This is a genomic window from Pseudoalteromonas sp. NZS71 (genome assembly GCF_015864715.1).
In the GTDB taxonomy this organism is placed as follows: domain Bacteria; phylum Pseudomonadota; class Gammaproteobacteria; order Enterobacterales; family Alteromonadaceae; genus Pseudoalteromonas; species Pseudoalteromonas arctica.
In genome coordinates this window covers 1-57671 of sequence record NZ_JADYWS010000021.1, presented here as the reverse complement: position 1 = coordinate 57671, position 57671 = coordinate 1, and the positions used below count along the sequence as shown (strand labels likewise).

Sequence of the window (57671 nt, the reverse complement as noted above, 5' to 3'; positions counted from 1 at the left end):
ACACCAAATACAGGGCGCATTACTTTAGTCATTAACGTACCAGCAAGCTCTAGTAGACCAAAGTTAATTAATAGCGGCAGTAATAAGCCCGCTAAAATAAATACCGAAAACAACACTGGCAATAAGTCATTTAATACCAGCGCACCAGTATTGGCCGAGGTAATCATCTCGCTGCCTAGGCTTAAGTACGTCATTAAACCAAACGCCATACCAAATAAGCGCACCACCAGCCATGTCCAGCTCACGTCAAATAAATGCTTTAACAAAGGTGAGTTACATATAGCGGCGGGTTTAAACACTTTAGTAATTACAGAGATAACCCCTGTAATACAAATAATGAGAGTAATAATTGCTTGAGCAGAACCAAGCATCATTGCTTGAACCGCTTTTGCCATAACGGCAATAGGAATGGTCATCCCTTGCGAGGTACTAATGGGTGTCATAAATAAAAACACACCAATTAACGAAGGAACCAAAAAAGTAAACCAAGTGCGCCACGTGTAGTGTGAACGATGAGGTAGCTGAGACATATTTATTAACCTATAAAAACCACAAAAAGAGCATAGCGCTCTTTTTGTGGTAAAACTTATTATTATTTAAATTTTAATGCCGCGCTGAATGAGTGCTGCTTCTAATGCTTGTTGTAAACCATTCATAGTACCTGGCTCAAGCGTTTCGCCTTTGTCATCCATCCACGTTAAGCTAGTACCGCCTTCTTTAGTTTTACTTACTAAAATTTGGTATTGGCCTTCATCAATAGGTAGTTGAGCTACGTCATCACCCCAAATTGAATCCCAAACACTTGTTTCAGGTTTAGTATAATCAGCAGTAATTAAGCCAGTATCTGGGTTAATTTCAACAATAGTGAACGACAAACGCTCTAAAAATCCAGAGAAACGGTCAAACACAGCTTCGTAAGATTGCTCAGTTACAAGTGCTGCATTACCTTTGTTATCAAAGCCCATTTCAAGAGAAATAATACCTTGGCGTTTACGCATATCAACTTCAAGTTGACGGTAACGGTAATCAAACTCGCTCACTACTTGGTTAAGCGCACGTACTTCTAACTGCTGTTTTAACAAATCAGTTAGCGTATGGTCGCCTTTAAAATCAATCAGCTCTACACGTAAAGACGCAGTACGCTGATGTGACTTTTCTTCAATAGTGAATCTAAATTTTTCTAAGTCATCGTTAACTTCATCGCCCCACCACCAAAAACCTTCTTCGGTTTTAATGATTGAGTACCAATCAGTTTCAATAGTACCTAGTAGCTTGTCTTCTTTAGTGGTTCCTGCATTGTTATCAGCGAGGACTGATTGAATCGTGTCCCAAAGAAATTCATCTAAATCAGCAATGCCATCGTTTTTATCAAAATAAATACGCGCTTGTTTATCTGTCTCTTCTACCCAACTGCCTTTAGCAATTGTTAATACTTGTGCCGGTGGGCGGTAATTTGTAGCTTCAGGATTGTTGTCGTATTGACCTACATCCATTTTATAAACTGGGTCTTGAGCTGGTTGAGATAACGACGTTGGTGCTTTTACAGGCTCATGCGTACGATAGTTACGTTCGTCATGTGCCTTATTAATAAATACACTACACCCTGATAAACTTACCAATACACTTACTGCAAGTGCTTTTGGGATCCAATACTGCACAGATATTTCTCCTTAGCGTACCCTTTAATTGTTTTAACAAATATATGAGTGGGTAATGCCGATTTGGTTCAGTGTAAAATCAATATTAACTTTACATTTATTATTTGGCTGCCTAAATGCAATAAAGTTCAGCACTTCAACTTAGCAATAAAACTAAGCGCAAATAAGCAAATTTTAGCTATGGTACTTTCCCGTGCCAGTAAAAACAAGAAACACCGCACTTTAAAAGCGCTTAATTAGCGTGTGCTGTAGTTTAGAGCCCTTTTTGTGTTAAACTTCGCCGCCGTGCAACTTCTCGTGTGTATTTTTGGTGTTGCCAACTCGGTTGATATAATCCAAGTAACAAGGTATTTGAACTCATGACTGCATTTTCAAATCATCAAATTGTTTTAACAGCGATTGGCGAAGACAGACCCGGTATTGTAAGTGAACTAACCCAACTGGTTAGCGATTGCCACTGCAACATTATTGACAGCCGTATTGCTATTTTAGGCTGCGAATTTACCTTCATAATGCTACTTAGCGGCGACATGTCGGCAATAAGCCGCATAGAGCACGTACTACCAACTAAAGCCATGGAACTTGGCCTGCTAACCATGATGAAGCGTACAGCAAGTCATACTCCTAGCGAGTTTTGTGCAGGTTACACACTAGAATATACAGGCATAGACACCCCAGGCACACTCAGCAAAGTAACGCGCTTTTTTGCCGACAATAATATTAGTATTTGCTCACTTAAGTCAGACACTTATTCCCAAGAAGACAACATTAAAATGCGTTGTGAACTTGAATTCAACATACCTGTTGATGTAGATATAGATCAATTTAAAATTAGTTTTGAGAGCCTTTCTCACACACTAAACGTAGATTATATTTTTAAACGAATTCGTTAAGGATGCTAAACATGAACACAATTAGTCCATTACAAGCTGGCGATACTGCACCCGCTTTTAGCCTACAAAACCAAAACGACGAAACAGTAACATTAAGCGAGCTGTTAAAAGAGCAACAAGTGCTTGTGTACTTTTACCCTAAAGCGTCAACGCCGGGTTGTACTGTACAAGCCGAAAACCTACGCGATGAGCAAGCACAGCTTGCTAAATTTAACACCCGCGTTGTAGGTATTAGCCCAGATCCAATTAAGCGCCTTAAAAACTTTGAAACTAAAAAAGAGCTTAATTTTGACCTATTAGCCGACGAAGACCACGCCATTGCTGAAGCATTTGGTGTATGGGGCTACAAAAAGTTTATGGGTAAAGAGTACGATGGTATTCACCGCCTAACGTTTTTAGTAGGCCAAGACGGTAAAATTAAACACCTATTTGATAAGTTTAAAACCAAAGATCACCATCAAGTAGTGTTGGATTACTTAGCGGCGGAATAATCTTGCGGCAGAGTAAGTTAGCTACCAGCTATTAGAAAACACAGAAAAGCGTTGCTCAAGGGCAACGCTTTTTTTATGCCTATACATTTGCGCTATATAAAAACTTAAATAGTAATTGAGTAAATAATTTGTTAAAACTGCCAAAGCACTTATTATTAGCACCTTGCCAATTGGATATTTAAACCTTGAATAAAAGCCTAAAATTTAAACTTTATTTAACTGCATTAATCATCTGTATTATCGGTTTTAATTTTTCAGATCCAAGTATGCAATTTTACTCAAACCCGTTTTATATCGGTAGTTTTGTTTTTGCCATTGCGCTTATAATCTCTGTAATTAATTACGCCTGCCCTGCCTGTAAGAAAAACCAAGTAATGCGCTCTATTTCTAGTTATAAGCTTCCCACTAACGATTGTTATAATTGCGGGAAAGAGATTGATGAGAAAAGTAATTAAATAGACAGGGTTATTACTGGAGAGTCTGGTATTCAGGGTTATTTATAAAGCCACTTGATATATATTAAGTTGTTGTCGTGTATTACCAACCGATACAAAGTTTGGAATAGTACCAACTAAACTTGCACCTGATTTTAAAGCAATTTTAATGCTAGCTACATTTTGTTCTAAGCATCTAAACTCAATTACTTTAGCGCTTGTATTTTTGAGTATGATTGGCACTCTTGTAATTACTTGACTGATAATACCATTTCCTTGTGCATCATTACTTAACCAGTAACCAAGCTCCGCTACATTCAACTCAGGACAAATAGACTTAACTGCAAAAATACCACTCAGATTATCTTTATAATAAATTTTAAACCACCGCGAACCATTTAGCCCGCTGTTTACTCTGTCGAGTATGTACTTTTTAGCTGATTCAATATTGTTTACCCCTTCTACCCAAGGCAAAAACTTACCTAAACTTGCCCGACTTAAATTAACAGTCTTTAAAATGTCCGCAGCATCGCTTTCCACTAAAGGAGCTAATTTAATGTGTTCTGCAATTTGGATATGCAAGTGTTCTTCCTTGTGAGTATTTAATGACATAAATGAAAAGCGAAACATAAATAAACCTTATCTTAAGTACATGTTTGACCACACACTTTAAGACATATAATCTGTATTTTATGCTATTAAACAACGAGGATGTATTTGTGGCAAGAAGAGGTGGTGGTTTAAGGACTGCAATTAAAATAGTAAAGGCTATTGATAGAGCCAATAAAAATGCAGCAAGGGAGTCTGAGCGAAAAAGAAAAACATTATCAAGGGAGAAAGAAAGGGCTCTCCGAGAGCAGCAACGTGTAAATAAACATAAACAACGTGAGGCAAAAAAAACTGAACGTTTAAGCGTTTTGGAAGAGAAAAAAGCTTTTAAAACCTCGATGTCTGATGCTCAGCAAGAGTACCTAGAGAGATGTAAAGAACGATCTGAACTAAGAAAAAAATATATACAAAAGGAGTTAAAATAATATTATGGATAACTACACAATAATCATTTCAGTAGCGTCTATTATTGGTATCATTGTCGCTTATTTCATTGCAAATAATCAGGCAAATAAAAAATTATCAACATTCAAATCATTAAACGAAGCATTAATAATAACCAATAAAGAGTACGAAGAGCTTAAAAGCCAGTTACAAGAAAGTACTGCATTACTTTCTCAGTTAAATAAAGATACTGAAGCTCTTCAAGAACTAAAAAGAAATGAAACAAACTTAAAAAATGACTTAGAAAAATACACTGAAAAGTTGTCTTCATTAAAAATACAAGTCGAAGACACGCATTCAAAACTGTCAAATAATAAAGATAATATAGCTGAGTTAATGAGTAAATTAGACCTTTATACTCGTAACGAAGAATACATTGCTTACGGCCACTTCGAGACTCCAAAATATCTTTATGAAACTTCAGCTCGGTTTGCCGAAGAAATTAAAGATATTAGGCTGCAACAAAAAGATATGATTAGAGATAAAGTTGCTATTACTTACCCAGCATCTACCGTAATCTCTAAAGATAAGGCCTTCAATAAAAAAATATTGGAAGGACAAGTCAAGCTAATGCTAGCTGCTTTTAATATCGAATGTGATTTTTTAATTGGTAAACTTAGCCCTAGTAATTATGCAAGGACATTGGAACGTATTGAGAAGCTTGCAAATTCAATTGAAAAATTAGCAAGTACATATGAATGTGGCTTTGATATAGATTATATCGAATTAAAGTTCGAAGAGTGCAATTTACAATATCAATACGCTCTGAAAAAACAAGAAGAAATACTAGAGCAAAAACTTATAAAAGAGCAAATGAGGGAAGAACAGCGAGCAATTAAGGAGTATGAGAAAGCAATTGCTGAAGCCGAGAAAGAAGAACAAATGTACAGAAAGATGCTTGATAAAGCTAGAGAAGAACTTTCTGGCGCTTCTGAAAGCGAACGAAAAATTATGGAAGATAGAATCTTTATTTTAGAACAGCAACTTTCAGAAGCCGAATCCAAAGAAGCAAGAGCAAAAAGTATGGCAGAGCAAACTCGCAAAGGCCACGTATATATAATTAGCAATATTGGTTCATTCGGTGAAGATGTATATAAAATAGGTTTAACTCGACGCTTAGAACCAATGGATCGAGTAAAAGAACTTGGTGATGCTAGCGTTCCTTTCCCATTCGATGTACATGCAATGATTTATGTTGAAGATGCCCCTGCACTTGAAGCGGCTTTACATAGAGAGTTTAATTCACAACGTGTTAACTCCGTAAATTTGAGGAAAGAGTTCTTTGAGGTTGACCTTGAATCAATACGTGAAGCTGTAGAGAAAATTGCAGGGATAGAGGCTGAGTTTAAATTAACTGCAATCGCTGAAGATTATTACGAAAGCTTACGATTACAACAAGCCGCTTAGGCTCTCAGGACATAGAACAACTTTAAAAACCAAATTATAGCTCGGCTGTTTTGAGAAGTATCACCAATGTCGGATAAAACCTTTTTTATCCGACAAATATAATTCATGATTGTTGGGTAATAATAACGCTGACACCCATCCTAACTCCCTTCGCGAATAACGATAAAACGTGGACTTTTGGTTCAAAAATTAGCTTAAGTAGCAGCTTGGCTTGTTCAATTAAGATACCCGCTTTTTTATTGTTAATATTGGCTTAAAATTATGATTTTAATGTAAATAAAAACATAAAAAGTTATATAAACTAGTTATTTATATTTGCCGAAATTCAAATAAGTTACTGTGTCGGATGGCGCTTCGCTTATCCGACCTACATTTTCAAATATATAATGCGGGGTTATTGGGGGCGTGGTATTGGAGGTTCGTTGGAGCTCGTTGGGTTTCGCTACGCTCTACCCAACCTACGAGTTTGTCTTAAATTTTTACGCAGACAAAAATGGCGTTGCCTGAGCGCTCTGCCCATGGGGTTATTTTGTCGTAGTCATGTTCAAATATGTGGATTTCGAAGTACGGCTTTAAGGCTTCTTTAAGCTCGGTATAACTAAAAGCAACCATTGGGTGCTCGTCGTGCCATACGAGTGTTTTATCTGCGGTGGTTTTTTCTATGCTGAGTTTTAATAACTGTTTGCTGCCAGTGCCACTGTAGTGCCAACCAGAGCGAAATGTGAAGAAGCTATTTTCGCTTGTTGCTGTGTGCTCTACAAATGAATCGCTGTCGATTTTGTTTTTATCAACCGTGTTAAAGCAAAATATTCCACCTACGTTTAATGCGCTGTGTACGCTAGCAAGGCATTCTTTTAGCTTATTAATGCCGTCGCAGTAATGGATTGAATACAAAAAGCAGGTAATTAAATCCACGTGCTCGGTTACTTTAAATTCACTCATGTTTTGCAATGAAAATTGCGCTTCTGGGCAACGCATTTTTGCTTTATCGAGCATTGGCTGGTTTATATCAAGCCCACTACTTTTATAGCCGTAGTCAATAAAGTGGCGTACATGCGGGCCGGTGCCACACGCTAAATCGAGATGGGTATTTGCGCCATTACCAAAAATTTGGTGCAGCCTGTGAATCGAATTGCTTTGGGCTTGATAATCTATATCTGCGCACATTAAGTCGTAGTAATCAGAAAGGTCGGTGTAGAGTGCATTTGCGGACATATAAGCCTAGTGGTAAGTAGTAGAATATTTTTAAGTCGCGCATAGTAAACTAATTAGCACAATTAACGAAGAAGATATGAGCTTTAGGGTAGATGTAATCTTAGACTATAAAGTTCAGGCTATAAAATTTAGGCTATAAAGTACAGGGTTGTCGGATGGCGCTTCGCTTATCCGGCCTACGTATTTAAATATTATAAAACGTTATTAGAAAATGGTGCGGAAGTAGAGGTTTGTTGGGTTTCGCTACGCTCTACCCAACATACGTAATATTACTTTAAGCTGGCTTTAACTAATTCCCAAATACTTATGTACTTGTATTGATAGGCGCCAGTTTTTGGCAATACAGGTGTCGATTGCTAATTTAGTTGCTGATACTTTTTGGCTAATTGGCTGTAAATAAACAAGCTTAGGATTAACGCCTGTTTTAGCAAATAACTCTTCTAACTCTTCTACATGCTTTTGCATGGCAACGGGGTGTTTAATTTCGTTGGCGCGCTTCATTGCGCTGGTAAGTACTTCATAACCGCCGCGCATATTGATTTTTGGCGATACCGTTACCCATGTTTGCTCTGGGGCGAGTATTTCAAACGTGCCGCTGGTTTCTATTTGTGTGCTAAAACCGTGTTCGTGTAATAAATTACATACTGGATTTAAATCAAACATGCATGGCTCGCCGCCGGTAATTACAACATGCTTTGCGGTATACCCACGTGATTGAAACAACGCTAAAATTTGCTCTGCACTGGCGTTAGCCCAATGATCTGAGTCGGCTTTTTTTTCTACGGTTTCATCCAGCGATACTTTATATACATTATCAACATCCCACGTTTGCTTGGTGTCGCACCAAGAGCAGCCTACAGGGCAGCCTTGCAGGCGTAAAAATATTGAGGGTGTGCCAGTAAAGCTAGCTTCACCTTGAATGGTTTCAAACACTTCATTAATTTTGTACAAAAGAGATCTCACTTACTACCTAGCAGCCAAATTGCTACTATTAAAAAACCAAAAAGCGCTGTGCAAAAATTGTTATTTAAGCTGCGGCCGTGTAGTATATCGCGCCCTGATATAAACCTCTATTAAAACTAAGAGCAAAACAGATATGACGCAAAAAGTAGTTGTTATTTATTCCGGCGGTATGGACTCATTTACCGTATTAAATAAAGCCCTGCAACAAGGCCATGATGTATATGCCCTATCATTTGACTATGGTCAGCGTCATGTAAAAGAGCTTAAAGTGGCGGCAAGTGTGTGTGAAAAATTAAACGTTCCACACAAAATTGTTGATATTTCGGCGATTAACCAACTTATTGGTGGCTCATCACTTACTGATGATATTGATGTGCCTGAAGGCCATTACGAAGAAGAAAGCATGAAAAGTACGATTGTACCTAATCGTAATATGATTTTGCTCTCGCTTGCTGTTGGTTACGCGGTATCACTTAAAGCTGGCCAAGTTTATTACGGCGCTCACTCTGGGGATCATGCTATTTACCCTGACTGCCGTCCTGAATTTGTGCAAAAAATGGATGATGTATGTCGTATTGCTAACTACGACGCTGTAGAAATTTTTAGCCCATACTTAAACAATACTAAAATTGGTATTTTAACCGACGGTATTGAAATGGGTTTAGATTACAGCCAAACGTGGACTTGTTATAACGGCCGTGAAAAGGCCTGTGGTAAATGTGGCGCGTGCCAAGAACGCCTTGAAGCATTTGCACTAAATAACATTACAGACCCGTTAGAATACGAATAAGCAGCAATTAATTAGTAATACAATTGCTGTAAACAAAAAAGGCTATCATCGATAGCCTTTTTTGTTTGTTTAATTATAACGTAGAGATTACAACCAGCGTTTTACGCGCGCTTTGTAAGCGGTAAACTCTTCGCCAAATAATTTAGTGAGCGCACGCTCCTCGGGTATTATTTGAAAAAACGTTAAATACGCAATAAACCCTATAATACATAAAAGTGCCCACAAGGAACTTAACCAAATACCCCACCCTGCTAAAATAAATGCAAAACCTACGTACATTGGGTTACGCGAAATCCGATAAATACCGCTAGTAATAAGTTTTGATGCTTGCTCAGGTTTATTTGGGTTTACTGTGGTGTTTGCTATTTTAAAGCTCGCTACCCCTGCAATACAAAAAACACACCCAATAATGACCAAACTTGCTGCTAAGTAGGTAATAAAGACGGTGAAATCAATAACACTGTAATGCGCAATAAGCGCCATTATGCCTGCAAAAAACAGCACAACGATAACCGGTGGAATTTTATTATTTAACATGGCAACTCACTGTATTGGCTAATTATGTTTATTATATGGAGATTAGGGCGTGTTATTCTTTGGTGATTGAATTTGCAGCAGTATGTTTGGTTTTTAGGCAAGGCAGAGCCTATGTAGTGTGGCTATCCCCCATAAATAGGTGATAACGCAGCATAAAGACCAAACATGCGCTGCCCTTTGGGTTCTTTCTAGGGACGATTAACTCTTTGTTGCTCGGTTTTTACTTAGCCCACTAGGTTACAAACCTCGCGCCGCGATTTAATCGCCCCTAGATTGAACAAATTTCAATCCACAAAGATTAACACGCCCTAGCCATTAAACAATATCTTAAGTGTATAAATGATGAACACGCTTAAAGCTGAATTAAATAAAGTATACAAATTAAGTTACAATTGTCAGCTTTATCAAAAGCGCTTAAAGGTTATACTTTAACCATAAACGAATAATAAAATGATAAGGAATGAGGTTATGTCTGGAACTACGATGATTGTACTTATTGTGCTAATTTCGGTTGGCTCAGGAGTAGTTTACGATATGTATAAAAAGCATCTTGAGTTTAAGCATAAAATGCAAAACAACAACAGCGATGCCCATAAACAATTAGCTGAAACAAATGCACAAGTGCTTGCATTAAAAGAGCGTGTACAAACACTTGAGGCTATTGTTACCGATTCAAGCTTTAGCGTTAAAGATGAAATTAATAAGCTTTAAATTGTTATAAGTAATTTGGATATAAATGTGCATTTTCTGGCTGCTCAATGCCATGAGCAGCTAAAAACCCACCAATAGCTTGCCCGCAGCCCTGTGGTGCTCGCCCGCTGTCTATCTCAAAATTTAACTGATTAGCATGTTGCTTACCCATAGAGCAAAGCCCTACGGTACTTGGCGAGCGCATAGCGATACTTAAGTTACCTATTTGCTCAACCACAACGTGTTTACTAAAGCGGGCAAAACCTTTGTACTTAAATTGCTCGTTTACGTAATCATTGCTTGTGGCTACTAATGCTGTAATTAAGGCGTGTAAAAAGCTATTAGCGGATGGATCTTCTGTTAAAAACGCGATTGTTTTTTTATTAAACTCGCTAAGTTGGCAATCTTCACACAACAGCTCAACAGTATATAAATGTTGCTCGGCTATTTGCTGCTGGCTCTTAAGCTCAATACTTTTTCCTGCAAATACAATACGTTTAAGCACTTCATCAACACGGCTTTCAGCACTTTCACTTTTAACAAGCTCAGGGTTTTGCGCCATTACCGGTAAGTCGTGATGGTTATTAAATGGCGTACTTGTTGCGCCGCTTTGCATTAACTGAAAAAGCTCTCTTACTTCATGTTCACGCGCTACTTTTAACGCTAAAAATGCAGTTTGAATAAGTTCTGAAGTAGGTAGGTTTTCCTCTACTATCCAGCGTCTGCCAAATAATAGCTTTTTGGCTTTGCCTTCATTTGCAGATGCACTTTTTTGATAGTTATCTGGGCTCAGCACTGCTACCTGCAGGTAAATTTCTTCACCTTTTTGTGCAGCAAGCACTCTAAAATGAGCCGAAAATTCTATACTATCAAGCACTTCGTTTACGCTTTCAAGCGTGTGCTTGTAACGTAAAAAATGTTGTGGCACTACCCAGCTACTATTAGCCAATTGCACAAGGGGTGCATAAGAAATAGGTTGCTCGTAGCTGTGTTGCCATTTTTGCTCATTGCTAAGCAAATGATTAATGTGACTCTTGTTATCTGACATAAATAAACCAAATAAACTCGCGTTGTGCGATATAAACTATGAACACATTACGTCGTAAATGTCGTAATTAGATCACATGTACGCCCTACTTTCGGGCTTTTTTAACTATCGGTGAGTTCTTGATAGTCTGTTATAACTTTTTGATAGTATGGCTTATCTTTATTGAACATTTTATTATAATGATTTATGAGTTGCCGCTGGTACATAGCGTGTTCTGCACTAGCAAAGTCCCACATTTTATTGCCGGTATGACTAATCTCATTATTGCTACTAAAGCTCACTTCAATCACTTCATAAAAACGTTTGTTGTCGTAAACTATTTGCTCACTTACAAGCCCTAAACCTAATTGCTTTAAACCGACTCGCAACTTATAAGTGTGATGCACGGGGCACAAAATAAACCGAACATTATTTAAATGCTCACTTACGTTATTAGCAGTGATTTGTTGTATTAAACTTAACAACAGCTCACCGCCAACACCTGCGATTACAACTACTTGGCTTTTACTTTGAGCAATTTCAATTTTGCCTACATCCTGACATAAGACCTGCCACTGCGGATTTTTATTACAGGTTTTTTGTAATTTATTAATAGATGATAATTGTACTTCTAGGTCGTTCATTAAGGTCGCGACTATATCTACAAAAATAACCTGGTTTGCAGCTGCGCGTTTTAATAGCGCCATACCTAAATAACCATGGTCGCAGCAGCAATCCCAAATAATATCGTGATGCTGCGAGATTAATGTATCAATGGCAGTTAGGCGTTTGCTGAGCTTCATTTAATCAGCAGATTGTGACGTTTTGTAGATAAGTGCTTTTAAGCTTCTGTCGCTGTCTACTTCAATAAAACGCTCGGTAGGGGCTAGGCGCTCAACAAATTCAATTGCGCCTTGGGTGTGCTCGTTTATTAACGCTTTAAACGCGTCTTCGCTAAGCTCTGGGCTATTAGCGCACAATAACAATTGTGTGGTATCGCAAAGTAACTCTGGCAACCTGCGCAGCACTTTTTGATAGTCTTTAGTTAAAATAAAGCTGCCTTTTTGAAAGCTTGGCGGATCAACTATTATTAAATCAAACGGGGCTGCTTTTTTTAGTTTTCCAAACGACTTTAAAATATCATGCGGTAAAAAACTTACGCCGCGCTCAAAACCGTTTAGTTGATGGTTTTGCTTGCCGACTTTTAGCACGCCTTTGCTCATATCCATGTTCATTACATGATCTGCTCCGCCTTGCATGGCTGCAAGCGAAAACCCACATGTATACGAAAATAAGTTAAGCACTTTGCCATGCTTACTATTAGCCATTACAAATTCACGGCCGCTGCGCATATCGGGAAATATTCCGGTATTTTGACGGCTCTGTAAATCAACCAAAAAACGAATGCCGTTTTCGGTTACAACATGCGGGTTAGGTAATTGCCCATTAACCACGGTGTTTTGGCTTTGCACGCCAGCGCGCTGCTGATACACAAGTGAGCTAATAAGCTCTGGCTGGTTTTTTTGTGCCCACTGCCACACAACATCGGTAAGCTCGCTTAGTGTTTGCTCGTCAATTTCGTCGTACGAAACCAAAAACAAACTAGGCGGATAAAAGTCTAAATTAATATGACTTAACGCCTCAACACTATGGCCACGGCCATGAAAAACACGGCACAGTTCATTTTTTAAAATTGGCGCATCTTCAAGCGCAGTAATAAGAGGAGTAAAGTTTGCTGTCATTTTTAATTAATCAACTGTTGTTGTAGTTCATGTATTTCATCGCGAACAGAGCCCGCTTTTTCAAATTCTAGATCGCTTGCGTATGCATGCATTTTGGTTTCAAGCTGCTTGATTTGCACTGTAATTTCTTTCGCGCTAAGTACCTTTTTAGAGTCTTTACGAACAAGTCTAAGGTTATCTTTAGGGCCGGCTTCTTCGCCTACATCCATCGCATCAAGAATTTTTTTGGCTAGTGAATGCGGTTCAATACCGTGTTCTATATTATAAGCATGCTGAATTTCGCGTCTGCGCGCTGTTTCGTCCATGGCCTTAGCCATCGATTTTGTAATTTTATCACCGTACAAAATAGCGCGGCCATCTAAGTGACGTGCTGCACGACCAATGGTTTGAATGATTGAACGCGCTGAGCGTAAAAAGCCTTCTTTATCGGCATCAAGTATGGCTACTAGCGCCACTTCTGGCATATCCAGGCCTTCTCGAAGTAAGTTAATGCCCACTAACACATCAAACACACCCGCACGTAAATCACGAATAATTTCAACCCGTTCAACCGTGTCTATGTCTGAATGTAAGTAACGCACTTTTACGTCGTGCTCACTTAAGTAATCGGTTAAATCCTCAGACATACGTTTGGTCAAAGTGGTTACAAGTACGCGTTCGCCCTTCTCTACACTTTTATAAATTTCTGAAAGTAAGTCATCAACCTGATCGCCCACTGGGCGCACTTCAATAAGTGGATCGAGCAAGCCAGTTGGGCGAATTACTTGCTCTGCGATTGCGCCCACACAACGGTCTAACTCAAAATCGCCAGGCGTTGCCGATACATAAATTGTTTGTGGTGAAATAGCTTCAAATTCTTCAAAGCGCAGCGGCCTGTTGTCCATTGCTGAGGGCATTCTGAAGCCATACTCAACTAAGTTTTCTTTACGGCTTCTGTCGCCTTTATACATTGCGCCAATTTGCGATACGGTTACGTGCGATTCATCAATAATCATCAATGCGTCGTCTGGGAGATAATCAAGTAATGTGGGTGGCGGATCGCCCGGCGTACGGCCCGATAAATAGCGGCTGTAGTTTTCTATACCAGAGCAATAACCTAGCTCTCGCATCATTTCTATATCGTATTGCGTACGCTGCGTTACGCGTTGCTCTTCTACTAATTTATTAGCACTGAGTAACTGGGCTCTTCGATCTTTTAGTTCTTCTTGTATTTTATCGATAGCACCGAGTATTTTTTCACGCGGGGTAACATAGTGTGTTTTTGGATAGATAGTGGTGCGTATTATATGCTTTTCGACGGCGCCGGTAAGCGGGTCAAAAATACTTAAGCGCTCTATTTCGTCATCAAACATTTCTACGCGAATTGCGAAGGTGCTAGATTCTGCAGGAAATATATCAACCACTTCACCACGAACACGATATGTACCACGGCTAAAATCTATATCGTTGCGGGTGTATTGTATTTCAGCTAGGCGACGTAGCATGTCGCGTTGGTCTACTTTTTCGCCCACTTTTAAAAGTAGCATCATTTTCATGTATGATTTAGGGTCGCCCAAACCATAAATAGCCGATACCGACGCCACAATAATAGTGTCGCGGCGCTCGAGCAGTGCTTTGGTCGCACTTAAACGCATTTGTTCTATATGCTCGTTTATCGAGGCATCTTTTTCAATAAATGTGTCGCTAGATACAACATAGGCTTCTGGCTGGTAGTAATCGTAATACGATACAAAATACTCAACCGCATTTTTAGGGAAAAACTCTTTCATTTCCCCATATAGCTGCGCGGCAAGCGTTTTATTGTGCGCCATTATTATTGTCGGACGGTTTAAATCGTTAATAATATTAGCCATGGTAAAGGTTTTACCTGTACCGGTGGCACCTAATAAAGTTTGGTGTGCAAGGCCTGCTTCTAATCCTTCGCATAGCTGCTTAATCGCTGTGGGCTGATCGCCTGCTGGTTTAAAATGTGATTTTAACTGAAAATGGTCGCTCAATTATTGCACTCCTGTAACGATTCGCCGCTCAGCGCTTCTAGTTTTTTCATAAACCATTTGTATGCCACTATTGCTGTAAATAAGTTACCTAAAGCAGCGCCAATAAATAGCCCTAATAATCCGGCTATTTCGTTGCCTACATAAGCAAATGGTACATAAAATATGAATAACCGAATGACACTTAATACCAATGCGTACATTGGTTTGTGTAAAGCATTAAACGATGAATTTGATAATATGATCACCCCTTGTAAGCCATAACTTAGCGGGATGGTATAAATAAAGAGTTTAATTACATCTATTACGGCTTGTTCTTTACCAAATAATTGGCTTATAACACCTGAAAATGCAATGAGTAATACGTAAATGGCAAATTGCCATACCATTACAAATTTTAGTGTGCCGGTATACGCTTCTTTAACGCGGCATAATTTGCCAGCGCCAAAGTTTTGGCTAACAAATGGCGGTAATGTCATCGATAGTGCAAGCACTAATATACTTGCAATAGATTCTATTCGACTTCCCACTCCAAATGCAGCTACGGCCTCTGGCCCGTGATGCGCAACCATAGCGGTCATTACGGCCATTGCAACTGGTGTAAGCATGTTTGCGCCGGCAGCAGGCAAACCAATTTTTAATATTTTACGAATAGCGCCCGTCACTGTTTGCTTGCCTGCTTTTAGGCTCAACAAGCGTTTTTTAACCGCTAATATATATAAAATAATAACCACAGCAACCGACCATGCAATAACGCTTGCTATGGCAGCGCCTTGAATACCTAACGCTGGTACAGGCCCAAAACCAAATATCAGTATAGGGTCGAGTACGGCGTTTATCAGCCCTGCTCCACCCATTACTATACTTGGCGTTTTTGTATCGCCACTGGCGCGCAGTACCGAGTTACCAATCATTGGGGTTATTAAAAATACACTACCGATAAACCATACATTCATGTATTCGTGTATTAACGGCAATACTTGTGCGCCCGCTCCTAGCAAAGTAAATATGGGGTCAATCAGTAAATACCCAACAGATGACAACACAATAACCAGAACCACACCAACCATTAAAGAAATACTGGCGTCAAAACGCGCTTCATCTATTTTATTACTACCGAGCGCTTTTGCTATTACTGCCGATGTACCGATCCCCAGCCCTATTGCTAAGCTAATAACGGTAAAGGTAACCGGAAATGTAAAGCTCACCGCTGCAAGCGGCTCAGTGCCTAGTAAACTTATAAAGAATGTATCGACAATATTGAACATCATTAGCGTGATCATGCCGAATATCATCGGGATGGTCATCGTCTTTAATGTGGGCAAGATGGGATCGTTTAGTAAATCTGGGCGAGTCTGGGATTTTGAAATTGCGCGCATGAAATAAATAGGCCTCTTTTACTGAACGAATCATTTTAAAGCATCAAGGCAGTTCAAGCCACGGATTTATCACTACAATTGAAGTAATTAAAGAAGTAAAGATTCGAAAAAATAGTAAAACTTAGTTTTTGCTTCTTTTTGTTAAAATAGAGCCTAAACACACCAAAAACCAATTAAAACACATTTTTATAACTTTTATTACAAACACCCAGTGATATATGATGCTTTTTTACACAAAGGTACTGCTTGGTTTATCGTTACGAAAAAATTCCCTCATCGAGTTGCATACATTCAGCATCAAATCATAACCCATTGTTTTATATTGAATTAAAAATAGTGATTTAAAAGCTTGAAATCGTTGTAGCACCCTAAACCATTGGTGCCGATGATGTTCTTAAAGTTTCATAAACAGAGTTATCCACAGAAACCGTGGATAACTCATTCAAACCCGCATTTATAAAGGCTTTGAGAGAGCCTCCATTTTCGGTGATATCCAACCAATTGACCATTTGTTAATTGTGGCATTTTTATAAACTCACGCTAAAAACTGTAGCTCACCAATTTTTCTTCTTAACATAGTTGTACGTTAGGTATAAAAAAACGTTTAATACAAAGTTAAGTTATTGATTGCTCTATTTTTGAACGGACAAAACAAATACTCATTTTATACATAGTGATTAGATCACAATTTAGATCAAAAAATATTTCTGCGAATATACGCATAGGTATATTTTTAGAAAATTAAAACAAAAAACGAATTAAATACGAAAAATATCGCTAAGTAAAAAATGAGTTTTTATGTTTTTGAGTTGTTTTTTAATAACAAGCCACTTTAATACCGTGTTTAATTTAACCAATTTGAAGACTCAGCAATAATAAAAGTCACATTGTATTCTTAAATTTTTAAAAAAGTAACTTTAATAGAGCTATAAAACACGCAGATCGAACACAAAAACAACGAATAAACCTCTTTTTTCAATTTATGACTTTTATATGTTGACACTTTGCGGCGCGGTCATTAATATTTCGCCCCGTTGAAAGGCAAGACGCTTCCCCCTTAGCTCAGTTGGTTAGAGCGACGGACTGTTAATCCGCAGGTCCCCCGTTCGAGTCGGGGAGGGGGAGCCAAGTTTTGTTTACGATGTTCCCCCTTAGCTCAGTTGGTTAGAGCGACGGACTGTTAATCCGCAGGTCCCCCGTTCGAGTCGGGGAGGGGGAGCCAAGTTTATGTTTATGATGTAGTTCCCCCTTAGCTCAGTTGGTTAGAGCGACGGACTGTTAATCCGCAGGTCCCCCGTTCGAGTCGGGGAGGGGGAGCCAAATTCATAATTATCATTTAGTTCCCCCTTAGCTCAGTTGGTTAGAGCGACGGACTGTTAATCCGCAGGTCCCCCGTTCGAGTCGGGGAGGGGGAGCCAATTCTAAGAATTTCATAGACATCTCAAGCTAATTCCACTACTCTTCCTTATATAACTAAAGCATTAGTTTATTCCTTAATGCGCTGTACTTAGTTTATTAATCAAGGACTTGATTCCTTCCCTTTTGAATTATTAAAAGACTGAAAACATGGCTGGATTTAAAAAACTTATTTTTATACAAATTATCTCTTGGTTATTGTGTGTTGCAGCAGGAAGCTACTTCATATCTATAAGCTTTGATACTGCGGTAAGTGATGCACAAAAAAGTGCGCAAACTACTGTTACTAAGTATATTAATGACCTTTCTTTAGACGATATTTCTGCTCAAAATTTAAAACAATCAATTGCAGATGGTAAAACGTTTTCAAGTTTCACTCTAAGAGATTACCAAGGGGCTGAAATATTTAGCATTAACCCCCCTACTCAATTACCAATGTTTGCTGATTTTGTACTCTCTAACTTTAACTCAGTGCGCCCTCAGTTTGCTGTAAATGACGCCTCAGATATAAAAGTTGAATTTGTACTTAACATTGAGCATTTAGCGTCGCAGCTACAAACCTCCCTTTTTATTGTTATTTTGATTTCTGCCATTTTAGTTATTATTCCAATAATTCTAATGAAATCTATTTTTTACCATTTAAATAAAAACATAAGTACAACAGTTGCTGACATTATCGATATTTATATCAATCAAAACCAAGTTGATAATGATTTAGAAACAGCACTAGATGGCACTCGATTGAAAAAAATGGGAAAAGATTTAGTACCTAGCTTTAATCGGTTATCACATTTCTTAAAAAACAAAAACGAAGACATACAAAGCGCTGCTATGACTATTAAGCATGAAGCGTACAAAGATGTAATTACCTCGCTTGGTAATCGTAATATGTTTGTTGAGTACTACGAAAAAAATATTGAAAACACTGAGCAAAGTACATTTGGTTCTTTAGCTATGGTTCGTTGTAGCGAACTACAAGCTATAAACCAAAGCCGTGGTTATCAAAAAGGTGATGAATACGTAAAAGGCGTTGCCGATATTATTAAGCACATAAGCGGCACTTACACTGGCAGCCAAATATTTAGATTAAACAGCTCTGACTTTGCGGTAGTACTCCCCCACATTCCTTTAAAAGAAGCTGAGCGCTTTGGTGAAAACCTGCAATCGCGCTTCACGCAGTACCAACAAAACCAAGAGTTAAGCTCGGTAGCTAATACGGGTATTGTAGGTTACGAAAAAGGTAAGCCGTTAGGCGAATTGCTTTCTGTTGTTGATAACGCGATGAGTATGGCGCAATCAAAACAAGTAAACGCATGGCACGTACAACGTGAAACCGATTTAGTTAATAACGTAAGTGCGGGTTTTGGTAATCAAAACTGGCGTAAGGTTATTAAAGAAGTTATTGAATCTAAACGTGTGCATTTGGTGATGCAAAACATTATGCCGCTTGGTAAAAGCATAAAAGCCTACGCTGAAGTACAAGTTCGATTTAAAACAGAAGACAATCAAGTACTGCCTACCGCTTCTTTTTTAGCGATGGCCGAAAAGCTTGATATGGCAATAGAAATTGATCGCCTGATAATAGACTCTTCTCTTGAAAAGGTTAAAAGCCGTAATTTATCTGAAAAGTTTTTTGGTTTAAATGTAACAGCCTCTAGTGCACACAACGATCAGTTTGTAATTTGGCTAGAGCGCCGATTATTGAAAGATACGCATATTGCATCTAAACTTGTATTTGAAGTAAGTGAGTTTGGTTTACAGCAAAACATCAAGGCTAGTAAGCGCTTTATCGACATGGTTCACCGTGTTGGCGCACGCGTTACAGTTGAACGTTTTGGTGTTGGCTTAACTTCATTTAAGTTTTTCCGAGATTTAAAACCTGACTTTATTAAAATGGACGCAAGTTATACTCGCGGCCTCGAAGACGATAAAAACAATCAGTACTTTATGCGCTTAATGGTCGATTTAGCCCACCGCATTGGTGTTAGCGTATTTGCTGAGGGCGTTGAGAGCCAAGAAGAAAAGCACATTATAGAAACGTTGTGTTTAGATGGCGTTCAAGGTTATTACATAGAAAAACCTAAAGACATATAGTCTATTGGAGGCATCATGAAAAGAGTAATTACCTTTATTATACTTTTTATTATGCCTTTGAGTTTGTACGCAAACGGCCCGCAAAAAGAATTAGTTTTTAGCACTCACAACTATCCTCCATTTTCATTTGTTGATGAACACGATAATGCCGCTGGCCCCTTTGTTGATATACTTACCTTAGCGTGTAAACGCCTCAATTATAAATGTGAGTTTATCAGCGTACCAAATCGTCGCTCTAAGCTCATGTTAAAAAACCTGCAAGCTCAAGGAAACTTTCCTATGGGCTGGAATCTTGACCGCAACGAATGGCTTTATTTTTCGATCCCGCTTATGAAAATGCAATATGGATTTTTTCAACCTGAGGGTGCAAAAAAAACCATCAAAAGCCTCAATGATCTACAAAAAATGCAAATTGCTGTTTTTGGCCCTTCAAATGCATCTTTTCAACTAATCAAAATACAGCAACAAATGATTAAAGACGGATTGAGGGAATTTGATATTGTTTTACTCACCGATGCCAATGGCACGGGTGTAAAAATGATAGAAAACAATCGTATAGATGGGTACTTTGCCAATACTTTACAAGCACGCGCTAGACTAAAACAATTTAACTTACATCATGTTAATTTGGCCTTTTTACAAAGCGAATCCCCCTATTTTATTGGTTTTAATAAAATTCAATTATCTCCTGAACAAATTGCCCTATTTAATAAAGTACTATTAGATTTATACCAAGAACACGATCAATTTAAAGATATTTTAAAGCCATATAATATCGATCCTATTCTAATTACACCTGAAATCTTAAGTCGCTTTAATATCATTACTGATTGAGTCGTTTATTTGCTTCTCATGTGTTGTTAATCGATAAAGAAAAAAGGATAATACCCACGTTTATTATAGCGTGAGGCACACATGACAGAATATGTCTTGTTATTGATTGGAACCGTTCTGGTTAATAACTTTGTATTAGTACAATTTTTAGGCTTATGTCCGTTTATGGGCGTATCAGGTAAGCTTGATACGGCGATTGGTATGTCTTTGGCAACCACGTTTGTGCTTACCCTTGCCTCTGTAACTAGCTATTTAGTTAATCAATATATTTTAATCCCTCTGGATATCGCCTTTTTACGCACCATGAGCTTTATTTTAGTGATTGCCGTTGTAGTGCAATTTACCGAAATGGTTGTGCGTAAAACAAGCCCTACTCTATATCGTTTATTAGGCATATTTTTACCGCTGATCACCACTAACTGTGCGGTATTAGGTGTGGCTTTATTAAATATCAAAGAAGATCATTCGTTTTTACAATCTGCAGTGTATGGTTTTGGTGCTGCGGTTGGTTTTTCTTTAGTGCTTGTATTGTTTGCAGCACTACGAGAGCGTTTAGCCGCTGCTGACGTTCCTACGCCTTTTAAAGGCGCCTCTATTGCAATGATCACTGCAGGCTTAATGTCGATGGCGTTTATGGGTTTTACTGGATTAGTGAAGTTTTAATATGACCTTGTTTTATGCCTTGATAGCGATTGGTTCGCTAGCACTCATTTTTGGACTTATTTTAGGGTTTGCAGCAATTCGCTTTCGCGTTGAAGGTAACCCTATTGTTGAGCAAATTGATACTATTTTGCCGCAAACTCAATGCGGACAATGTGGCTACCCGGGTTGTCGCCCTTACGCCGAAGCCATAGCCAATGGCGATGAAATAAATAAATGCCCACCGGGCGGCGAATCAACCATGAAAAAGCTTGCTGGCTTAATGGGTGTTGATGAAAAACCACTTGCCGGTGGCGAGCAAGCAGAACCTATAAAAACAGTGGCTTATATTCGCGAAGATGAATGTATTGGCTGTACCAAATGTATTCAAGCCTGCCCGGTTGACGCTATTTTGGGCGCAACTCGTCAAATGCACACTGTATTAATTGATGAATGTACTGGCTGTGATTTATGTGTTGAGCCTTGCCCTGTAGATTGCATTGATATGCTACCTGTAGCCGAAACTAAACAAAACTGGAAATGGCAGCTAGATGCTATTCCTGTTACACAAATAGATTAGAGGTTTGAGTGGACAAGTTACTTGAACAAATAAAAAAAGGCACCGTGTGGGCATTTCCTGGCGGCATACACCCACCACAACAAAAATCACTCTCTAATAGTGCGAGTATCACTCGCCTACCTTTGCCCGACAAACTCATTGTTGCGCTTAAGCAGCACATAGGCGCAAATGGTAAGTTACTTGTAGAAAAAGGCCAACACGTCTTAAAAGGCCAACCACTTACAGCGCCTGCTGCTAACTGGTCGGTACCTGTGCATGCGCCAAGCTCTGGTGTGGTTACTGATATTGCACCTATGCCATCAGCACACCCATCGGCCCTACCTGAACTAAGTGTTATTATTGAACCAGACGGCAAAGACGAATGGGTAGCTCTAAATAAAAATAAAAATCCTGCTGAGCTTAGTCATGATGAGCTGATAAATATTATTCACCAAGCCGGTATTAGCGGTATGGGTGGTGCTGGTTTTCCTACTTATGTAAAAGCGGATACCAAGCAACCTATCGAATTTTTGATTGTAAATGCTGTTGAGTGCGAACCTTATATTACTGCCGATGACGTTTTAATGCGCGAACACGCTAAAGAAGTTATCCAAGGCATTGAAATAATGCAGCAACTTTTAAACCCAACACTGTGCATTGTGGGTATAGAAGATAATAAGCCTGAAGCTATTGCAGCAATGAAGCAAGCAGCTGAGCATAACTCAAAAATCATTATTCAAACGGTGCCAACTATTTACCCATCTGGTGGTGAAAAGCAATTAATTAAATTACTTACTAACCGTGAAGTTCCTAGCATTGGTATTCCTGCCGATATTGGTATTTTAGTGCATAACACCGGGACTTTGTTTGCCGTACAACAAGCCGTTTATGAAGGTAAACCACTCATTGAACGTATAGTTACGGTAACAGGTAACACTATTCATAAGCCTGGGAATGTATGGGCACTACTTGGCACTGAAATAAAGCATTTACTTGATTGCCAAGGTTTCTCGCCTGTACCGCAGCAAAGTGTTGTGATGGGCGGCCCAATGATGGGCTTTACGCTACCCACAGTGCGTATTGGCATAGTTAAAACAACTAACTGTATTTTAGCGCCTGATCATAAAGAGCTAGCGGAGCCCGGCCCTGAAAAAGCCTGTATACGTTGTAGCGCCTGTGCTGATGCCTGCCCTGCCTCTTTATTACCACAGCAATTGCAGTGGTTTGCTAAATCAAAAGAGTACGACAAACTACAAGAGCATAATTTATTTGACTGTATTGAATGTGGTGCTTGTGCATATGTGTGCCCAAGTGAAATCCCTCTTGTGCAATACTACCGTATAGCCAAAGTTGAAATTAAAGAACAACAAGCTGACAAAATTAAAGCCGACAGAGCAAAAGAGCGTTTTGATGCACGAAAAGAGCGTTTAGATCGCGAGCAAGAAGAACGTCAAAACCGCCATAAACGTAAACCTGCCGCTAAATCTGCTGACGAAAAGCAAAAAGTAGCAGATGCACTAGCCCGCGTTAAAAATAAATCAGATAACGGCGATGAAAAATCAGCTGTTGCAGCCGCTATTGCACGCGCTAAAGCTAAAAAGCTAGGCGATCAATCTGCTGAATTAGAACCTGACAACAGCGAAGTAGCAAAAGAGCGCGCACTACGTAAAGAACAAGCGCGTAAATATAAAGAGCAAAAATCTCAAACAGATGAATCGGCCGATACTGCGCCCGTTGATGATAAAAAATCAGCAGTCGCTGCAGCCATTGCTCGCGCTAAAGCTAAAAAAGCAGCACAAGCATTAGATAACGCTGAACAAGCAGCAAGTGAAGAGCCACAAAACGTGGCCCCTGTTGATGATAAAAAGTCAGCGGTAGCTGCGGCCATTGCTCGTGCAAAAGCTAAAAAAGCGGCTAAAGCATTAGATGGCGCTGAGCAAACCGTGAGTGAAGAGCCACAAACTGATGCCCCTGTTGATGACAAAAAAGCAGCGGTAGCGGCCGCCATTGCTCGTGCTAAAGCTAAAAAAGCGGCTAAAGCATTAGATGGCGCTGAGCAAACCGTGAGTGAAGAGCCACAAAGCGATACGCCTGCTGATGATAAAAAAGCAGCCGTAGCGGCGGCCATTGCTCGCGCAAAAGCCAAAAAAGCGGCTAAAGCATTAGAAGACGCTGAGCAGTCCGTGAGTGAAGAGCCACAAACTGATGCCCCTGTTGATGACAAAAAAGCAGCAGTAGCGGCGGCCATTGCTCGTGCAAAAGCCAAAAAAGCAGCTAAAGCATTAGAAGAAACCGAGCAAACCGTGAGTGGAGAGCCACAAAGCGCGGCATCCGTTGATGATAAAAAAGCAGCCGTAGCGGCGGCCATTGCTCGTGCAAAAGCTAAAAAAGCAGCTAAAGCATTAGAAGAAGCCGAGCAAACCACAAGTGAAGAGCCACAAACTGATGCACCCGTTGATGATAAAAAAGCAGCGGTAGCTGCGGCCATAGCTCGTGCTAAAGCTAAAAAAGCGGCTAAAGCACTAGAAGATACCGAACAAACTCAGCCCCAAGAGCCACAAGTTGATAGCGCAGCACCTAAGAGTGCAGAAAGTAACACCGATGACTCATCAGTTCTTATTAACGCAGATAAACCTAAATCAGCCGACGATAAGAAAAAAGCCGCCGTGGCTGCTGCAATTGCGAGAGCAAAAGCTAAAAAGTTACAAAAAGAAGGAAATAATCAGTCATGAAATTAACCATGGCCAGTTCGCCGCATAATCACAGCCATAAATCGTTAACGCGATTAATGCTTAGCGTTATTGCTGCGTGTATTCCTGGGCTAATTGCTCAAGTTTTCTTTTTTGGTACAGGTGTGCTTATTCAACTGGTACTAGCGCTTGTTGCTGTAAGCGTATTTGAAGCTGCAATAATGCTAATACGAAAGCGCCCTGTTTGGCCTGTATTAAGTGATGGCAGTGCGTGGCTTACTGCCGTGTTATTGGCACTGAGTATTCCACCACTTGCCCCTTGGTGGATAATCGTTATTGGCTGTTTATTTTCTATTGTTATAGTTAAACAGCTTTATGGCGGCCTTGGGTTTAACTTATTCAATCCAGCAATGGCGGCTTATGTACTGCTTTTAGTTTCGTTTCCGGTACAAATGACCGCATGGTTGCCTGTTACCGATTTAATAAATACGCCAATAGGCTTTGCTGATCAGCTAAGGCTAATATTCACCGATTTTACGGCCTCTGGGTTTAGCCTAGATCAAGTACGTGCAGGGGTTGATGGCCTAACAATGGCAACACCGCTGGATACTGTTAAAACAGACATAGCACACGGTTTAACCGTTACCGAAAGCATGCAAAAGCCATTATTTAACGAATGGGCTGGCCTTGGTTGGGTGTGGGTTAACTTAGGCTTTTTAGTAGGTGGTTTATACTTATTAAAAGCAAAAATAATTAACTGGCATATTCCTGTCAGTTTTATCGCAAGTTTAGCTGTATGTAGTGCTATTGGTTATATCGCATCACCAGGTACAGAGCCGGGCACCCTATTTCACTTATTAAGTGGTGCCACTATGATGGGGGCCTTTTTTATAGCAACCGATCCGGTATCTGCAGCAACAACTAACAAAGGGCGCTTAATTTATGGCGCGCTAATTGGCTTACTAATTTATTTAATTCGTACCTTTGGTGGTTTTCCTGATGCCATCGCATTTAGCGTATTATTGATTAATATTGCAGTGCCGCTAATAGACTACTACACACAGCCACGTACTTATGGCCATGGAGCAGTAAAATGATCATTTCGTCAATGGCTAAAAATGGTGCTATTTTAACTGCGTTTGCGTTAGCAACAACGGGCTTAGTTGCCTCTATCAATGCACTTACTGCCGATAAAATTGCAGAGCAAGAACAACTGCAACTTACTGCGCAGCTACAAGAAGTGCTCGACCCAAAATCGTACGACAATCAATTATCGCAAGATTGCGTAATTATTACTGACGAAAAACTAGGCCCACACGCAAACCAAGTAATTTACCGTGCTCGTAAAAACAATAAACCAGTCGCTGTTGTTATTAGGCATGTTACGCCAAACGGCTACAGTGGCGATATTAACTTATTAACAGCTGTATTGAGCGATGGCACTATTGCTGGCGTTCGTACCACTAAACACGAAGAAACTCCTGGTTTAGGCGACAAAGTAGAAGTTAAAAAATCACTTTGGATCACAACATTTAAAAGCTTAACGGTTGAAAGCGAAGAAGACGCTCGCTGGGCTGTAAAAAAAGATGGCGGCCAGTTTGATCAATTTACAGGCGCGACCATAACGCCACGTGCTGTTGTGAGCTCTGTTAAAAATGCCGTATTGTTCGCACAAACTAATTTTGATGATATTTTTGCAGCACCTAATGCCGAATGTATGGAGGTAGCTAAATGAGTGAGTTAAAAACATTATACAAAGAAGGTGTATGGGTAAATAACCCTGCCCTTGTGCAGCTTTTAGGTTTATGTCCACTGCTTGCCGTTACCTCAACTGTAACAAATGCCTTAGGTTTAGGCTTAGCAACTTTACTCGTACTAATAGGCTCAAATGTTACCGTATCAATTGTGCGTAACTGGGTGCCAAAAGATATTCGTATACCTGTATTTGTAATGATCATCGCGGGCTTTGTAACAATAGTTCAATTACTCATGAACGCTTATACCTTTGGTTTATATCAATCATTAGGGATTTTTATTCCGTTGATTGTAACTAACTGCGCCATTATTGGCCGCGCCGAAGCATACGCCTCTAAAAACCCTGTTCATTTATCAGCATTTGACGGCTTAATGATGGGCTTAGGCTTTATGGCTGTACTGTTAGTATTAGGTACTATGCGCGAACTAATCGGCCAAGGTACGCTGTTTGACGGTGCCGACTTATTACTTGGCCCATGGGCACAGAGCTTGCGCATAGAAGTATTTAACTTTGATAACCAATTTTTACTCGCAATTTTACCACCGGGTGCCTTTTTAGGACTTGGGCTACTTATTGCTGCAAAAAACGTAATTGACGCACAAATAAAATCAAAACAAGTTGCACCGCCAGAGGCTGAAAAAGGCCCTCGAGCACGTGTTACTAGCTTAACTTAAGGGGAAAACGTATTAGAGCAACAATTAGCACTAATACGTTTTAAGTTGCATGAATAAAGAAAAACGTCACCAAATACTGTCGCGCCTGCGCGACGATAATCCGCACCCAGTTACTGAGCTTGAATATTCAAGCCCGTTTGAGTTACTAGTAGCAGTAACACTCTCAGCGCAAGCAACCGATGTAGGCGTTAATAAAGCCACTCGAAAGTTGTTCCCTGTTGCTAATACGCCACAAGCTATTTTAGATATAGGTCACGATACACTGCGTGATTATATAAAAACCATCGGCTTATTTAATTCTAAAGCTGCCAACGTTTACAAAATGTGCCAAATTTTGGTGGATGAACATAACAGCATCGTGCCAGAAAATCGTGAAGCCCTAGAAGCCCTACCAGGCGTTGGCCGTAAAACCGCTAATGTTGTACTCAATACCGCCTTTGGCTGGCCTGTAATAGCCGTAGATACACACATATTTCGTGTATCTAACCGTACAAAGCTTGCCATGGGTAAAGATGTTGTAGCTGTAGAACAAAAGCTTGAAAAGGTTGTACCAAAAGAATTTAAAGTAGACGTGCATCACTGGTTGATTCTTCACGGACGTTACACCTGCGTAGCACGTAAACCAAAGTGTGGCAGCTGTATTATTGAAGACTTGTGTGAGTTTAAAGAAAAAACGGAATAACGAGTTGAAAAGCTATAGTGGTAAAACTCAATTATACAATTTGCTTTTAGCAATTACTTCAGCCTTCTGTATCTGGCTTTCAAATGGCTTTATCACCTTTATTGCTTTTAACGAGTCTGTTGCGGGAGTAACATTTGAAGAACTTTTGATCATATTTTCAAATGTCGATCTTTTACAGGTTTTGACCTTTCCTGAGTTTTGGGAAGCTAATGAAAATCATTCTTTTATTGAGGCCCCAAGTTTTTGGTTTGAGCCGATGACTGTTTTATCTTCTATAAGCTCATTACTTCTTATAATTTTATTTTCAACGTATGTAACTAAGTTGAAGCCTGAAACGATATCTTTATCTCTACTCTTAATTGGATTTTTATACCTGGTTGTTTCATGGGGTGTTTTGCTAGATGTATCTGATGCAAAGATGATTGGGCCCTATTTAAGTATTGGTATTCAAGGTCTATTATTACATTCATTTATAAGTTGCCTAATTTGTGTTTCTACTTTATCAAAAAATGTATATTTTAAATTTAGCACTAATTAGCCTTTCTTTATTCAGTAGCTTTGCATTTCCAAGCGAAATAGATTGGCAAAACAAAGCGGCTGATCATATTAGGTTAAATATAATTCTGTTCATTAATCTTAGCCTTTTCATTCTAATTTTACTTTTCTCATTTCGACATATTAAAAGATTAAAACGACTAAATATAACCATCACTAATGAATCGTTAATCGACCCTTTGACAAAAGTATTAAATAGGAGAGGCTTCCATGAACAAGTTTCACGCTTAGATAAACAAAGCGGCTTTTTACTAATTGCAGATATAGATAACTTTAAACTCATCAATGATCAATTTGGACATAATGCTGGTGACAAAGTCCTTCAAAGAGTAGCCCATGCTCTAAAATTTCAAACTAGAGAGAAAGATATTGTAGGGCGATATGGCGGAGAAGAGTTTGTAGTTTTCTTTCCTAGCCATGATGTTGAAATTGTAAAAATGATTTCACAACGGCTTGTAGAGGCAATTGCGAGTCTTAATTTAACTGATATATCACCTGAATTGCAAAGAGTTACAATTAGTGCTGGTGTAGATAAAGGCGATACAAAACACTGTAAGTTTGAAAAATTATATGAAAACGCAGATAAACTGTTATATCAAGCTAAAAGTGCTGGTAAAAATCAAGTTATCGTATTTGATAACTAACAGGTTAAACCTTGGCTAGCACACTTCTATTCGAACTCTAGTGATAAGATAGCTAATCGTTTAGCTGCCAGTCGATTCTATATTATTAATAAATTGCGCCGCATTAACTAAACGCTCACTAACAATAAATTGAGTCGTATTTTTAACCCAAGGCCTAGCAATATTTTTGTAATTTAATTTAGATAACCCGCAGAATGTGACTATTAATAGAACATTATCAAAGTATTAATTTCACAACGCTCACTCCTTTGGTTATGCTAGTGAGCATTATAAAATTATATTGCGAAACCCTCTATGCTACCTCTACTTCGTATCTTGATAATTGAACAAGACCCAGCCACCTTACAAGGGCTTTCAACTAATCTGTCAAAGACCATTCCTAACTTTGAGCGAGACGATATCCATATCGATATTATTGAATGCCTCGAGCTTAAACACGCGCTGGAATGTGTAGAGGAAGATGGTGATATTCAAGCCGTAGTTCTAAGCTGGGATATGCACAACAAAGTGGGTGAGCGGATGTATAGCCGCTTTATCGAGGATTTAAAGGCAATTCGTCTCGAGCTGCCGGTTTATGTTATTGGCGACGACACTAAAGGGCTGGAGATCGTAAACGAATCAGAAGAAATTGAATCTTTCTTTTTTAAAGATGAAGTGATTTCTGACCCAGAAGCGATTTTAGGTTATATGATCAACGATTTTGACGACCGCTCTGAAACGCCATTCTGGACGGCGTATCGTCGTTACGTCGGTGAAGCAAACGACTCTTGGCACACACCTGGTCATAGTGGGGGTTCTAGCTTTAGAAACTCCCCTTACATCAAAGATTTTTATCAGTTTTACGGCCGTAATGTATTTGTTGGCGACCTGTCGGTTTCGGTAGACTCGCTAGGTTCATTATCAGACAGCACCAATACCATTGGTCGCGCTCAAGAATCAGCCGCGGCTACGTTTGAGGTTAAGCACACCTACTTTGTTACAAATGGTTCATCTACCTCAAATAAAATCATCTTGCAGACACTGCTGCGCAAGGGAGATAAAGTAATTGTCGACCGTAATTGCCATAAGTCCGTACACTATGGCATCTTGCAATCAGCTAGTTACCCCATTTATTTGGCGAGTATCTTAAATCCAAAATATGGCATTTTCGCGCCACCGTCGTTAGCCGACATCAAATTAGCAATTGAAAACAATACTGATGCTAAATTACTAGTGCTTACCGGTTGTACTTACGATGGCCTACTTAGCGACCTAAAACAAGTCGTAGATTATGCTCATCAATATGGTATTAAGGTGTTTATAGATGAAGCCTGGTTTGCATACTCTTTGTTTCATCCTAGTTTTCGTCATTATTCTGCGATACATGCTGGGGCTGACTACATTACGCATTCGGCGCATAAAGTAGTATCGGCGTTTTCTCAAGCGTCTTATATTCATATTAACGACCCCGATTTTGATGCCGATTTCTTTCGAGAGATTTATAGTATCTACGCTAGTACATCGCCTAAATATCAGCTTATTGCATCGCTTGACGTGTGCCAAAAGCAATTAGAGATGGAAGGCTATAAGCTGCTCAATGCGCTACTAAATCATGTTGAAGAGTTTAAACAACAGATGGCCTCGCTTAAGCAAATTAAAGTATTAGCTAAGCAAGACTTTATGGAAATATTCCCGCATTTTAGTGGTGATAACATGGGCCACGACCCATTAAAAATCCTTATTGATATTAGTGAGCTACCTTACTCATTAAAAGATATTCATAAATATCTACTGGATGAAATTGGGCTAGAGATAGAAAAATACACACACAGCACCATTTTGGTTTTACTTACGCTTGGCGGCACGCGCTCAAAAATAATTCGTTTGTACAATGCGTTGAAAAAGCTAGACAGCGGTAAGGTAAAACTATCGAAATCGACGCGTAGAGCCCGCTTACCTGAAAATTTACCTGCCATAGACTTGGCGTGTATTCCAAGCGATGCTTTTTATGGCGACCGCGAATCTGTGCCTATCAGTAAAAGCAACAACCGCATTTGTGCAGGTTTAGTTACTCCATATCCACCGGGCATTCCGCTTTTAGTCCCAGGCCAGCATATCACTAATGACCATATCGAATATTTACAAGAGTTGGCAAGCCAAGGGCTAACGATACAAGGCAGTTTCGATGGTGAAATTTATGTTCTTAAGGGTAAGGTTAAAAAATAAAGGTATTGGTTTAATACTATCTCAATAATGATTACTGGTGGCAGTGTCGCAAGACATTGCCGCTTTAACAGTATTTAAAAGTAAAATACAAAGTGGAATAAATCATTCTTAAAAATATTAACTAATTTTAGGTGAAAAAAAGCAAGCCAGGTGGCTTGCTTTTAGCGTCTTTAAATACACACACTCATAGACTCGATTTAACTATAACTTTTAAAATCTATAGCTTGCGCCAAATGTAATACGGCGGTCTGTAATACCTTGGAAACAAAGTAAAGCACCTTCGTTAACACAAGACTGGCTAACTTCTGATTCAGTTAAGTTAACGGCTTCAATACCGATATTTAGCTGATCGTTCACATCATAACTTATGCTGGCATTAAGCTGCCCTCTGTCTTCTTGTACAACAGGGAAACCCCATGGAAAGCTCGAGGTGCTACCAAAGTCAGTTGAACGGTACCCTTCGCGCCACGTGTAACGCGCTCGAGCAGATAGACCGTATTTCTCATAGTAAAATGTAATATTATATGCGTTTTCTGACAGATCAATGAGTGATTGCTTAGCACTTATGTCTGCATCCGGGTTACCGGTTGTTAATGCAAAAACTGCATTTGCACGACTCGTTGCAGTGTCAAATGATTCACCACCAGAAAATTCTTGATAGGTATAGTTAGCAACCACACCAAAACCTGATGCCCAACCTAGCTCTTTTTCAAAACTTGATAAGTCGTATTGAGCTGCAAGCTCAATACCTTGCTGTGTTGTTTCACCTGAATCATTAATAGTAGTTTGCGTAGGAACACATAACCCTACGCCAGCATCTGGGCCAAACACGTTTATGTCTGCAATTGGATTAAATATGCCGCCGCCTTCACACTCTGGACCATTTGTATCGCGAAAGCCTGTGCTTGGGTCTTCAAATGGGTCAACTTGTTGTGTAACGTGCAAATCGCTACGTGTTTTATGAAAGTACCCCACACTTAACAAAGCAGCGGGTGCAAAATACCAATCTGTAGATATATCGAAAGAGGTTACTTCTTCTGGCGCTAAGCCTGAATTACCAATTGAAACGGCACTATTAGGGCTGGTGCCAAACGTAACAGATGTAGATAGGTCATCAAAATCTGGGCGCCTAATATCTTTTGACCAACCTAAACGAACAATCACATCTTCACTTACATTCGCGGCTAAATTGAATCGAGGTAAAAAGAAATCGTAATCACCTTTTGACGTTAGCTGAGTAACCAGTTCGTTGCCACTTCCATCTTGAGTAACAGAGTTACCTAGCGATGTAACTTCAGTCTCTAAATAACGTAGGCCAAAGTTACCGCGAAACATGCCATACTCAAAATTAGCTTGTGCGTATAAGGCATGCGTTTCTTCTTCAATATCAAAAAATGCATTTACTTGAGACGTTGGTGAACTTATTGGACCGCGATCAGAACCCGTTATTGCATTATTAGCTTCAATCGCTTGGTTAAGCGCTGCTAATACGGCTTGTGGATCAGAGGATGCAAGCTCTGGGTTTATAAGTAAGAAATCACGAATATAGAGTGCTCGCCCATCACCATCGTTAAAGTTATCTGGGCCCGCTGTTAATAATTGTGCAAATAAATCACCCGTTGGGCTATCAGCCATATTTCTTAAACCAACGTTAGAGCGAACTTGATCCGACACACTACTCGTTTTACTGTAGCGGTAACCAAAATCGACTGACGTTATTACATCATCTAAGTAATATGTAAAATCTGTACGAAACGCATCTTCTGTATTTTCTGACTCATCTTGCCCTTGGTTTACGTCACGTAGAACAACATTTGCAGGGTCGAGTAATTGAGCCATTGTTGGCGCGTTTGCCTCCCCCGTTGCAATGCCAAATGTAAGTGCATCACCTGTAAGATCATACTCAAAAGGAGTACCGTTTTCATTTGACGAATTAGTAGCGACATTTGGATTTATAAAATTGAGCGTTGTATTAAAACTTGGTGTAGTTGAATCAGAACGAGAGGTTGAGGCTTCAACACTTGCAAATAATCTATCGCCTTGCCATTCGCCCCCTATTCTAAATATTTTGCTCTTTGTGATGCGTGAATTAGTATCGCTAGAAAAACGTAAGTTAGGATCGCCACCACCGTCTTCAACCGGAATCACGCCTCTTACGGCCGCCTGTATGCTGCCCAGGTTTTGTCCGTCAAGTGAACCAAAATTAACTGTTTTAAATTCACTCGGTATTGATACATTTCTAAGATCACTTAGGCCAGATGCTTGTACTCTTGAGCTTTCTTGGCGGCGCTCTTGATCATTAACAACTGCATCAAAAAAGAATTTCATATTGTCGTTTGGCGCATATTCAAATGTACCTGCGAAGTTTTTTGTCTCGTATTCGTAATTATCGTAATCTTGAATTAAAAATTGTACTGGTAGAAAATCAAACGATTGTGCACTTGCAGCACCACTATCAGCGGCTACCGAATTATCTCTATCTGCGCGAGGACGAAATGCGGTTACGTCTTGCTCACTGTAACTACCACTAAATACAACACCAAACTTACCGCCCGAATCAAGCTCCCAGTTATCACCCCAAGCACCCGATACCCTAGGAGTCACACCATCTGTTGATAAGCTACTATCTTCACCTTGGACTCTAATTGAGCCTAGAGTTTCATTTAACTGTAACGGGCGAATTGTTTTAAGGTTTATTGTTGCGCCCACAGAGCCTTCGATTGTTTTTGCTTCTGGTGACTTAATTACTTCTACACCAGAGATGATTGCAGCTGATACATCCTCAAAACTAATGCCACTTCGTCCAGACCCTGAGCCAACTGTTGATACGCCGTTCACTTCTGTACGATTAGCATTGGTACCACGAATTTGAACACCCGTACCTACCCCTGCTTCACGGGTAATTTGAATCCCCGTTACATTTTCAAGTACTTCTGCGAGGTTTTGATCTGGTAGCTTACCAATATCGACAGCCTCAATAATCTCAACAAGGCTATCTGCTGAACGCTTTTGTGCAAGCGCATTTGTAAGCGATTGTCGAATGCCTGAAACCTCAATAACCTCAAGATCGTCTGCAGCTTTTTTTGGAGCTTCTTGCGCCTGTGTAGACAAAGACATACCAAGTGCGGTTGCCGATATAACTGCCAGTGTAATTTTAGATAACTTGTGACTCATAGTTTTTTTCCTGTGTGTGTGAAATGCTATGTTTAACCAGCTACTTTATTGTTTTTATTAAAAGCCCTTAATTATTACAAACCCTTAACTTTATATTTACACCCACACCTACAAAGGTCAACCTTTTGGTAATGAATTTAGATCAAATATTATGCAATATGTTATTACCAAAATAGAAAAACCTAACTAAATTTCAAGTTAAAAGCAAAACTTACATTTTAAGTTGATGTTATTTATGGTTTTTAAATTCTATTAGAAATAGGGCTGTCAATAACAAAGGTTAGAATAGTTATCGTTTTAAAAATGAAATAATTTAGGCAGGAGAAACCGATGATGTTGGGCGTGCTGAATAAACAGCATTATTGGTTAACCAATTTAATTGTTTTTAGTCAAGTAGCGTAATTTAGGAGTGAGTTTTTAAGTACTGTTTGTTGATGTTATCGAAAATATAAAATTGAAGAATTTGAGGATCAAAAAAGGCGGTAAAACCGCCTTTTTAATGTGATTTAATGTTTAACTATTATTATAGCTTGTAGCTCAAACCTAAGAATAAACGTGGGCCGTAGTCATTCACTTCACCTAAGTTACCTTCAACAAAGAAGTCTTGTGATTTAGGTGCACTGAACAAGTTAATTGCTTCTGCTTTAACTCTAAAGTGCTCATCAATTTTGTATGATGCGCGCATTTCCCACACACCTACGCCATCAACATAACGAAGTCGAGTACCATTTGTAGTATATGGTTGGAAATACTCACTACGATATTTGTAAATAACAGCAGTATCAAATCCACCAATTTGGTAGTACAGCTGACTGCTAAATACATGCTTTGAGAAACCAGGTACTGAAGCCGACTCAATAATACCGTCAGTTAACTGTGTAGTATTACCATCTACGTCAGTCTCAAACGTATCGCCGTATAAGCTATCTTGGAACTCAAAATCAGTGTCTGCATAGTTGTAACCAAATTTCATACCGATGCCGTTATCCCAGCGGTAAGAAAATGAGGCTTCAAGACCTAATATTTCACTGTCTTCATCTGATGTAACAGAGTTAGTAATTGGTAATGAAACAGTTTCACCGGCAACAGTAAAATCTTCAATTACTGTTTGTTGTTGAAAACCACCGTTGAACTGTTTGTAGTATAAGCTTAACGCTAAGATTGAATCTTCGTTAGGGTACCATTCAAACGCAGCATCGTAGTTCCACGACATAAGCGGTTGAGTGTCCGGGTTACCAGAACCATTTACACCCACTAATAAATCGCTAATTGATGTTGCTGTACCTTCTGTATCTTCTTGGAATGTACGGCTGTAACCTAAATCAGATGGATCTGCGCGTGACATACCACGGTATATACCTGCACGGAATAAAATATCTTCACTGTAGTCAATAACTAGGTTAAAACTTGGTAAATACTTCGTGTAGTCACCACCGCTTTTTATTTTATCCAATGAACCATTATCAGATTCAACCAGAGAAAGTACACCTGTGTCGCTTGTTACTACGTCAAAGCTATTTCTAAAGCCAATCGAAGTTACTTCTGTGTCTACAATACGAAGACCAAAGTTACCGCGAATGAATTTACCAAACATTTCAGTATCGTAATTCGCCATTAAGTACACTGATGTTGTTTTTTCTGTTACATCAATTGTACCTGCATTTTCATATTCAACTTCTGGGTAAGCAAACACACCATCAGCGTTAGAACCAGCTACAGCTTGTGAGAAACATACGTTGTCGTATGTAGCCCATGATGAACCTGTACCGCTATCTACAACGTTACCGTCACTATCAACATTTGTTACGATATCGCCATCAGATACACTCGATAAAAAGCCTGATTCTGGGAAATCGATTTGACAACCTTGTAATACGTCAAGCGCTTCAGTACCAGAGTCTAGTGTAAATTCGTTTCTTGAACCGTTACCTTGGCTACCACCATACTGTAGGAAGGTCATTTCAGATGTTCTAATACCACCTTGAATACTGGTGAAAACATTGCCATCTAAGGTATAGTCAAAATCTAGTCGCGCTGAGATAACTTCGTTTTCACGAACATTTTCACGGTCAAGTCGTGTTCTTAGGCTATCTGTAAAGTTTGAAATATCTGTTACGTCAAAGTCTGTCAGTGTGAAATGAGGGATCTCATCGCCCATATCCCAAGAAAAGAAATTACGACCTGATGTTCTACCACGGTTAGATATTTGAAGTTCTTCACGTTCAGTTTTTGAATACGCTAAATCTAAGTCAACAGTTAATCTATCGGTAACTGTATGTTCTATATTTATGCCGTAACCTTGGTAGTTTTCTTCACGAGAAAATTGCTCACCCGCTGATTCAATGCGCTCTTCACCTTCCCAGTGCAAAATACCGCCTACATCATTAGTAACAAGTGTTGGACCTGTTACGCCTGGTGTTGCACGTTTTTGTAAAAAGATTAAATCGTGGCGTGCTTCTTGTTGTGTTCTATCTGATATTTGTGCGTCAAAGTTAACATCCCAATCAGCTGACGGTTGGTATTGCAGTGCAAAAAACATTGCATCACGTTCATCTGATGTCTCGTTTTGGCGGTAACTACGGCTACTGCCAGTCCAAGCGTAAGGAGTACCATCACTTACTGCTTTACCTGTTTCAGGATCAATTTCTGTATCGTAACCTTGGTTGCTACTGCCACTAACTTGGTCTTCACAGTCGCCTGCGCTGCTACGATAAAAACCTTCATTGGTATTATTAGGATCGTTTAAACACGCCCATAATGAAGAACCTGATGGGCTAGAGCTTCTGTATTCAGCTTCTGGTTGGCTGATATCTTGGCGCTGTACGCCAAAAGACACACCAACGGCTTGGCCGTTATCAAATTCAAACTGGTCAACATAACTAAACGTGCCACGGTAACCCGCGTCACTTTGAAGTGAGTTATCTACATTACCTTCATCAGGGTTGTAGTTTAATTTAACTTCAGCTGATACACGTTGCTTGCCAAAATCAAGTGGAGTTATAGTTTCAAGTGCAATAACACCTGCAACACCACCTTCAATCATTGACGCATCTTGCGTTTTATAAATTGCTACTTTTTTTACAAGTTCTGACGGAAACTGCGAAAAGTTAACTGAGCGGTCACCACTACCATTAGTCGCTTCACGACCATTGATATGCGTTGCACTTAAAAATGGACCAAGACCACGAATAGTGATTTCTGTTGCACCACCGTTTTCACGGTGAGATGCAGCACCTGTAATTGATTCCAGTGCTTCACCGATAGACAGTGCTGGTAAATCACCAATATCTTCAGATGACAGGCCATCAACTACCGTTGTTGCTTCACGTTTAATTGCTATTTGGTCTTGAATCGTTCTACGTGTACCTGTAACACTAATTATTTCAACGTCTTCTTCAACTTCTGTCGCTTTTCCCTGATCTTCCTGTGCGCTTGCTGTAAATACGCAAGAACTTGCCATACCTGCGATGACCGCTGTTCTTACCCATTTTGCAACTGGGCGCATTGCAAACTGCCCTGTTGTAGAATTATTGTTATCTCGTGACTTCAACGACATTTGAATTCTCCGCTGGTTGTTGTTGTGTGATTTTAGTGTGTTAGCTTGTTATGCTGATGTATATTTTATGTGACCTTTGACGTTAATATACTTAAAGGCAGCACGATGATCAACCAATTTGACGTTTTAATATTACCATAAGGTATACCAATTTTAACTTAGCGGCATTACCAGTAGGTCAGGCAGGTTTTTTACTAGAATATAAACCGCTCTAAACTAGTTTATAAATGGGTAATGTAGGTTGAGAAAAGTGTGGTGATTATTAATAAATAATAAAAAAGCCCCAAATTTGGGGCTTTTAAAAGTTAACTGATTAATTGGTTACTTAATCGTTTTGTATTTTCCATGTAGATCCAACACCTACTTCAGATGATTGAATATAATGAAGACCTTTAGCACCTGCCTCTGCCTGAAGGCCTGCAGGGTCAGTTTCTAATAACGTACTTGCTGCTGTAACGTACTCAAGCACTTCTTTACCGTTAGTTGCTGGGTCTTGGTCAATTGCACCATCAGTATCGAATGCGCCATTACCATTTAGTTTTCTAATTTCAACCCAGTCACCGCTTGCATCGCCTGATACTCGACTATCCATATAACCAAAGTTGTTACTTAGCAGCGAGCTATCATGATTAATTAAGTCACAGTCATATTCAAAAGCATGGTCACTATCAAGTGTATTTGGGTAAAATAGGCCTTGAGTTGTAGCACTGCTGTTTATTGTATCTGCGTCTGTTTGATCGCCTAAACCGTTTGCAATTAAATTTCCATTAAAGTTTATAACAAACGCATTTTTGGTTAGGCCGTATAGTACCGGCGCATTCGCTGCGGTTAACTCATCACAATCACTTGTTGGTGCTTTAAAGCCTATTTCTGTACTAAATACAATAGGTTGCTGTGAATTCAAAACTGTATTATTTGTTACATTTAGTGTAAAGTCGCCAGCCGCATCAAGTACAGCTTGGTTACCCGAGTTTGGCACACCGCCGTCAGCTTGCGAAAATGGATTTGCCGTAAATACAATACCGCCCGCTTCTTTATTACCAGAACGAATACCTGCAATGTAGTTGTTACTTACGGTGTGACCAAGTGGTGTAATTAATATACCCGCTGGGCGATCATCAGAGCTTGCAATATCGGTAGTTCGAATAATAACGTTATCTGTAACACTGTTGAAGCCACCATCTTCTAGTGAAATACCACCATTAGGATTCACGATTGTATTGCCTTTGATGGTTGCACCAGAAGTTTGTACACGCATTAAACGACGACCTGTTACAAAGTTTTCTACGCGGTTATACTGAATAGTAAAGTTTGCGTTATCAGCTGCACCGCTACCCGTTGTGCTACCTGCATTGATTAAATATAAACTTGATTGACCAAAGTTTGGATTATCACTGTCACTAAATAAATTATATTGAATAACGTGATCAGAGCTTGATGATGATATTTTTATCACAGACCCTTTTTCTGCTACATTTCGATTAGAGAATGTATTTCGCTCAACCAACGCACTTTGACCTTTTATCATCAGCCAATGGTATTCAGAGTTATTGAGTGTAGCTTCTTCTCCATCCATCGTGTTTTGCGAAAAAGTAAAGTTATCCCCTTCTGAGTAAATAACAGCACCTTCTTCGGTTTCACAAAATGCACCCGCTTTAGTATCTATATTCTTAAAGGTAAGCCCTGTTAATCCAGCGCCATCTACTCCAGCAGCTACATGCACACATACTTCACCGCTAAGTACAGGAGTTTGACCTTCTACAGCGCGAAGCGTTACTGCACTGGTTAATAAAACTGCGTCCATATCAGCATAAACACCGGTGTTTAAGCCAATAACATCACCATCAGCTAAACCGCCGCTTAAAGCACCAAGGAGTGCTTCAGGGTTACTAACTAATTGTGTGTAAACTAATGTATCAAGTGAGTTTGTAACCTCACTCGCAAAACCATCGTTATCTGTATACGTAGCTTTTACCGACATTATTGAGCCAGCGTAAGCAGAAGGTGTAAATGTTTTACTATTACTGTCGGCTACTTCAACGCCATCAGCAGACCAAGTATAAGTAACGTTTGCCTCTTCAACACCGTTGTTATCAGTTATCTCAGCGGTTAACTCGCCACTTGTCAAATAAGGCGCTACGCCCATAATGGCGACGCTACCGGCTTCGTCAACCGCAACAGCAGAAACAGCAATTGTTTCCTCTGATGTATTATCCTCGATAAATCCATTATCATCTGTGTAAGCAACTTGAACACTTATCTTTTGACCTAAAAGTGATGCATCAACTGTAAAGGTGCTTTGTGTTGCGCCATCTATCTCTTGTGCGTCAGCAAGCCATTGGTAAGTAATATCTCCTGTTGCCCCGTCGGTATCATTAATTTCTGCTGTTAATATATTACCAACGGTTGGCGTGCCACTAATTGTAACTTCGCCTTCTGAGTTTGTTCGTGCTACAACCTCTGTACCCGTTGAAGTCACAGACTCGTTAAACCCACGGCTATCTTCAAAAGATGCACTAACTGTTATAACTGTACCAAACTGTGCGTCTGTTAACGTGAGCGTTAAAAGTGCTTCATCTGCAATCTCTATGTCATCAGCAAACCATTTATAAGTTACTGTATCGCCATCAAAGCCATTTTCGTCAGCTACATTGGCTGTTAGTTGCGAACCAACTAGAGCGTCGCCCGTAATAGTTAAACTTGCAGGGAATGCGATTGCGGCAACATCTGCGGTTGGAGCTGTAATATGCGATTCATTGATACCGCCATCATCGGTATAAAGCCCTTGAACTGTAATTGGTAACCCTATCTGATCGTCAGTCAGTGTAAACGAAGCGCTATTTGCACCTGTAATTGCCTCACCATCTGCATACCAATAGTAAGTCACGTCACCTGAGATACCATCAGGGTCACTAACTTCAGCTGTTAATGTTTGTCCGCTTGTAACAGTTCCACTAAGAGCAATAGAGCCCAAGTTGTTGTCATTGTTGTTTGAGTTTGTGTCACAACCAACTATTGCAGCTGCAATAGCGCATAGCGCAAAATGTTTTAATTTCATGGTGGCTCTATTCTCCAAATTTATGGTTTTAATATTTGGTTATCTATTGTGTGTGTTACCAAATAAATCATGCGTTTATTACCAAATTCATTTAAATTGCAAATAAATTGTTAACCAACTTGGTAATATAACCATAATAAAATAACTTTTTCCACTATACCCACCTAATTAAATAACAATAAATAAACATAAAGTTAACCCTGCACTGTTATCCCAGGTCAAAAATTGAATTCAATCGTGCACAATTACTGCGAAAATACATAACCTTAGAGTAAAAAATTGGTTTTACATGGGGTTAAGTAAATCAGATTTATTTAATATATATGAAGTATTCTTATTTGAAGACTATAAAAAAATTAAGAAATGAAGTGAGTTTGTATAAAAAGGATTATTTACAGAGAGAATGAAAAATAAGGGTAAAGAAAGGGGCTATTTTTTGCCCCTTTTTTATTAAGTACTGGTTTATAAAATAGCGTTATTATAAAACTCTACAGGCTCATTTGAGCCCAAAGCAACAGGCACACGTTGATGCAAGCTAGTTGGCGCAATATCTAAAATACGCGTTCCTCTAGAGGTTGCTTTACCACCTGCGTTTTCAACTAAAAGTGCCAACGGGTTTGCCTCATAAAGCAGTCTTATTTTTCCGTTATCGTTACCACTGCGTTTATCTTGCGGATACAAAAATAACCCGCCTCGGCATAATATACGATGAACGTCGCCTACCATCGCTGCATTCCAACGCATTGAGCTTTTTTCAAAGCTTTCACAGGTGTAAAGCAATTTATCAAAATACACTTGTGTCGGTTCGTCCCAATAACGGTAGTTAGCCATATTAACGGCAAATTCACGACTCTGCTCTGGCACACTTAACTGCTTATTTGTCAGTAGATAACCGCCATGCGTTGAGTCTAATGTATAACAACGCGTTGGACCGCCAGTACTCATTACAAGTAATGATGAAGGGCCGTATAACACATAGCCTGCACATACTTGATTTACACCAGGCTGACTAAATTGCTCGTCGCTGTCGAAGGCAACATCATCACGGGCTAAGTAAATAGTAAATATAGTGCCTATTTGCCCATTAACATCAATATTAGAAGAGCCATCTAGTGGGTCAAAAGCAACAATAAACTTACCTTCAGGGTGGCCACCTACCGCATGATCTTCTTCCTCTGATGCAACTGATCGTACGCTGCTGTCGTCAAGTAGGATGTCTTTAAGTAGTTGGTTTGCGATTACATCTAGCTTTTTCTGAACTTCACCTTGGATGTTTTCATTCAATGTTGAACCTAAAACACCGGCTAATTCACCTTGGCTTACTCGAAAAGCAATTTCTTTACTGGTCGCTAAAATTGTGCGAATAAGTAAAATAAGATCGGTATCTACACCGTCTTCTTTTAATACTGTATTTAGTCTTTTCATGCGCTATACCTATTTACACAATTTAGATCGTCAAAGCATTGCTCTAGTCTTGCAACCATACTTTGCTCTGAATGACGCAACCATACGCGAGGGTCATAATATTTTTTGTTTGGCTTATCATCCCCATCAGGGTTACCAATTTGCTCTTGTAGGTATGCTTGGTTACCTTTGTAGTAGTCTAAAATACCTGTCCAACACGCCCACTGCGTATCGGTATCAATATTCATTTTAACTACACCATAGGTTAAAGACTCTGCAATTTTATCGTACTCAGAACCACTACCACCATGAAACACAAAGTTAATTGAGTTGCTTGGTAGATTAAATTTTTCTGATACGTAAGCTTGTGAATCTTTTAAAATAGTTGGTGTAAGAACAACGTTACCCGGCTTATATACACCGTGAACATTGCCAAAAGACGCTGCAATTATAAAGTTAGGGCTAATACGACTTAAACGTTCGTAAGCAAATGCAACATCTTCAGGCTGAGTGTATAAAGAAGAGCTGTCTAGGTGTGAGTTATCAACACCGTCTTCTTCGCCGCCCGTGCAGCCAAGCTCAATTTCAAGCGTCATACCTATTTTTGCCATACGCGTTAAGTAACGTTCACAAATTTCGATATTTTCTTCTAAAGGCTCTTCTGACAAATCAATCATATGCGAGCTAAACAGTGGTTTGCCAGTCAGTTCAAAGTGTCTTTCACCTTCATCAAGCAAACCATCAATCCAAGGTAGTAGCTTTTTAGCTGCGTGATCAGTATGAAGCATCACTGCTACTTCATAATGTGCTGCCACTGAATGTACATATCTTGCAGCACTTACCGCCCCAAGCACTGCTGATTGTTGCTCCGGTAAAGATAAGCTTTTACCACAAAAAAATTGAGCTCCACCATTAGAAAGCTGAATAATAACGGGCGAGTTTTTCTTTTTAGCAGCTTCTAGCGTCGCATTTATAGATGTTGTACTAACAACATTTACCGCTGGCAACGCATATTGATTAGTACGCGCATGTTCATACACAGCACTTACTTCATCGCCAACGATTACGCCTGGCAGTATTGTTGGGGCTAAATAATTCATTTATGAAATCCTTTCTATTTTAAAGCCTGGATACAAGAATCAGTAATTGCTTGCCAATTTTCTTGTTCAACCCACTCTTTTTTCGCTATCCAAGTACCGCCAACGGCGAATACATTATTTAAAGAAAGATAGTCCATTTTGTTACTTTCGCTAACGCCGCCTGTAGGGCAAAAGCTGACTGCTCTAAATACTGACGACACAGCTGATACAAAAGGTGCTCCTCCGGCAAGCGAAGCCGGGAATAATTTTTGCTCTTCAAAGCCATATTCAAGTGCCATTAAAATATCACCTGTGTTTGATACACCAGGAAGTACCGGCACATTACATTTAGCAAGAGCAGTAAGTAGCGCAGGAGAAACCGCTGGCGTTACAATAAAGTCAGAACCCGCTTCAAGTGCTTGCTCTAAAATGTCAGTATTTATGACTGTACCCGCACCGACTTTTAGCTCTGGCACTTGTGCCTTAATAGCTTTTAATGCTTCTAAAGAAGCCTCTGTTCTTAGTACTACTTCAACTAAAGTAAGGCCAGCGTTAGCCATAGCTTTCGCTATTTGAACACCTTGCTCTGGCGTATCAGCTTGAATTATAGGTAGCAGTGTTTGTCCTGACATAAGTTCAGAAAAGCGAGTCATAACGTTGTTCCTTTATAAAAAGTAATGCGGCCGAGGTATGGCGGCCTTTAATGTTTAATTATTTTGTTATACCAATTGCATTAAATTAATGAGCTATTATAGCGACAAGAAAATAGCTCAATAACAAGGCTAAAATTATGATACATAGTTGTTCTATATAAATAATTTTTAACGTAGTTAGTGAGTTATTTAATACGCTAAGGTGATCATGTTTTTAATAAAATTGGTATCAGGTACCAGCTTCAACCATTGCTAGCTGAAATATATCTTTTGGAGCAATAGCGCCTGGCTGTTGTATAACCGCACCGGCGGCTTTTGCAGCAAGTTGTACAGCACTCGAAATTGGTTTATCAGATAAACGAGCACCTAAGTAAACACCGTTAAAAGCATCGCCTGCGGATGTCGTATCTACAACATTTGTTACCGGTATTATAGTGTGGCTTTGAAGAATATTGCCCTCTTTTGTCACTACCGATTCAGGGCCATTTTTAACAACAATTTCTTCAATTTGGTAAGGTTTTAAATATTCAACAACCGCTTCTACGCTATGAACGTCATAAAGTGTTGTTAAATCTTCAACGCCAGGTAGGGTAATATCTGCAAGCGTAAAGGCTAAATGATATTGCTCTTTAGTTTCCTCTACACTATTCCACAAACGCGCTCTGTAGTTAGGATCAAAAACTATTTTAACCCCAGCATCTTTGAGCTGCTCTACAACTTTCCAAAAATGCTCACGTGCACTTTCTTCAATTATTGCTAATGAAATTCCTGAAAAGAAAAACATATCACCTTGGCTAAGCTGCTCGAGTGCATCAGCATCTAAAAAATCAACAACCTTTTTAGCTGCAGAATCATTACGCCAATAAATAAAGCTACGCTCACCATGCTCATCGGTTTCTATGTAATACATGCCAGGTACTTTGGTATCGTGAGCAAATACGAGTTGTGTATTTATTTGTTCACTTTCAAAGCGTTCTAGCATTTTTTTACTTAAATTATCTTGACCTAAAGCCGTAACAACCGAAGTAGTAACCTGTGGGAAGCAACGCTTTAAATACACTGCAGAATTATAAACATCGCCTGCAAATGATTGGTGTAGTGTTGCCGCGCTCATAGCCCTAAGCTCGACCATGCATTCACCGATAAAGTAAATATTTTTCATCTTGGAAGTTACCCTATGTAGTTAACTGCTATGCGCTTATACAAAACATGTTGGCATAGCAGTTATTATCTAGATTATTGAGGCTTTTTAAGAGGTTCTATTTTTGGAATTAAAATCCAAACAGCGGCCATTGCTATAATGGCTAAAGAAGCACCAATAACAAATGCTGGTGTATAGTTACCATCAGCAGTAAGAATAGGCACAAGCGATGTAAGGCCTACAGCACCAAGTTTTGCCGCCATACCAGAGAAACCTGATAATGTACCTACAGCTTTTTTGCCTAACAAATCACTTGGTAGTGTTTGCACATTACCAATTGCAGTTTGAAAACCAAATAAAATAACAGCCATAATTAGTACCGCTGTCGTTGGTCCGCCTGGATTTGCCATTGCAAGTAACGCAGGTAGCATAATTAAACAGCCTAGCGTAATAGTTAACTTACGTGTTTTATCAGTGTTCCATCCGGCTTTAAGTCGATTTTGTGCCAGTAAGCCACCAAACCATGCACCAAACATAGCGCCAACATAAGGAACCCAACCGTATATACCAATAGACTTAACATCCATGCCGTATACTTCGTTTAGGTAAATAGGTATCCAAAAAACAAATAACCACCAAATAGGGTCAATCGCAGCAGAGGCAATAATTACACCCCAGCTTTGTTTGCGAGAGAGTAACTCAGCAGTAGACGGGTTATATTCTTCTTCATCTTCGCCAGTCACATCGCCATTATCATCAACACGTCTTTGACCTGTTAAGATATATTCACGTTCTTCGGCAGTAAGCCAAGGGTGAGAGCTAGGCGGCGCTTTAACTAAAATTAACCAAGGCACTAACCAAAGAAAACCTAATACACCAACAAAAACAAACACCATTTGCCAGCTAAAGTAGATAGTTAAGTATGCAATTAAAGGAATCGCAATAATACCGCCGATAGCAGCGCCAGAGTTAAAAATACCCTGTGCTAAGGCGCGCTCTTTAGTAGGAAACCATTCAGCATTACCTTTAGCTGCGCCCGGCCAGTTACCAGCTTCGGCTACACCTAAGATTGCGCGAAAAATACTAAGGCTAAGTACACCTTGTGCAAATGCATGGGCAACGGTTGCAATAGACCAAACACCTATCGATAAAACAAAACCGAAGCGTGTTCCCACCCAGTCAAATATTTTACCAAATATGGCCTGACCAAATGCATAAGCAAATACAAACACAATTGAAATATTAGCGTATATTTGTTTGCGTTCTAATGCTGATTCATCAGGGAATAAATCTTCAACAATATCAGGCCAAAGCACGCTAAGTGCTTGACGGTCGATATAGTTAATAATGGTAGCTAGCGCAATTAGCGCTATAACCCACCAACGTAAGCCTTTAAGTTGCATAATTAATCCTCAAGAAAGTCTTCACGCGCTGGGCTAAAGGTATCAATCAGGATTCCGCCTGTTGGGCAGGTAGCTCCATGATCAGCAAATGGTGGGATTAAGCAGCTATCACCCGGTTTTAAGATTTTAGTTACGCCATCAATGTTAAAGTGAAATTCACCTTCAACAACATACGTTACTTGAGAATGTCTGTGAGCATGGTTATAGCCAATAGCCCCTTTCTCAAACCAAATTTTAACAGCCATTAGCTCTTCGTTGTAACCTAGCATTTGACGTTTTAGACCATTTCCTAAATCTTCAATTTCAGTCTCGTTGCCAAATGAAAAGTTTGCGCTTTGCTTTTGCATCCTATTTACTCCTGATTATTGTTCATCATATAAACGCCTAATCGGCCATTTAAAGTGAACTCTTTATTTTGATAATTGAATGTATTTTTAGCTGAGGTTGGTGCTTTATTAATAGCCACTAAATATGACTTGCCTTTAATATCAAGTTCAACAAGTGTTAAATCGCCCTGCTGACTATATTCAAGCTTTGTAACTCTACTAACAGCTTCTAACGTATATTCTTTACTTGGATTGTATTCACCGTGAGGCTCTAATACAGATATAAATTTATGATGCTTTTGACCCTCAACACGACGAATAAAACCGTTTTCGTTGCGTAAGTTAAAATCAGGGTCGTTTGCGCCTATTTGAGTAAACAAGAAAGACTCATCACCTTTCACCAAACTCGTTTGCGTATAAAAGCGACCATTTTCGTTTAACCACGTTACTTTAGCTAAACCACTTTGAGGTTGCGCTTGAGCTTTAAGCCATAGATGCTGGTAGCCATTTTTAGTACCTAATGCAGACAGTTGTGTTGCATTCGCTTTTAGCTCAAAGCTGGTATCTATAAGCTGACCTTTATAATGCAAAGGCAAATCAAGCTGATGTGCTTTATTTGCTGCAACATCAAATATATCAAGTGCAACTGTACTTTGTAGTTCAGGTAAGTTAATAAGTGCAAGCGTACGCTCAAGATCAACGCCTTTATAAGCTGTGCTTATTTCGCCGCTTGAAACCGTGCCGTATTCATTCGTTTCGAAAAAGTTAAGTGTAGGGTAATTACTATTTCCTACTTCAACATTTGCATTAAAATGCGTTGTTTCGTCAACCACTACCGTATTGTGCGCAACAGTGTGTTTAGCGTAAGTTTCGTTTTCAGGTAAATAACGACCGCCGTATTTAGCTTCTACATTTAAAAAACGTGCTGCGCCATAATCAGATACAATTTCATTACCGTGGTCGTAAAACTGCCATGTTAGTTTATCAAAATGACCGTGACCTAAGCCTTGTGCAGCAGGTTTAAATAGTAGAGCTTGATCGCCACCTACCTGCGTTCTCATTACAACTAGAGCACCTTGTTTACCGTCATTACCATCGCCGAAGGCAACAGATTTAAACGAATAAGGTTTTGCCATGTTGTTATCAAGTGCTTGAGCTACTTTTAGTCCATCACCAGAGAGAATTATTTGGTCTTGTTGCTTAGCAATATCAAGGTAGCCTGCGTCGTTAGTTAATCCATACGCTGCAGTTACACCATTAACTAACTCAATAGTATCGATACCTTTACTTTTTATTGCATCGTTAATTGGAAAAAACAAACCGTTGTAGCTAAGTTGAATCGTCGTATCAATCGCTTTTAATAATATGCCATCACGATATTCAAAGATTTTTCGTTGTGGTTCGTTGTTTTCAATCGCTTTAGCAAACGTTACAAAGGGTAATAGTGCAAAGCGTTGATAGTAAGGACCTTCGTTATAGTAACCTTGTGGTGAAAACAGCATTTCTAGCTGCTTAATAAAGCCACCTTTACCCGACTTTTCTAAATCGTATAATGATTTTTCTACCCACTCAGGTTCACCTAATACATACCCTGCCATGCCAACACCCGCTGTTGCCCATGTTCCATGGTTATGTACTTTATTAAATGTAGAGGGTTGGCCTACTGATGTGAACAACGAAACAGGACGTAGTAAGTCATCCTCGATTGTTTTAATGTTATCGGCATTTAACGAGTCATGAATTAGATCATAAGCTTGTATTGTGTACACAAGCCACATTGCTTCATTTAGGCTTTGCCAAAAAAACTTACCTGGATTTTGCGAGTCCATTTTACGTTTTGGATGCAGACCAAGCGTTGGGTATAATTTTGCATACTCAAGCAACATATCACGCACGTAATTTGCATATTTATCATCTTGGCTTAGTTGATAAATGATGCCTGCGTTATACATAAGCTGATAATTTTTTTTGTGGCGTTCATGTGTATAACCACCACCACCATCTTTTGGTACAGGTACCGCAATTGGTTGAGCTATTTGTTCGTCTACTTGCGCTTTTAATAGCTCAAACGCAGTAGAAAATTTACCTTCGCTGCCTATTGCTTGGCGCATATGACTTACGTCATCAGTAGTAATTACTAAGTTTGGGTGCGCTGCATGAGCACCCAATGATGTAAGTAATGTAAGTGCTGCTACAGCCGCTATTTTAAAACCTGTTTGGCATTTTAATAAGTACATAGTATTTACCCTGCCTTATTTAAAATGTTGTTATTTTTTAATACTGCTGTATGTGGGCCTTTAACTCTTAACTCTTTAACACTTGGTGCTTTGGTTGCATCAAATGTATTGTCTGAGATTTCAGTTTTAGGCTCGCCTACTGTGTGCTCTACAACAATAGGAGCAGATTTAACAAATTTATTATCTTTGATATTAGTAACCTGAACACCGTGAACATAAATGCTCGCTTGCTCTTTGTTACGCTTACCAAGGCCAACGTTATTAAGCGTGTTATTTGTCATTTCAAAATGAGGGCCAAATGTACTTTCATCAGTACCACCACGGTAAAGCTTAAGTACACCACCTTGCACATCATTAAATGTATTATTATTTATAATAACGTATTCCGCGTTATAAACACCTAAGTCTTCAATTTCAGTATTTAGACGTAAAATGTCACCTGTTACTGTATTAAAGGTATTACCTGTAATAATAATTTCGTCAGCCATTGCACCTTTACCAGTGATAAAGAAATGAAATGAATGATTAATATCTAAAGCATTTAACTCTGAGTTGGTCATTACAAAGCGGTAATTATCAACCATACCCCATTTTTGCGTACGAACAATGCTGTTACCTATTGCATCTGGCGCGTTTTCACCTGAAATAGATAAACCATCTAGTTTTAAGCTGCCGCCATCATGTATTTCAAACAAGGTAGAGCGTTGAAAAGTAAGTTTAGACTTTGTGTTCTGCTTTGCTTTAATTGTCAACGTTTTATCAATTTTAACCAGTTTAGAAACATCATACTGGCCAGGCGCTAGTTCTAGAACATCGCCCGACTCGGCATTATCAATAGCGTCTAGTAATGCACTTACATCAGCTTTAACAGAATGTGTCTTACCAGAATCAAAATCAACTAAAGCAGGTACTTTTGCATACCAGCTAACACCGGTATCTTCTTTTTTAAGTACTTTTAAATCGCGCTTTGCACCTACATTTAAACTTTTAGATGTTGGGTAAAGTAGACCATTACTTGCTTTTTTAAGCGTGATTTTTTCTTTTTTTACACCGTACGTTAGCTCAGAAAGTACTTTTGTATCAGCAATGTTGTTACTTAGTACCAGCCCGCTTACATCATCAAATGTTGTAAATGGCTGTTCACCATCTTGATTTATGATTAAGTTGTTTTTCATTACGCTATCTTTAGGTGCAGCGCTACGCTCAGCATCGCTACCAGCGGCAAGTTGAATATGACGCACATTTATAAATGTGTTGTTTTCAATTGTCGCATTTTCAACTTGGTGATAACGATTTATAGATGAATTTGGTACGCCGTTCATCACAGTAAAACCACTGCCAAAACGATACCCTGTTAGACCTTGTAGGTAGTTATTTCTTACAATTTGGTCTTTATTGATAACGCGAATACCACCTGTGTGGTCAACACCATTACCAATAAAAATATTTTCTTCTATAAGGTTACCGTTACCATGGCGCAGCGTTAATGTACCGCGCGCTTCATAAAATACGTTATTACGAAGGATGTTTTTACCTGACTTAACCGACACAATTTCTACTTCACCATTGGTGCGTTCAAAATAGTTATTTTCTACCAATGTATGCGAATCAGTTAATGAGTAATGGCTGGTGCCAATACGCAGGGTTTCACCACCGTTTGAACCAAAAGTTGGACGGTAGCCAAAATAGTTGTTGTCTATGCGGTGATAGTTTTCCTGACTTGCTTGAGTGTTTAAACGAACAGCAACTGTCACACCTTTATTTCGTTTGCCAACTAAATGGCTATGATCAAAGCGGTTATGTTGTCCATATAATGCAACCCAATAATCAGACTCTCGTTTGTCTGGATTACTGTAATTATCGATTACTGTTTGAGTAACTCGTGAATTGTAGGCTAATTCATTTTTATTTTTACGAAACTCTATTACAGCTGAGCTCGGTGTGTAGCCGTCTTTAAATACTAAACCTGAGGCTTCAAGGTATTTACCTGCAAGTCTTAGGTTCGATTGACCCGATAAAATTACTTTACCGTTAGTTTCAGCGGTCAATAAAATAGGAGAGTTTTTTGTACCTTGGCCTTCAAGTAGGATTTCGAAGTCAGACCAAGTACCATTTTTAAGTACTACTTTGTCGCCAGCAACTAGATTAGCTGCGATATCATTAAAAGCTTGTTTACTTTCTACAAAATAATCTTTGGCCGCTATTTGTGTGGATATGCAACCGATGAGAACTAGACTAAGCTTTATTGTGTTAATCAAACGCATAGTTAACTCTTTTTCGTTGTGACTGAAAGTAGTGCTTCATCAGAATTTAAAAAAGCTGACATTGCACAAAGACTTTAGTCAATTGGTGTCATGTGTGTTAAAGCGCCTTAAGCTAAAAGCTTAAAGCGCTCAATAAGGTCGAGAAGTATTACTTTTCTAGCTTTTTGAAATAATCAAAAATTTCAGGAACGTTACCTTGACCCATACCAGCGTCAAACGCTGCTTGTAGGTTAGCTGATGAACCTTCAGCGATTTTTGATTCAGTACCTAGGTCTTCTACCATTTGTAGGAAGTAGCCTAAATCTTTGTTTGCATTAGCAATCGAGAAACCAAGGTCGCTAACATTATCAACTGCATAGTTTTTACAAAATTGCATAAACGGTGAGTTAGATGGACCAGTCGACATAATGTCAAAAAGTTGTTGACGGTCAACACCGGCAAGCTCTGCAACTGCAAATGCTTGTGACATAGCACATACTGTAGTCATGCCCATGAAGTTGTTGATAAGCTTAGTTGTATGACCTGCACCTAGCTCGCCAAGATGGAAAACGTTTTCACCTTGATCTTCTAGTACTGGTTTAACTTTATTGAATGTATCAATATCGCCTGCAGCCATGATGTTTAAAAGGCCGTCTTTAGCATGTGCTGGTGTACGACCAAGAGGAGCATCAATCATGCCTGCGCCTTTAGCTGCTAAATCAGCACCAATTTTTTTAGTAGATGATGGAATAGAAGTACCAAAATCAACTAGTACTGCACCTTCTTTAATACCCGCTAGGATACCGTCTTCTGCATAAATGATTTTTTCTACAACGGCAGAAGTTGTAAGACAAAACATAACAATATCTGAACCTTCAGCTAGCTCTTTAGCAGTGCTTGCTGTTTTTGCGCCTCTAGCGACACATGCTGCAACCGCATCTTTGCTAAGGTCCATAACAATTAGCTCATAGCCTTTGTTTTGTAAATTTTCGGCCATGTTGCCGCCCATTAAGCCTAAGCCGATGAAACCGATGACTGGTTTTGACATGAATAACTCCTAAATATGTGGCGCATACTTTTATAAGAACAAGTAAAATCTACTTTAAAATACGCTGTGTCTTTGTTTCAATTTGTAGAGTAACTTTAAGCTTGAGTTATTTATAAATTAACCTGTGCAAAACGTAACTCTGATTAATTACCAATACATTGTATTCACTCAAACCAAGCAACTTACCAATTGGTATGCAAAAACTGTATTACCATACGCCTTTTTTGTCAACCAATAAGTTAACCAAGTAAATCCCGTATTTTTACAAATTACATACAAATAAATTTAATATCAATTAAAAACAAATAGTTAGACATAACAAACCCAATCAGACATAGGTTAATTTTTGTTGAACAATCAGTAACTTTTTTTATACTAATAGGTTGACCAATAATTGAGTGTTCTTTATTTAAATATGCAAAATTCAATAAAATAGTTCATTAATTGGTAATTTACAGTTGATGTTATTGGTAAAATTATAAAGACCATACGTGAACAGCTTCCAACTCTAAATGGTATTGAGGTTGTGATTTGTACGTAACGCCTACATATATGGCTAATACATATAAAAACCACAAAATGCGCCTAATAATAGCGCTTAGTTAAAAATATACTGAACTTTGAAAAATCACTAAAGGAACTGAATAATGCGTTTATTACATACTATGCTGCGTGTTGCGGATTTAGACAAATCAATTGCTTTTTATACTGAAGTATTAGGTATGAAAGAATTACGCAGAGCTGATAACAGTGAATACAGATACACTCTTGCTTTTATTGGATATGGCGAGGAAGCAGATAATACAGTATTAGAGTTAACTTATAACTGGGACGAAGATAGCTACGACCTGGGTAATGGATATGGTCATATTGCCATTGAGTTTGATGATATTTACAAGGCCTGTGCTGATATTAGAGCAGCCGGTGGTAATGTTAGTCGTGAACCTGGACCAGTAAAAGGCGGCACTACTGAAATTGCTTTTGTAAAAGACCCTGATGGCTATGCAATTGAGCTAATTCAGAAAAAAGATGACATGAGTAAATTTTAAATTACCTACCAACTAATTCAAGTTATAACAATTTGCTTAATGCCAATCTGCTTATATATGGGGTCTATTTAACGTTAAGAAAATTACGCTAGGACTAGGCAAAAATTTTTGTATCTAGTTGTTCTAAATAAAAATTTTTAACGACGTTATAGTGCAATTTAATTCGTTAAATTGATCAAAGATTTATGCTGGTTGGTATAACTATGGAGGGGTTTAATTTTATAAATTGTTCAAATATTTATGCAGATTGGTATTAAGTAAAAAGGTGCTTTTCAGCACCTTTTTAACGCAACTGACTATCTTTACTGCCACGTCTATTAAACGATTTAGCGCTAGCATCATTACCTTCTATTGCAGCTTGACATGCAACACAGTAGCGCACTCCTGGTAACGCGAGTCTTCGTGCTTGTGGGATTTTCTCATCGCACTCATCACATAGCTCTGCACTTGCGCCAGATATTAAATTGCTTCTTGCATACTGTACGGCGTCATTAACACTCGCATCAATTTGATCTTGAATTGCACCGTCTCGTGCCCATCCACTTGCCATAAATCCTCCTAATAAAGTTGGATGTTTAAATTTATGCTACCAAATCGAATCTTTATAAGTACTGAATAAAAGAGCTAGGAATGGGGTGTTATTTGAAGGCTTAAGCTACGAAACTATATTTTATATCTTAAGGAAAGACGCTGTAGCTGCTCTTTGTAATCTACTTCACAAAAAATTCAACACTCTACAATTAGGCAAAAAAAAAGCAACTAAAAAAGCTGCTTTATAATTCTAATCATTTATTTAAATATTAAAGGCTGTAGTCAACAACTTTCATACCCAATTTTTCGAGCTCTGGACGAAGTGTTTTAGCATCACCCACTACTAAATAAATCATGTCTTTAGTATTTAAGTGTTTTTTAGCTAAGGCGTTAACTTCTTCTTTGCTAATATTGCTAACAATCTCATTTCTTTCTTTTACAAAGCTAGGTTTTAAATCGAACTCTAATATTTGTGCTAAAAAGCCAAGTTTTGCATTAGGCGTTTCGTATTTAAGCGCATCTTTTTGATTGATAGCCTTACGCATAAACATAAGCTCTTCGTCAGTGACACCGTTTTGAGCATAGTTATTAAGCTCATTAGTAAACTCTGTAATAGACGCTGCAGTAGAGTCGGCTCTCACCGCTGCAGAAGCGGTAAAGCCACCTGATGTTTTATCACCCCAGAAACGAGAGCGAGCACCGTAAGTGTAGCCTTTATCTTCTCGTAAATTTAAATTGATACGGCTGTTAAACGTGCCACCAAGTGCAAAGTTCATCAAGTTAGCTTTAAAGAACTCACCTGTAATATCTTCAACCATATCGCGTTTACCAATACGAATTTCTGATTGAGGAGCGTCTGGTTTATCAACCAAATAAATTACATTAGTTTCTACTTTAGGTTCACTGAAATCAACCGCTACTAAGCTCGATTTACCTTTCCAATTTGTAAGTGTAGCTTTAACTTTTGGTTCAATTGTTGACTCTTTTAAATCAGAAACAATAATTACTTGAGCGCCCTGCGGTTTAAAGTTTGCGCTATAAAAAGCTTTAACGTCAGCAAGTGTAATAGCCTCTATACTATTAAGCGTTCCAGTACTTGGAAGTGCAGCTATATTGTTGCCATATAGTAATTTACTATATGTATTAGATGCTAAATACCCAGCATCCTTCATTGAATGTTGAATATTTTGAATGATTTGCTTTTTATTACGCTCAAAGTCATCTGCATTAAATGCTGGTTTAAATAACTTTTCTTCGACAAGCTTTAGCGTTGCATCTACATTCTTGGTTAAGCTAGAAACATACACATTTGTATGTGTTTTATCTGAGTAGATACTTACCTGGCTACCTAGTTTTTCAAGCGCGTTACTCATCTGCTCTGTAGTGTAGTTTTGCGTTGACTCGCTCATTAACGATGCAGTTATTGATGATAAACCCACTTTACTAGCTTGCTCACTGTACAGGCCACCCGGAACTTTAATGAAAATAGCGGTAGTTGGCGTTTCTGTACTTTGAGTACCTAATATTTTAATACCGTTTTCGGTCTTAGTTTGCCAAAGAGTAGGAACATCAACAGCAGGATTTGCGCCGGCCTCTGGATGAGCACTTCGATCAAATGTATCAACAGCTCTTCGTGCCACTAAATCATCAGCTGAAGTTGTAGATGGACCTCCAAAATCATGCGATTTAGGCGTAAAGTTGTCTGGAGCAGCTATAAGTTGAGTTTGCCCTTCTGGTACAACACTCATAATAACGGCAGATTTACCTTTGATATATTGATTAAAAACACGCATAACATCAGCTTTTGTAACTTTGTTATAACGTGCAATCTCATCTTTAGCTGAATTTGGGTTACCTGTAAACGTTTCTGACGCGGCTAGTTGAGAGACTTTTCCTGATACGCTTTGCAGACCAAAAATTGCACCCGATTCTATTTTAGCTTTTACTTTATCTAAATCATCTTGTGTAACGCCACGCTCTTCAAATTCAACAAATGAATCACGAATGATTTTTTCCATATCAGCTAACGTTTTCCCTGCTGTAGGATTTGGTAAAGCATAAAGACTAATTGAACACGCTAACTCTTGGCATGGATGATTTGCACTTGCTTGAACAGCAAGTTGAGTTTTAACTAAGTTTTTGTATAGTAGTGAATTATTACCACCACCCAATATTTCAGCAAGTATATCAAGAGGTGCTTCATCTTCAGAGCGAGCGTAAGTAGTTGGGAAACTCATACTTAATAAAGGTAAATGTACCTTATCTTCCATTGAAATATATCTATCAGCATCTAGTGTTACAGCTGTTTTTTCTACTGTAGGGATTTCAGGGCCTTTTGGAATTGGTGCAAAGTATTTAGTAACTAATGGCAGTATTTCATTAGCGTTGATATCGCCACCAATAGTAAGCGTTGCATTATTAGGACCATACCACTTTAAAAAGAATGCTTTTAAATCATTTACATTTACGCGATTAAGATCGTCCATAAAACCAATTACTGGCCATGAATATGGATGACCATCTGGATACATCGCTTGAGCAACACGTTCACCTAAACGACCATAAGGGCGATTATCAACACGTTGGCCGCGCTCATTTTTTACTGTTTCGCGTTGTACTTCAAATTTTTCTTGGGTTACAGCATCGAGTAAAAAGCCCATTCGATCAGCTTCTAGCCACAACATTTTTTCTAATTGATTTACAGGTACTGTTTCAAAATAATTTGTTCTATCTGAGTTAGTTGTACCATTTAAAGTACCGCCTGCTTCAGATATTATTTTAAAATGTTCCTCATCAGCAACATTCTCTGAACCTTGAAACATCATATGCTCAAAAAAGTGAGCAAAGCCTGACTTACCCAACTCTTCGCGAGCAGAACCAACGTGGTATGTTACATCAACGTGTACTAAGGGATCTGAATGATCCTCATGCACAATTACAGTTAAACCGTTATCTAGTTTATATTTTTTATACGGTATGTTGATTTCACCTGCATTAGATTTCACTGATTCAATAAGTGTAACGCCAGGAATTGATGTTTCTGTAACAATATTTTTATCAACAGCTTGAGTTGAGCTATTACATGCAGCCAACCCTGATGCAAGTAAAACAGCAAGTGCAATTTTTGTGAGTTTCATTTTTTAGTCCATATTTAAATTAACTCAATGAGTTTAAAGACTAATTAAAAGTACAACAAGGAATATGGAGCGATTATGGGTTTGGTTTTGTAACAAAGTGTAAATAGATTGATATAAAAATGAAGTGTAAAATGAGGGTATTAATTTGTGGTTTTATTCTAATAACACTGCACTTCCCTATCTAAGTAGTAAATGACATAGCTAAGAGATTGATACTCTTAATAACATCGTGCATATAGAGTGTTATGTAACACTGCTTTATACAATACTTAAAATAGTAAGTGGCGTCCCCAAGAGATTAGTACTCTTGATAACGTCGTGCATAGAGAGTGCGGTGTCGCACTGCTTAATACAATACTATAAATAGTAAGTGGCGTCCCCAAGGGGATTCGAACCCCTGTTACCGCCGTGAAAGGGCGGTGTCCTAGGCCTCTAGACGATGGGGACACATAAATGTGTCACTAGGACAACTGAATTTTTAGACTCGTTTCAGGCGAGCTTTCTTAATAACACTTCACTTTCCTATTAAAAATAAGTAAGTGGCGTCCCCAAGGGGATTCGAACCCCTGTTACCGCCGTGAAAGGGCGGTGTCCTAGGCCTCTAGACGATG

The 57671-nt window shown here is 39.0% G+C and carries 44 protein-coding genes and 6 tRNA genes (1 of these 50 running past the window's edge); 23 read left to right on the top strand and 27 right to left on the bottom strand.

Translation table 11 applies throughout. The features are described from left to right. Both I6E85_RS14490 and bamC read right to left on the bottom strand, forming a co-directional pair. Nucleotides 1-530, bottom strand: the beginning of a protein-coding gene (locus I6E85_RS14490; protein ID WP_007583911.1) for a YjiH family protein. 841 nt of this gene lie to the left of the window's left edge; only the first 530 of its 1371 coding nucleotides appear in the window; its start codon is at nucleotides 528-530; its stop codon lies beyond the left edge, outside the window. 66 nt (nucleotides 531-596) lie between these two features. Continuing rightward, nucleotides 597-1658, bottom strand: coding sequence for an outer membrane protein assembly factor BamC (gene bamC, locus I6E85_RS14485; RefSeq protein WP_024591010.1), 1062 nt, complete (start codon nucleotides 1656-1658; stop codon nucleotides 597-599). A gap of 359 nt (nucleotides 1659-2017) precedes the next feature. Here bamC and I6E85_RS14480 point away from each other — a divergent pair, with 359 nt between their 5' ends. Together I6E85_RS14480 and bcp are read left to right on the top strand one after the other, a co-directional pair. Further along, nucleotides 2018-2551: a glycine cleavage system protein R gene (locus I6E85_RS14480; protein WP_007583906.1), complete on the top strand. Its 534-nt coding sequence runs from the start codon at nucleotides 2018-2020 to the stop codon at nucleotides 2549-2551. An 11-nt stretch (nucleotides 2552-2562) separates the two neighbouring features. Further along, a complete protein-coding gene (bcp, locus tag I6E85_RS14475) occupies nucleotides 2563-3042 on the top strand; it encodes a thioredoxin-dependent thiol peroxidase (RefSeq protein ID WP_002963124.1) in 480 nt (159 codons plus the stop codon). A 497-nt stretch (nucleotides 3043-3539) separates the two neighbouring features. On the opposite strand, the gene I6E85_RS14470 is transcribed toward bcp, so the two are convergent. Next, nucleotides 3540-4106, bottom strand: coding sequence for a GNAT family N-acetyltransferase (locus tag I6E85_RS14470; RefSeq protein WP_231621066.1), 567 nt, complete (start codon nucleotides 4104-4106; stop codon nucleotides 3540-3542). An 89-nt stretch (nucleotides 4107-4195) separates the two neighbouring features. On the opposite strand from I6E85_RS14470, the gene I6E85_RS14465 reads away from it, so the two are divergent. Together I6E85_RS14465 and I6E85_RS14460 are read left to right on the top strand one after the other, a co-directional pair. Further along, nucleotides 4196-4510, top strand: a complete 315-nt coding sequence (locus tag I6E85_RS14465) for a hypothetical protein (protein ID WP_121954335.1) — start codon at nucleotides 4196-4198, stop codon at nucleotides 4508-4510. Nucleotides 4511-4514: 4 nt separating this feature from the next. Next, nucleotides 4515-5936 (top strand): DUF4041 domain-containing protein, encoded by a 1422-nt coding sequence (locus I6E85_RS14460; protein ID WP_121954336.1) that lies wholly within the window; start codon nucleotides 4515-4517, stop codon nucleotides 5934-5936. Between the two features lie 471 nt (nucleotides 5937-6407). Here the strand turns inward: I6E85_RS14460 and I6E85_RS14455 are convergent, their stop codons facing one another. Together I6E85_RS14455 and queE are read right to left on the bottom strand one after the other, a co-directional pair. Continuing rightward, complete coding sequence (locus tag I6E85_RS14455) at nucleotides 6408-7151, bottom strand: class I SAM-dependent methyltransferase (RefSeq protein WP_197237048.1); 744 nt, start codon at nucleotides 7149-7151, stop codon at nucleotides 6408-6410. A 285-nt stretch (nucleotides 7152-7436) separates the two neighbouring features. Then, nucleotides 7437-8102 (bottom strand): 7-carboxy-7-deazaguanine synthase QueE, encoded by a 666-nt coding sequence (gene queE, locus I6E85_RS14450; RefSeq protein ID WP_024591014.1) that lies wholly within the window; start codon nucleotides 8100-8102, stop codon nucleotides 7437-7439. A 145-nt stretch (nucleotides 8103-8247) separates the two neighbouring features. Here queE and queC point away from each other — a divergent pair, with 145 nt between their 5' ends. Then, a complete protein-coding gene (gene queC / locus I6E85_RS14445) occupies nucleotides 8248-8904 on the top strand; it encodes a 7-cyano-7-deazaguanine synthase QueC (RefSeq protein WP_007583902.1) in 657 nt (218 codons plus the stop codon). An 87-nt stretch (nucleotides 8905-8991) separates the two neighbouring features. Here the strand turns inward: queC and I6E85_RS14440 are convergent, their stop codons facing one another. After that, the gene (locus I6E85_RS14440) at nucleotides 8992-9441 is read right to left on the bottom strand and encodes an isoprenylcysteine carboxylmethyltransferase family protein (protein WP_197237047.1); all 450 of its coding nucleotides are present in this window, start codon (nucleotides 9439-9441) and stop codon (nucleotides 8992-8994) included. Nucleotides 9442-9909: 468 nt separating this feature from the next. Here I6E85_RS14440 and I6E85_RS14435 point away from each other — a divergent pair, with 468 nt between their 5' ends. Further along, entirely contained in the window at nucleotides 9910-10152 is a 243-nt protein-coding gene (locus tag I6E85_RS14435; RefSeq protein WP_007583900.1) for a hypothetical protein, read from the top strand. Between the two features lie 4 nt (nucleotides 10153-10156). Here I6E85_RS14435 and I6E85_RS14430 read toward each other — a convergent pair whose 3' ends face one another. The 5 genes from I6E85_RS14430 to I6E85_RS14410 all read right to left on the bottom strand — a co-directional run bounded on the left by I6E85_RS14430 (nucleotide 10157) and on the right by I6E85_RS14410 (nucleotide 16273). Beyond that, complete coding sequence (locus I6E85_RS14430) at nucleotides 10157-11179, bottom strand: hypothetical protein (RefSeq protein ID WP_197237046.1); 1023 nt, start codon at nucleotides 11177-11179, stop codon at nucleotides 10157-10159. 101 nt (nucleotides 11180-11280) lie between these two features. Then, nucleotides 11281-11961: a tRNA (adenine(22)-N(1))-methyltransferase TrmK gene (locus I6E85_RS14425; protein ID WP_197237045.1), complete on the bottom strand. Its 681-nt coding sequence runs from the start codon at nucleotides 11959-11961 to the stop codon at nucleotides 11281-11283. Further along, nucleotides 11962-12900, bottom strand: coding sequence for a class I SAM-dependent methyltransferase (locus tag I6E85_RS14420; RefSeq protein WP_197237044.1), 939 nt, complete (start codon nucleotides 12898-12900; stop codon nucleotides 11962-11964). It abuts the gene before it with no gap. Nucleotides 12901-12902: 2 nt separating this feature from the next. After that, complete coding sequence (gene uvrB / locus I6E85_RS14415) at nucleotides 12903-14897, bottom strand: excinuclease ABC subunit UvrB (protein ID WP_007583893.1); 1995 nt, start codon at nucleotides 14895-14897, stop codon at nucleotides 12903-12905. Then, nucleotides 14894-16273 (bottom strand): MATE family efflux transporter, encoded by a 1380-nt coding sequence (locus I6E85_RS14410; RefSeq protein WP_197237043.1) that lies wholly within the window; start codon nucleotides 16271-16273, stop codon nucleotides 14894-14896. Before I6E85_RS14410 ends, uvrB begins: the two co-directional genes overlap by 4 nt. A gap of 1051 nt (nucleotides 16274-17324) precedes the next feature. Here I6E85_RS14410 and I6E85_RS14405 point away from each other — a divergent pair. The 16 genes from I6E85_RS14405 (at nucleotide 17325) to I6E85_RS14330 (ending at nucleotide 31021) form a co-directional block, all read left to right on the top strand. Then, nucleotides 17325-17401 (top strand) — tRNA-Asn (locus I6E85_RS14405). A gap of 17 nt (nucleotides 17402-17418) precedes the next feature. Further along, a tRNA-Asn gene (locus I6E85_RS14400) sits at nucleotides 17419-17495 on the top strand. Between the two features lie 21 nt (nucleotides 17496-17516). Beyond that, a tRNA-Asn gene (locus tag I6E85_RS14395) sits at nucleotides 17517-17593 on the top strand. Nucleotides 17594-17614: 21 nt separating this feature from the next. Then, nucleotides 17615-17691, top strand: a tRNA-Asn gene (locus tag I6E85_RS14390). Between the two features lie 148 nt (nucleotides 17692-17839). After that, complete coding sequence (locus tag I6E85_RS14385) at nucleotides 17840-19783, top strand: EAL domain-containing protein (RefSeq protein ID WP_024592352.1); 1944 nt, start codon at nucleotides 17840-17842, stop codon at nucleotides 19781-19783. A gap of 15 nt (nucleotides 19784-19798) precedes the next feature. After that, complete coding sequence (locus I6E85_RS14380; protein ID WP_165736316.1) at nucleotides 19799-20617, top strand: ABC transporter substrate-binding protein; 819 nt, start codon at nucleotides 19799-19801, stop codon at nucleotides 20615-20617. Nucleotides 20618-20698: 81 nt separating this feature from the next. Continuing rightward, a complete protein-coding gene (gene rsxA / locus I6E85_RS14375; RefSeq protein ID WP_008172491.1) occupies nucleotides 20699-21280 on the top strand; it encodes an electron transport complex subunit RsxA in 582 nt (193 codons plus the stop codon). A gap of 1 nt (nucleotide 21281) precedes the next feature. Beyond that, complete coding sequence (gene rsxB, locus I6E85_RS14370) at nucleotides 21282-21836, top strand: electron transport complex subunit RsxB (RefSeq protein WP_007585357.1); 555 nt, start codon at nucleotides 21282-21284, stop codon at nucleotides 21834-21836. An 8-nt stretch (nucleotides 21837-21844) separates the two neighbouring features. Beyond that, nucleotides 21845-24547, top strand: coding sequence for an electron transport complex subunit RsxC (gene rsxC / locus I6E85_RS14365; protein ID WP_197237042.1), 2703 nt, complete (start codon nucleotides 21845-21847; stop codon nucleotides 24545-24547). Next, complete coding sequence (gene rsxD / locus I6E85_RS14360; RefSeq protein WP_197237041.1) at nucleotides 24544-25602, top strand: electron transport complex subunit RsxD; 1059 nt, start codon at nucleotides 24544-24546, stop codon at nucleotides 25600-25602. The genes rsxC and rsxD overlap by 4 nt, the downstream gene beginning before the upstream one ends. Continuing rightward, a complete protein-coding gene (gene rsxG, locus I6E85_RS14355) occupies nucleotides 25599-26240 on the top strand; it encodes an electron transport complex subunit RsxG (protein ID WP_024591504.1) in 642 nt (213 codons plus the stop codon). The genes rsxD and rsxG overlap by 4 nt, the downstream gene beginning before the upstream one ends. Further along, nucleotides 26237-26935: an electron transport complex subunit E gene (locus tag I6E85_RS14350; protein WP_002962263.1), complete on the top strand. Its 699-nt coding sequence runs from the start codon at nucleotides 26237-26239 to the stop codon at nucleotides 26933-26935. The genes rsxG and I6E85_RS14350 overlap by 4 nt, the downstream gene beginning before the upstream one ends. Before the next feature lie 49 nt (nucleotides 26936-26984). Further along, nucleotides 26985-27617 carry an endonuclease III gene (nth, locus tag I6E85_RS14345; RefSeq protein ID WP_024591503.1) on the top strand — a complete coding sequence of 211 codons (633 nt, stop codon included), beginning with the start codon at nucleotides 26985-26987 and terminating at the stop codon, nucleotides 27615-27617. Beyond that, complete coding sequence (locus I6E85_RS14340; RefSeq protein WP_154903405.1) at nucleotides 27592-28155, top strand: hypothetical protein; 564 nt, start codon at nucleotides 27592-27594, stop codon at nucleotides 28153-28155. Before nth ends, I6E85_RS14340 begins: the two co-directional genes overlap by 26 nt. Then, nucleotides 28106-28816: a GGDEF domain-containing protein gene (locus I6E85_RS14335; RefSeq protein ID WP_024598546.1), complete on the top strand. Its 711-nt coding sequence runs from the start codon at nucleotides 28106-28108 to the stop codon at nucleotides 28814-28816. Before I6E85_RS14340 ends, I6E85_RS14335 begins: the two co-directional genes overlap by 50 nt. Nucleotides 28817-29110: 294 nt before the next feature. Next, the gene (locus I6E85_RS14330; protein ID WP_024591500.1) at nucleotides 29111-31021 is read left to right on the top strand and encodes an aminotransferase class V-fold PLP-dependent enzyme; all 1911 of its coding nucleotides are present in this window, start codon (nucleotides 29111-29113) and stop codon (nucleotides 31019-31021) included. A gap of 210 nt (nucleotides 31022-31231) precedes the next feature. Here I6E85_RS14330 and I6E85_RS14325 read toward each other — a convergent pair whose 3' ends face one another. The 12 genes from I6E85_RS14325 to I6E85_RS14270 all read right to left on the bottom strand — a co-directional run bounded on the left by I6E85_RS14325 (nucleotide 31232) and on the right by I6E85_RS14270 (nucleotide 52343). Beyond that, a complete protein-coding gene (locus I6E85_RS14325; RefSeq protein ID WP_197237040.1) occupies nucleotides 31232-34195 on the bottom strand; it encodes a TonB-dependent receptor in 2964 nt (987 codons plus the stop codon). 523 nt (nucleotides 34196-34718) lie between these two features. Continuing rightward, on the bottom strand, nucleotides 34719-37751 hold the full coding sequence (locus I6E85_RS14320) for a TonB-dependent receptor (RefSeq protein ID WP_007585340.1): 3033 nt from the start codon (nucleotides 37749-37751) through the stop codon (nucleotides 34719-34721). Nucleotides 37752-38076: 325 nt separating this feature from the next. Continuing rightward, the gene (locus I6E85_RS14315) at nucleotides 38077-40809 is read right to left on the bottom strand and encodes a poly(beta-D-mannuronate) lyase (protein ID WP_197237039.1); all 2733 of its coding nucleotides are present in this window, start codon (nucleotides 40807-40809) and stop codon (nucleotides 38077-38079) included. A gap of 462 nt (nucleotides 40810-41271) precedes the next feature. Further along, nucleotides 41272-42234 carry a class 1 fructose-bisphosphatase gene (locus I6E85_RS14310; protein WP_010555334.1) on the bottom strand — a complete coding sequence of 321 codons (963 nt, stop codon included), beginning with the start codon at nucleotides 42232-42234 and terminating at the stop codon, nucleotides 41272-41274. Next, nucleotides 42231-43313 (bottom strand): class II fructose-bisphosphate aldolase, encoded by a 1083-nt coding sequence (gene fbaA / locus I6E85_RS14305; RefSeq protein WP_024591529.1) that lies wholly within the window; start codon nucleotides 43311-43313, stop codon nucleotides 42231-42233. Before fbaA ends, I6E85_RS14310 begins: the two co-directional genes overlap by 4 nt. Nucleotides 43314-43327: 14 nt before the next feature. Continuing rightward, complete coding sequence (gene eda / locus I6E85_RS14300) at nucleotides 43328-43945, bottom strand: bifunctional 4-hydroxy-2-oxoglutarate aldolase/2-dehydro-3-deoxy-phosphogluconate aldolase (RefSeq protein WP_007585331.1); 618 nt, start codon at nucleotides 43943-43945, stop codon at nucleotides 43328-43330. A 229-nt stretch (nucleotides 43946-44174) separates the two neighbouring features. Next, on the bottom strand, nucleotides 44175-45107 hold the full coding sequence (locus I6E85_RS14295; RefSeq protein ID WP_101163380.1) for a sugar kinase: 933 nt from the start codon (nucleotides 45105-45107) through the stop codon (nucleotides 44175-44177). 74 nt (nucleotides 45108-45181) lie between these two features. Continuing rightward, the gene (locus I6E85_RS14290) at nucleotides 45182-46489 is read right to left on the bottom strand and encodes an MFS transporter (RefSeq protein ID WP_007585328.1); all 1308 of its coding nucleotides are present in this window, start codon (nucleotides 46487-46489) and stop codon (nucleotides 45182-45184) included. Between the two features lie 2 nt (nucleotides 46490-46491). Continuing rightward, entirely contained in the window at nucleotides 46492-46836 is a 345-nt protein-coding gene (locus I6E85_RS14285; RefSeq protein ID WP_002962963.1) for a cupin domain-containing protein, read from the bottom strand. A gap of 5 nt (nucleotides 46837-46841) precedes the next feature. Continuing rightward, nucleotides 46842-49052: a heparinase II/III family protein gene (locus I6E85_RS14280; RefSeq protein WP_024591531.1), complete on the bottom strand. Its 2211-nt coding sequence runs from the start codon at nucleotides 49050-49052 to the stop codon at nucleotides 46842-46844. Between the two features lie 5 nt (nucleotides 49053-49057). Then, nucleotides 49058-51316 carry a polysaccharide lyase 6 family protein gene (locus I6E85_RS14275; RefSeq protein WP_024591532.1) on the bottom strand — a complete coding sequence of 753 codons (2259 nt, stop codon included), beginning with the start codon at nucleotides 51314-51316 and terminating at the stop codon, nucleotides 49058-49060. 148 nt (nucleotides 51317-51464) lie between these two features. Continuing rightward, nucleotides 51465-52343, bottom strand: coding sequence for an NAD(P)-dependent oxidoreductase (locus tag I6E85_RS14270; protein ID WP_007585320.1), 879 nt, complete (start codon nucleotides 52341-52343; stop codon nucleotides 51465-51467). 647 nt (nucleotides 52344-52990) lie between these two features. On the opposite strand from I6E85_RS14270, the gene gloA reads away from it, so the two are divergent. Beyond that, nucleotides 52991-53392, top strand: coding sequence for a lactoylglutathione lyase (gene gloA, locus I6E85_RS14265; protein ID WP_024591533.1), 402 nt, complete (start codon nucleotides 52991-52993; stop codon nucleotides 53390-53392). Between the two features lie 283 nt (nucleotides 53393-53675). Here the strand turns inward: gloA and I6E85_RS14260 are convergent, their stop codons facing one another. The 4 genes from I6E85_RS14260 to I6E85_RS14245 form a co-directional block, all read right to left on the bottom strand. Then, complete coding sequence (locus I6E85_RS14260) at nucleotides 53676-53942, bottom strand: DksA/TraR family C4-type zinc finger protein (RefSeq protein WP_024591534.1); 267 nt, start codon at nucleotides 53940-53942, stop codon at nucleotides 53676-53678. A gap of 250 nt (nucleotides 53943-54192) precedes the next feature. Beyond that, nucleotides 54193-57060 (bottom strand): pitrilysin family protein, encoded by a 2868-nt coding sequence (locus tag I6E85_RS14255; protein WP_024591535.1) that lies wholly within the window; start codon nucleotides 57058-57060, stop codon nucleotides 54193-54195. A gap of 371 nt (nucleotides 57061-57431) precedes the next feature. After that, nucleotides 57432-57507: transfer RNA gene (locus I6E85_RS14250), tRNA-Glu, on the bottom strand. A 93-nt stretch (nucleotides 57508-57600) separates the two neighbouring features. After that, nucleotides 57601-57670: transfer RNA gene (locus tag I6E85_RS14245), tRNA-Glu, on the bottom strand. Nucleotide 57671 lies beyond the last annotated feature (1 nt).

Coding starts and splice junctions, on each gene's coding strand:
- I6E85_RS14480 (WP_007583906.1), top strand. CDS start 2,018: ATGACTGCATTTTCAAATCATCAAATTGTTTTAACAGCGATTGGCGAA.
- bcp (WP_002963124.1), top strand. CDS start 2,563: ATGAACACAATTAGTCCATTACAAGCTGGCGATACTGCACCCGCTTTT.
- I6E85_RS14470 (WP_231621066.1), bottom strand. CDS start 4,106: ATGTTTCGCTTTTCATTTATGTCATTAAATACTCACAAGGAAGAACAC.
- I6E85_RS14460 (WP_121954336.1), top strand. CDS start 4,515: ATGGATAACTACACAATAATCATTTCAGTAGCGTCTATTATTGGTATC.
- I6E85_RS14455 (WP_197237048.1), bottom strand. CDS start 7,151: ATGTCCGCAAATGCACTCTACACCGACCTTTCTGATTACTACGACTTA.
- queC (WP_007583902.1), top strand. CDS start 8,248: ATGACGCAAAAAGTAGTTGTTATTTATTCCGGCGGTATGGACTCATTT.
- I6E85_RS14440 (WP_197237047.1), bottom strand. CDS start 9,441: ATGTTAAATAATAAAATTCCACCGGTTATCGTTGTGCTGTTTTTTGCA.
- I6E85_RS14435 (WP_007583900.1), top strand. CDS start 9,910: ATGTCTGGAACTACGATGATTGTACTTATTGTGCTAATTTCGGTTGGC.
- I6E85_RS14430 (WP_197237046.1), bottom strand. CDS start 11,179: ATGTCAGATAACAAGAGTCACATTAATCATTTGCTTAGCAATGAGCAA.
- I6E85_RS14425 (WP_197237045.1), bottom strand. CDS start 11,961: ATGAAGCTCAGCAAACGCCTAACTGCCATTGATACATTAATCTCGCAG.
- I6E85_RS14420 (WP_197237044.1), bottom strand. CDS start 12,900: ATGACAGCAAACTTTACTCCTCTTATTACTGCGCTTGAAGATGCGCCA.
- I6E85_RS14410 (WP_197237043.1), bottom strand. CDS start 16,273: ATGCGCGCAATTTCAAAATCCCAGACTCGCCCAGATTTACTAAACGAT.
- I6E85_RS14385 (WP_024592352.1), top strand. CDS start 17,840: ATGGCTGGATTTAAAAAACTTATTTTTATACAAATTATCTCTTGGTTA.
- I6E85_RS14380 (WP_165736316.1), top strand. CDS start 19,799: ATGAAAAGAGTAATTACCTTTATTATACTTTTTATTATGCCTTTGAGT.
- rsxA (WP_008172491.1), top strand. CDS start 20,699: ATGACAGAATATGTCTTGTTATTGATTGGAACCGTTCTGGTTAATAAC.
- rsxB (WP_007585357.1), top strand. CDS start 21,282: ATGACCTTGTTTTATGCCTTGATAGCGATTGGTTCGCTAGCACTCATT.
- rsxD (WP_197237041.1), top strand. CDS start 24,544: ATGAAATTAACCATGGCCAGTTCGCCGCATAATCACAGCCATAAATCG.
- rsxG (WP_024591504.1), top strand. CDS start 25,599: ATGATCATTTCGTCAATGGCTAAAAATGGTGCTATTTTAACTGCGTTT.
- I6E85_RS14350 (WP_002962263.1), top strand. CDS start 26,237: ATGAGTGAGTTAAAAACATTATACAAAGAAGGTGTATGGGTAAATAAC.
- nth (WP_024591503.1), top strand. CDS start 26,985: ATGAATAAAGAAAAACGTCACCAAATACTGTCGCGCCTGCGCGACGAT.
- I6E85_RS14330 (WP_024591500.1), top strand. CDS start 29,111: ATGCTACCTCTACTTCGTATCTTGATAATTGAACAAGACCCAGCCACC.
- I6E85_RS14325 (WP_197237040.1), bottom strand. CDS start 34,195: ATGAGTCACAAGTTATCTAAAATTACACTGGCAGTTATATCGGCAACC.
- I6E85_RS14320 (WP_007585340.1), bottom strand. CDS start 37,751: ATGTCGTTGAAGTCACGAGATAACAATAATTCTACAACAGGGCAGTTT.
- I6E85_RS14315 (WP_197237039.1), bottom strand. CDS start 40,809: ATGAAATTAAAACATTTTGCGCTATGCGCTATTGCAGCTGCAATAGTT.
- I6E85_RS14310 (WP_010555334.1), bottom strand. CDS start 42,234: ATGAAAAGACTAAATACAGTATTAAAAGAAGACGGTGTAGATACCGAT.
- fbaA (WP_024591529.1), bottom strand. CDS start 43,313: ATGAATTATTTAGCCCCAACAATACTGCCAGGCGTAATCGTTGGCGAT.
- eda (WP_007585331.1), bottom strand. CDS start 43,945: ATGACTCGCTTTTCTGAACTTATGTCAGGACAAACACTGCTACCTATA.
- I6E85_RS14295 (WP_101163380.1), bottom strand. CDS start 45,107: ATGAAAAATATTTACTTTATCGGTGAATGCATGGTCGAGCTTAGGGCT.
- I6E85_RS14290 (WP_007585328.1), bottom strand. CDS start 46,489: ATGCAACTTAAAGGCTTACGTTGGTGGGTTATAGCGCTAATTGCGCTA.
- I6E85_RS14285 (WP_002962963.1), bottom strand. CDS start 46,836: ATGCAAAAGCAAAGCGCAAACTTTTCATTTGGCAACGAGACTGAAATT.
- I6E85_RS14280 (WP_024591531.1), bottom strand. CDS start 49,052: ATGTACTTATTAAAATGCCAAACAGGTTTTAAAATAGCGGCTGTAGCA.
- I6E85_RS14275 (WP_024591532.1), bottom strand. CDS start 51,316: ATGCGTTTGATTAACACAATAAAGCTTAGTCTAGTTCTCATCGGTTGC.
- I6E85_RS14270 (WP_007585320.1), bottom strand. CDS start 52,343: ATGTCAAAACCAGTCATCGGTTTCATCGGCTTAGGCTTAATGGGCGGC.
- gloA (WP_024591533.1), top strand. CDS start 52,991: ATGCGTTTATTACATACTATGCTGCGTGTTGCGGATTTAGACAAATCA.
- I6E85_RS14260 (WP_024591534.1), bottom strand. CDS start 53,942: ATGGCAAGTGGATGGGCACGAGACGGTGCAATTCAAGATCAAATTGAT.
- I6E85_RS14255 (WP_024591535.1), bottom strand. CDS start 57,060: ATGAAACTCACAAAAATTGCACTTGCTGTTTTACTTGCATCAGGGTTG.